General features: G+C 55.8%; 60 protein-coding genes and 1 other RNA gene (2 of these 61 cut by a window edge). 27 read left to right on the top strand and 34 right to left on the bottom strand.

Annotated elements, in window-relative coordinates:
• The 10 genes from K5Y32_RS18330 to K5Y32_RS18285 all read left to right on the top strand — a co-directional run.
• Positions 1-1,118, top strand: the 3' portion of a protein-coding gene (locus tag K5Y32_RS18330; protein ID WP_222185358.1) for an MFS transporter. Its footprint begins 184 nt before the window's first position; only the last 1,118 of its 1,302 coding nucleotides appear in the window; its start codon lies beyond the left edge, outside the window; the stop codon is at positions 1,116-1,118.
• Positions 1,119-1,206: 88 nt separating this feature from the next.
• The gene (exuR, locus tag K5Y32_RS18325; protein ID WP_192412237.1) at positions 1,207-1,980 is read left to right on the top strand and encodes a transcriptional regulator ExuR; all 774 of its coding nucleotides are present in this window, start codon (positions 1,207-1,209) and stop codon (positions 1,978-1,980) included.
• Between the two features lie 334 nt (positions 1,981-2,314).
• Positions 2,315-2,992: a DedA family protein gene (locus K5Y32_RS18320; protein WP_110867399.1), complete on the top strand. Its 678-nt coding sequence runs from the start codon at positions 2,315-2,317 to the stop codon at positions 2,990-2,992.
• Positions 2,989-3,357 carry an EnvZ/OmpR regulon moderator MzrA gene (mzrA, locus tag K5Y32_RS18315; RefSeq protein ID WP_101762907.1) on the top strand — a complete coding sequence of 123 codons (369 nt, stop codon included), beginning with the start codon at positions 2,989-2,991 and terminating at the stop codon, positions 3,355-3,357. Before K5Y32_RS18320 ends, mzrA begins: the two co-directional genes overlap by 4 nt.
• Before the next feature lie 174 nt (positions 3,358-3,531).
• On the top strand, positions 3,532-3,903 hold the full coding sequence (locus K5Y32_RS18310; RefSeq protein ID WP_146001298.1) for a DUF1090 domain-containing protein: 372 nt from the start codon (positions 3,532-3,534) through the stop codon (positions 3,901-3,903).
• Positions 3,904-3,938: 35 nt separating this feature from the next.
• Positions 3,939-4,244, top strand: a complete 306-nt coding sequence (locus tag K5Y32_RS18305) for a YqjD family protein (RefSeq protein ID WP_007890363.1) — start codon at positions 3,939-3,941, stop codon at positions 4,242-4,244.
• Between the two features lie 2 nt (positions 4,245-4,246).
• Complete coding sequence (locus tag K5Y32_RS18300) at positions 4,247-4,645, top strand: phage holin family protein (protein ID WP_192236531.1); 399 nt, start codon at positions 4,247-4,249, stop codon at positions 4,643-4,645.
• The gene (locus tag K5Y32_RS18295; protein ID WP_008103516.1) at positions 4,642-4,926 is read left to right on the top strand and encodes a YqjK-like family protein; all 285 of its coding nucleotides are present in this window, start codon (positions 4,642-4,644) and stop codon (positions 4,924-4,926) included. Before K5Y32_RS18300 ends, K5Y32_RS18295 begins: the two co-directional genes overlap by 4 nt.
• 208 nt (positions 4,927-5,134) lie before the next feature.
• Positions 5,135-5,545 carry a DoxX family protein gene (locus tag K5Y32_RS18290; protein ID WP_222185599.1) on the top strand — a complete coding sequence of 137 codons (411 nt, stop codon included), beginning with the start codon at positions 5,135-5,137 and terminating at the stop codon, positions 5,543-5,545.
• An 80-nt stretch (positions 5,546-5,625) separates the two neighbouring features.
• On the top strand, positions 5,626-6,600 hold the full coding sequence (locus K5Y32_RS18285) for a glutathione S-transferase family protein (RefSeq protein WP_210081737.1): 975 nt from the start codon (positions 5,626-5,628) through the stop codon (positions 6,598-6,600).
• Between the two features lie 34 nt (positions 6,601-6,634).
• Here K5Y32_RS18285 and mdtI read toward each other — a convergent pair whose 3' ends face one another.
• The 4 genes from mdtI to rsmI form a co-directional block, all read right to left on the bottom strand.
• Complete coding sequence (gene mdtI, locus K5Y32_RS18280; RefSeq protein ID WP_222185357.1) at positions 6,635-6,964, bottom strand: multidrug/spermidine efflux SMR transporter subunit MdtI; 330 nt, start codon at positions 6,962-6,964, stop codon at positions 6,635-6,637.
• A complete protein-coding gene (mdtJ, locus tag K5Y32_RS18275; protein WP_101762902.1) occupies positions 6,951-7,301 on the bottom strand; it encodes a multidrug/spermidine efflux SMR transporter subunit MdtJ in 351 nt (116 codons plus the stop codon). The genes mdtI and mdtJ overlap by 14 nt, the downstream gene beginning before the upstream one ends.
• A 514-nt stretch (positions 7,302-7,815) precedes the next feature.
• An RNA gene (rnpB, locus tag K5Y32_RS18270) (RNase P RNA component class A) lies at positions 7,816-8,194 on the bottom strand.
• Positions 8,195-8,227: 33 nt separating this feature from the next.
• Entirely contained in the window at positions 8,228-9,091 is an 864-nt protein-coding gene (rsmI, locus tag K5Y32_RS18265; RefSeq protein WP_222185356.1) for a 16S rRNA (cytidine(1402)-2'-O)-methyltransferase, read from the bottom strand.
• Positions 9,092-9,153: 62 nt separating this feature from the next.
• Between rsmI and K5Y32_RS18260 the strand changes: the two genes are divergently transcribed.
• The 4 genes from K5Y32_RS18260 to dolP are packed head-to-tail and all read left to right on the top strand — an operon-like array spanning position 9,154 to position 12,714.
• A complete protein-coding gene (locus K5Y32_RS18260; RefSeq protein ID WP_222185355.1) occupies positions 9,154-11,172 on the top strand; it encodes a penicillin-binding protein activator in 2,019 nt (672 codons plus the stop codon).
• Entirely contained in the window at positions 11,130-11,525 is a 396-nt protein-coding gene (locus tag K5Y32_RS18255) for a YraN family protein (RefSeq protein ID WP_008103534.1), read from the top strand. The genes K5Y32_RS18260 and K5Y32_RS18255 overlap by 43 nt, the downstream gene beginning before the upstream one ends.
• A 14-nt stretch (positions 11,526-11,539) precedes the next feature.
• On the top strand, positions 11,540-12,127 hold the full coding sequence (gene diaA, locus K5Y32_RS18250) for a DnaA initiator-associating protein DiaA (protein WP_007890352.1): 588 nt from the start codon (positions 11,540-11,542) through the stop codon (positions 12,125-12,127).
• A gap of 14 nt (positions 12,128-12,141) precedes the next feature.
• Positions 12,142-12,714: a division/outer membrane stress-associated lipid-binding lipoprotein gene (dolP, locus tag K5Y32_RS18245; RefSeq protein WP_101762899.1), complete on the top strand. Its 573-nt coding sequence runs from the start codon at positions 12,142-12,144 to the stop codon at positions 12,712-12,714.
• Positions 12,715-12,768: 54 nt separating this feature from the next.
• On the opposite strand, the gene K5Y32_RS18240 is transcribed toward dolP, so the two are convergent.
• Positions 12,769-13,470, bottom strand: coding sequence for a pirin family protein (locus tag K5Y32_RS18240; protein ID WP_222185354.1), 702 nt, complete (start codon positions 13,468-13,470; stop codon positions 12,769-12,771).
• 129 nt (positions 13,471-13,599) lie between these two features.
• Between K5Y32_RS18240 and K5Y32_RS18235 the strand changes: the two genes are divergently transcribed.
• Positions 13,600-14,499 carry a LysR family transcriptional regulator gene (locus tag K5Y32_RS18235; protein WP_101762897.1) on the top strand — a complete coding sequence of 300 codons (900 nt, stop codon included), beginning with the start codon at positions 13,600-13,602 and terminating at the stop codon, positions 14,497-14,499.
• Between the two features lie 178 nt (positions 14,500-14,677).
• On the opposite strand, the gene K5Y32_RS18230 is transcribed toward K5Y32_RS18235, so the two are convergent.
• From K5Y32_RS18230 to pmbA, 11 genes are all read right to left on the bottom strand, one after another.
• Entirely contained in the window at positions 14,678-16,588 is a 1,911-nt protein-coding gene (locus K5Y32_RS18230) for a PRD domain-containing protein (protein ID WP_222185353.1), read from the bottom strand.
• Between the two features lie 24 nt (positions 16,589-16,612).
• The gene (locus tag K5Y32_RS18225) at positions 16,613-17,350 is read right to left on the bottom strand and encodes a KDGP aldolase family protein (RefSeq protein ID WP_222185352.1); all 738 of its coding nucleotides are present in this window, start codon (positions 17,348-17,350) and stop codon (positions 16,613-16,615) included.
• Positions 17,347-18,468, bottom strand: coding sequence for a DgaE family pyridoxal phosphate-dependent ammonia lyase (locus K5Y32_RS18220; RefSeq protein ID WP_222185351.1), 1,122 nt, complete (start codon positions 18,466-18,468; stop codon positions 17,347-17,349). Before K5Y32_RS18220 ends, K5Y32_RS18225 begins: the two co-directional genes overlap by 4 nt.
• Positions 18,452-19,585: an amidohydrolase/deacetylase family metallohydrolase gene (locus K5Y32_RS18215; RefSeq protein ID WP_222185350.1), complete on the bottom strand. Its 1,134-nt coding sequence runs from the start codon at positions 19,583-19,585 to the stop codon at positions 18,452-18,454. Before K5Y32_RS18215 ends, K5Y32_RS18220 begins: the two co-directional genes overlap by 17 nt.
• Positions 19,586-19,681: 96 nt before the next feature.
• Positions 19,682-20,329 (bottom strand): DUF4310 family protein, encoded by a 648-nt coding sequence (locus K5Y32_RS18210; protein ID WP_222185349.1) that lies wholly within the window; start codon positions 20,327-20,329, stop codon positions 19,682-19,684.
• 12 nt (positions 20,330-20,341) lie between these two features.
• Entirely contained in the window at positions 20,342-21,118 is a 777-nt protein-coding gene (locus tag K5Y32_RS18205; protein WP_007892190.1) for a DUF4311 domain-containing protein, read from the bottom strand.
• Positions 21,119-21,145: 27 nt separating this feature from the next.
• Entirely contained in the window at positions 21,146-21,442 is a 297-nt protein-coding gene (locus tag K5Y32_RS18200) for a DUF4312 family protein (RefSeq protein ID WP_137386587.1), read from the bottom strand.
• A 2-nt stretch (positions 21,443-21,444) separates the two neighbouring features.
• Positions 21,445-21,801 carry an SFCGS family glycine-rich protein gene (locus tag K5Y32_RS18195; RefSeq protein WP_008103553.1) on the bottom strand — a complete coding sequence of 119 codons (357 nt, stop codon included), beginning with the start codon at positions 21,799-21,801 and terminating at the stop codon, positions 21,445-21,447.
• A 17-nt stretch (positions 21,802-21,818) separates the two neighbouring features.
• Positions 21,819-22,157, bottom strand: coding sequence for a glycine dehydrogenase (locus tag K5Y32_RS18190; RefSeq protein ID WP_222185348.1), 339 nt, complete (start codon positions 22,155-22,157; stop codon positions 21,819-21,821).
• 253 nt (positions 22,158-22,410) lie between these two features.
• Positions 22,411-22,800, bottom strand: a complete 390-nt coding sequence (cybC, locus tag K5Y32_RS18185) for a cytochrome b562 (RefSeq protein WP_110867416.1) — start codon at positions 22,798-22,800, stop codon at positions 22,411-22,413.
• Between the two features lie 72 nt (positions 22,801-22,872).
• Positions 22,873-24,213 (bottom strand): metalloprotease PmbA, encoded by a 1,341-nt coding sequence (gene pmbA / locus K5Y32_RS18180; protein WP_110867418.1) that lies wholly within the window; start codon positions 24,211-24,213, stop codon positions 22,873-22,875.
• Positions 24,214-24,329: 116 nt separating this feature from the next.
• Here pmbA and yjgA point away from each other — a divergent pair, with 116 nt between their 5' ends.
• Entirely contained in the window at positions 24,330-24,872 is a 543-nt protein-coding gene (gene yjgA / locus K5Y32_RS18175; protein WP_179452057.1) for a ribosome biogenesis factor YjgA, read from the top strand.
• Between the two features lie 86 nt (positions 24,873-24,958).
• Here yjgA and mpl read toward each other — a convergent pair whose 3' ends face one another.
• A complete protein-coding gene (mpl, locus tag K5Y32_RS18170; RefSeq protein WP_222185347.1) occupies positions 24,959-26,314 on the bottom strand; it encodes a UDP-N-acetylmuramate:L-alanyl-gamma-D-glutamyl-meso-diaminopimelate ligase in 1,356 nt (451 codons plus the stop codon).
• A gap of 166 nt (positions 26,315-26,480) precedes the next feature.
• Between mpl and fbp the strand changes: the two genes are divergently transcribed.
• Positions 26,481-27,488, top strand: a complete 1,008-nt coding sequence (gene fbp / locus K5Y32_RS18165) for a class 1 fructose-bisphosphatase (RefSeq protein ID WP_222185346.1) — start codon at positions 26,481-26,483, stop codon at positions 27,486-27,488.
• Between the two features lie 51 nt (positions 27,489-27,539).
• Here the strand turns inward: fbp and K5Y32_RS18160 are convergent, their stop codons facing one another.
• Entirely contained in the window at positions 27,540-29,111 is a 1,572-nt protein-coding gene (locus K5Y32_RS18160; protein WP_222185345.1) for a methyl-accepting chemotaxis protein, read from the bottom strand.
• A 169-nt stretch (positions 29,112-29,280) separates the two neighbouring features.
• On the opposite strand from K5Y32_RS18160, the gene K5Y32_RS18155 reads away from it, so the two are divergent.
• The 3 genes from K5Y32_RS18155 (at position 29,281) to ppa (ending at position 30,845) form a co-directional block, all read left to right on the top strand.
• Positions 29,281-29,694: a lysozyme inhibitor LprI family protein gene (locus K5Y32_RS18155; RefSeq protein ID WP_101762885.1), complete on the top strand. Its 414-nt coding sequence runs from the start codon at positions 29,281-29,283 to the stop codon at positions 29,692-29,694.
• Between the two features lie 70 nt (positions 29,695-29,764).
• Positions 29,765-30,214, top strand: coding sequence for a DUF441 domain-containing protein (locus K5Y32_RS18150; protein ID WP_064738397.1), 450 nt, complete (start codon positions 29,765-29,767; stop codon positions 30,212-30,214).
• A gap of 100 nt (positions 30,215-30,314) precedes the next feature.
• On the top strand, positions 30,315-30,845 hold the full coding sequence (gene ppa / locus K5Y32_RS18145; protein WP_007892166.1) for an inorganic diphosphatase: 531 nt from the start codon (positions 30,315-30,317) through the stop codon (positions 30,843-30,845).
• Positions 30,846-30,898: 53 nt separating this feature from the next.
• Here the strand turns inward: ppa and K5Y32_RS18140 are convergent, their stop codons facing one another.
• From K5Y32_RS18140 to K5Y32_RS18130, 3 genes are read right to left on the bottom strand one after another with little or no spacing between them, the layout of a single operon-like run.
• Complete coding sequence (locus K5Y32_RS18140; protein ID WP_101762883.1) at positions 30,899-31,252, bottom strand: gamma-glutamylcyclotransferase; 354 nt, start codon at positions 31,250-31,252, stop codon at positions 30,899-30,901.
• Positions 31,253-31,254: 2 nt separating this feature from the next.
• On the bottom strand, positions 31,255-35,025 hold the full coding sequence (locus tag K5Y32_RS18135; RefSeq protein ID WP_222185344.1) for a translocation/assembly module TamB domain-containing protein: 3,771 nt from the start codon (positions 35,023-35,025) through the stop codon (positions 31,255-31,257).
• A complete protein-coding gene (locus tag K5Y32_RS18130) occupies positions 35,022-36,761 on the bottom strand; it encodes an autotransporter assembly complex family protein (protein ID WP_192236143.1) in 1,740 nt (579 codons plus the stop codon). The genes K5Y32_RS18135 and K5Y32_RS18130 overlap by 4 nt, the downstream gene beginning before the upstream one ends.
• 452 nt (positions 36,762-37,213) lie before the next feature.
• On the opposite strand from K5Y32_RS18130, the gene K5Y32_RS18125 reads away from it, so the two are divergent.
• A complete protein-coding gene (locus tag K5Y32_RS18125; RefSeq protein ID WP_222185343.1) occupies positions 37,214-38,551 on the top strand; it encodes a hemolysin family protein in 1,338 nt (445 codons plus the stop codon).
• A gap of 77 nt (positions 38,552-38,628) precedes the next feature.
• Here K5Y32_RS18125 and K5Y32_RS18120 read toward each other — a convergent pair whose 3' ends face one another.
• Positions 38,629-38,835 (bottom strand): DUF1107 domain-containing protein, encoded by a 207-nt coding sequence (locus K5Y32_RS18120; protein WP_007892150.1) that lies wholly within the window; start codon positions 38,833-38,835, stop codon positions 38,629-38,631.
• A gap of 314 nt (positions 38,836-39,149) precedes the next feature.
• Between K5Y32_RS18120 and K5Y32_RS18115 the strand changes: the two genes are divergently transcribed.
• The gene (locus K5Y32_RS18115) at positions 39,150-39,713 is read left to right on the top strand and encodes a YtfJ family protein (protein WP_101762879.1); all 564 of its coding nucleotides are present in this window, start codon (positions 39,150-39,152) and stop codon (positions 39,711-39,713) included.
• Positions 39,714-39,810: 97 nt separating this feature from the next.
• Here the strand turns inward: K5Y32_RS18115 and cysQ are convergent, their stop codons facing one another.
• Positions 39,811-40,557, bottom strand: coding sequence for a 3'(2'),5'-bisphosphate nucleotidase CysQ (cysQ, locus tag K5Y32_RS18110; protein ID WP_101762878.1), 747 nt, complete (start codon positions 40,555-40,557; stop codon positions 39,811-39,813).
• A 293-nt stretch (positions 40,558-40,850) separates the two neighbouring features.
• On the opposite strand from cysQ, the gene K5Y32_RS18105 reads away from it, so the two are divergent.
• On the top strand, positions 40,851-42,797 hold the full coding sequence (locus K5Y32_RS18105; protein WP_222185342.1) for a bifunctional 2',3'-cyclic-nucleotide 2'-phosphodiesterase/3'-nucleotidase: 1,947 nt from the start codon (positions 40,851-40,853) through the stop codon (positions 42,795-42,797).
• A gap of 34 nt (positions 42,798-42,831) precedes the next feature.
• Here K5Y32_RS18105 and fklB read toward each other — a convergent pair whose 3' ends face one another.
• Positions 42,832-43,452 carry an FKBP-type peptidyl-prolyl cis-trans isomerase gene (gene fklB / locus K5Y32_RS18100; protein ID WP_008103590.1) on the bottom strand — a complete coding sequence of 207 codons (621 nt, stop codon included), beginning with the start codon at positions 43,450-43,452 and terminating at the stop codon, positions 42,832-42,834.
• 217 nt (positions 43,453-43,669) lie between these two features.
• Here fklB and K5Y32_RS18095 point away from each other — a divergent pair, with 217 nt between their 5' ends.
• Complete coding sequence (locus tag K5Y32_RS18095; protein WP_222185341.1) at positions 43,670-44,323, top strand: LysM-like peptidoglycan-binding domain-containing protein; 654 nt, start codon at positions 43,670-43,672, stop codon at positions 44,321-44,323.
• Positions 44,324-44,379: 56 nt separating this feature from the next.
• Here the strand turns inward: K5Y32_RS18095 and rplI are convergent, their stop codons facing one another.
• Genes rplI through rpsF form a run of 4 tightly spaced genes read right to left on the bottom strand, consistent with a single transcriptional unit; the run spans position 44,380 to position 45,820 of the window.
• Positions 44,380-44,829 (bottom strand): 50S ribosomal protein L9, encoded by a 450-nt coding sequence (rplI, locus tag K5Y32_RS18090; RefSeq protein ID WP_008103594.1) that lies wholly within the window; start codon positions 44,827-44,829, stop codon positions 44,380-44,382.
• 39 nt (positions 44,830-44,868) lie between these two features.
• Complete coding sequence (gene rpsR, locus K5Y32_RS18085; protein ID WP_002210155.1) at positions 44,869-45,096, bottom strand: 30S ribosomal protein S18; 228 nt, start codon at positions 45,094-45,096, stop codon at positions 44,869-44,871.
• 4 nt (positions 45,097-45,100) lie between these two features.
• On the bottom strand, positions 45,101-45,418 hold the full coding sequence (priB, locus tag K5Y32_RS18080) for a primosomal replication protein N (RefSeq protein WP_007892027.1): 318 nt from the start codon (positions 45,416-45,418) through the stop codon (positions 45,101-45,103).
• Positions 45,419-45,424: 6 nt separating this feature from the next.
• On the bottom strand, positions 45,425-45,820 hold the full coding sequence (rpsF, locus tag K5Y32_RS18075; protein ID WP_101762874.1) for a 30S ribosomal protein S6: 396 nt from the start codon (positions 45,818-45,820) through the stop codon (positions 45,425-45,427).
• A 386-nt stretch (positions 45,821-46,206) separates the two neighbouring features.
• Here rpsF and K5Y32_RS18070 point away from each other — a divergent pair, with 386 nt between their 5' ends.
• A complete protein-coding gene (locus K5Y32_RS18070; RefSeq protein WP_192412255.1) occupies positions 46,207-46,416 on the top strand; it encodes a hypothetical protein in 210 nt (69 codons plus the stop codon).
• A 46-nt stretch (positions 46,417-46,462) separates the two neighbouring features.
• Here the strand turns inward: K5Y32_RS18070 and yjfP are convergent, their stop codons facing one another.
• On the bottom strand, positions 46,463-47,212 hold the full coding sequence (gene yjfP / locus K5Y32_RS18065) for an esterase (protein WP_110867431.1): 750 nt from the start codon (positions 47,210-47,212) through the stop codon (positions 46,463-46,465).
• 158 nt (positions 47,213-47,370) lie between these two features.
• Here yjfP and K5Y32_RS18060 point away from each other — a divergent pair, with 158 nt between their 5' ends.
• Together K5Y32_RS18060 and bsmA are read left to right on the top strand one after the other, a co-directional pair.
• Positions 47,371-49,302 (top strand): methyl-accepting chemotaxis protein, encoded by a 1,932-nt coding sequence (locus tag K5Y32_RS18060; RefSeq protein WP_222185340.1) that lies wholly within the window; start codon positions 47,371-47,373, stop codon positions 49,300-49,302.
• Between the two features lie 54 nt (positions 49,303-49,356).
• A complete protein-coding gene (gene bsmA / locus K5Y32_RS18055) occupies positions 49,357-49,683 on the top strand; it encodes a biofilm peroxide resistance protein BsmA (protein WP_222185339.1) in 327 nt (108 codons plus the stop codon).
• On the opposite strand, the gene K5Y32_RS18050 is transcribed toward bsmA, so the two are convergent.
• The 5 genes from K5Y32_RS18050 to K5Y32_RS18030 form a co-directional block, all read right to left on the bottom strand.
• Positions 49,657-51,285: an isovaleryl-CoA dehydrogenase gene (locus K5Y32_RS18050; protein ID WP_222185338.1), complete on the bottom strand. Its 1,629-nt coding sequence runs from the start codon at positions 51,283-51,285 to the stop codon at positions 49,657-49,659. The genes bsmA and K5Y32_RS18050 overlap by 27 nt on opposite strands.
• An 83-nt stretch (positions 51,286-51,368) precedes the next feature.
• Complete coding sequence (rlmB, locus tag K5Y32_RS18045) at positions 51,369-52,103, bottom strand: 23S rRNA (guanosine(2251)-2'-O)-methyltransferase RlmB (protein ID WP_222185337.1); 735 nt, start codon at positions 52,101-52,103, stop codon at positions 51,369-51,371.
• A 108-nt stretch (positions 52,104-52,211) separates the two neighbouring features.
• Positions 52,212-54,662, bottom strand: coding sequence for a ribonuclease R (gene rnr, locus K5Y32_RS18040; RefSeq protein ID WP_110867435.1), 2,451 nt, complete (start codon positions 54,660-54,662; stop codon positions 52,212-52,214).
• Positions 54,663-54,678: 16 nt separating this feature from the next.
• The gene (gene nsrR, locus K5Y32_RS18035; RefSeq protein WP_008103609.1) at positions 54,679-55,122 is read right to left on the bottom strand and encodes a nitric oxide-sensing transcriptional repressor NsrR; all 444 of its coding nucleotides are present in this window, start codon (positions 55,120-55,122) and stop codon (positions 54,679-54,681) included.
• 191 nt (positions 55,123-55,313) lie between these two features.
• Positions 55,314-55,961: the final stretch of an adenylosuccinate synthase gene (locus tag K5Y32_RS18030; RefSeq protein ID WP_222185336.1), read on the bottom strand. It continues 651 nt past the right edge of the window; the window shows 648 of its 1,299 coding nt (coding positions 652-1,299); its start codon lies off the right edge, out of view; it ends in the stop codon at positions 55,314-55,316.

The following is a 55,961-nucleotide window of genomic DNA, read 5'->3' as shown; positions in this document are numbered from 1 at the left end:
AGCCGGTAGCCGGTTATGTACTGGACATGCTCGGCACCAAAATCGGTTATGCAGTGTTTGCCGTGCTTTGGGCGATCTTCTGCGCGGCAACCGCGATGGCGGGCAGCTGGGGCGGCTTTGCGCTGGCACGCGGCGCGGTGGGTGCCGCCGAAGCAGCAATGATTCCCGCAGGCCTGAAAGCCAGTAGCGAATGGTTCCCCGCCAAAGAGCGTTCGGTGGCGGTGGGCTATTTCAACGTGGGATCGTCGATTGGCGCGATGCTGGCTCCGCCGCTGGTGGTGTGGGCGATCATGGCGCACAGCTGGCAGATGGCGTTCATTATTACCGGCGTGCTAAGCATGGTGTGGGCCATCTGCTGGCTGGTGTTTTATAAGCATCCAAAACAGCAAACCAAGCTGAGCGATGAGGAGCGTCACTACATCATTGCCGGCCAGGAGTTGCAGCATCAAACCGGAAATAACAAGAAGATGTCGGCGCGCCAAATCCTGCGCAATCGCCAGTTCTGGGGCATTGCGCTACCGCGTTTCCTCGCCGAACCAGCGTGGGGAACGTTTAACGCGTGGATCCCGCTGTTTATGTTTAAGGTGTACGGCTTCAACCTGAAAGAGATCGCTATGTTTGCCTGGATGCCGATGTTGTTCGCCGATCTCGGCTGTATCGTCGGTGGCTACTTGCCGCCGCTGTTCCAGCGCTGGTTTGGCGTCAATCTCATCGTCTCGCGCAAACTGGTGGTGACCATGGGCGCGGTGTTGATGATTGCGCTAGGCACCATCGGGTTGTTCACCAGCCCGTATGTCGCGATTGGGTTGCTGTGCGTCGGCGGTTTTGCCCATCAGGCGCTTTCAGGTGCGCTGATCACCCTCTCTTCGGATGTGTTTGGCCGTAACGAAGTGGCTACCGCCAACGGCTTAACCGGCATGGCGGCCTGGACTGCGAGCACCATGTTTGCGTTGGTGGTCGGTGCGCTGGCCGATACGCTGGGCTTCAGCCCGCTGTTCGCGGCGCTGGCGGTGTTTGATCTGTTAGGCGCGGTGGTTATCTGGACGGTGCTGAAAAACCAACCGGTTTCTGAACTCGACGATCAGCCTGCGGTGCAGTCCGCTGCGGTACGCACCTAACCTCCTCGGGCTGGCATCGGCCAGCCCATTTCCTCTGTGCGGCTGAAGTGGTATAACAACTCAACTTTCTCCCACAGCGGACCGCGCAATGGACCTGACCGAATCACGACGCCTCTATCAACAGCTCGCCAGCGAACTCAAACGCCGCATTGAAGCAGCCGAATACCGGGTTGGCGACAAACTGCCTGCCGAGCGTCTGATTGCGGAAGAGATGCAGGTGAGCCGAACCGTGGTGCGTGAAGCGATCATCATGCTGGAAGTGGAGGGTTACGTGGAGGTGCGGAAAGGTTCCGGCATTCACGTCATCAGCAGCCAGCAGCAAAATCGCGTGGTGACGTCCAGCCAGCTGGAGTTCGCCAATTTCGGCCCCTTCGAGTTATTACAGGCGCGCCAGCTGATTGAAAGCAACGTGGCTGAGTTTGCCGCCACGCAGGTGACACGTCAGGATATCGTGGCATTGATGGCGATTCAGGAGAAAGCGCGTCAGGAAGATCATTCACGCGATTCGGCGTGGGATATGGAGTTTCACGTGCGCATCGCGCAATCGACGCAGAACAGCGCGTTAGCAGCGATTGTCGAGAAGATGTGGCTGCACCGTCTGCACAATCCTTACTGGCTGAAGCTGCATGAACATATTGATGCCAAAAATATCACCAGCTGGTGTGACGATCACGACCAAATCCTTAAAGCCCTGATTCGCAAAGATCCCGCCGCCAGTAAGCTGGCAATGTGGCAACATCTGGAAAATACTAAGCAGATGCTGTTTAACGCCACCACCGACGATTTCGAATTTAACGTCGATCGTTACATGTTTGCGGAAAATCCGGTCATCCTGCCTGAAGGTAGCGAAAACCCACGCTGATCCTGCTTATTTTTCAGGCATTTTGTTGCCGAAAAAGTCAGTTAGTCTGCAATAGTGTCAGCTCATGTAAAGCTCCTTTTGACCACCTGCGTCTAAAGGTAAAACTCCTGTGCGGCAGGCACTTTCCCCTGTCTGGATAACGTTATTTTTGTTACAGTTATCGCCCTTTTATTACCCTTTGCGACAGGGCTTTAAAAAGTCGCTGATTTAACAATCAATTCTGGAAGGATCCGGAAACTCCTGCTCAGGCTGCTTATCTAAAATGTATAACCAACGCCAGTCTGCGCCTAAGCCCCTCACGGGCACGTTTAACAATGATGTTCAGGAATGATTGATGGATATTTTGCAAGCATTGCTGCATGCCTTGTGGCAGCAGGATTACGAAATGCTCTCCGACCCGACGTTGGTTTGGGCCATTTATGGCGTTTTGTTCATGATTCTGTTTCTGGAAAATGGACTGCTGCCCGCCGCCTTTTTGCCAGGCGATAGTTTACTGATTCTGGTGGGTGTTCTGATTGCTAAAGGCACCATGGGTTTCCCGCTGACGCTGCTGATTCTGACCACCGGCGCCAGCCTCGGCTGCTGGGTGAGCTACATTCAGGGCCGCTGGCTCGGTAATACGCCTACCGTGCAAAAATGGCTTTCGCACTTGCCCGCGCAATATCATCAACGCGCCCATCGGCTGTTCCATCGCCATGGCTTGTCTGCACTGCTGGTGGGTCGCTTTATTGCCTTCGTCCGCACCTTGCTCCCTACCATCGCCGGGCTTTCTGGCCTGAGTAATGCGCGCTTCCAGTTCTTCAACTGGGTAAGTGGCTTCCTATGGGTGCTGATCCTTACCGTGCTGGGCTTCGCGCTGGGTAAAACACCGATTTTCCGTCGTTACGAAGATGAGCTGATGTTGTGCCTGATGCTGCTGCCGCTGGTGCTGCTGGTGATTGGCCTGGTCGGTTCTTTAGTGGTGATTTGGCGTAAACGTCAGTCAGCGCGTAGCGGGAATTCACAGTCATGATCACATTCCGTGGATTCCCAAGGCGTTTCCTGCCTTGGGCGCTGGGTGGCGCGTTGGCGCTGCTGGCAATCTGTTTCGTTCCGACCTTGATGCAGCATGAAACCGTGGTGCAGATCCGCGTCGCCAACAGCGGCACCAATCTGCCCGATGGTTTTTATCTCTATCAGCAACTTTCTGCGCAGGGCGTGCGTATCAAAAGTATTACGCCCTCCGGCGATGCGCTGGTGATTCATTTTGAGAATGAAGAACAGAGCCTGGCGGCGCAAAAAGTGTTGAAGCGCCTGTTGCCACAAGGCTTTGTCGTCGCCGCTGGCCCGCAGGCTTCGCAGCAATATCCTGACGCCAGTCGCCCAATTTTTAGCTAAATTTCACCGCCTGACGTTAAGCCAGGCGGTGAGCTAATCCTCGCTATCCCCGCGTCTTCTTTGAATTTTTTCGTCTGCTGTCTATCCTTAGAGATAGCGTAAGCCTAAGACATGCTGGGAAGCTTCTCCTGTCTGCTCTCGGGCAGGTCATCAACAATGGAAGGTCACAACCTGATGAAACATCAATTACTGCTAGGTGCTATTCTTTTTTCACTCTCGGGTTCGCTGCTGGCGGCTGAATCGCTCTGCCAACAGAAAGAGCAGGATATTCAACGCGAGATCGATATGGCAAAACAGCACGACAACCAGCGCCGCGTTACCGGGCTGGAGCGCGCGTTGACCGAAGTCCGCGCAGGCTGCACCGATGAGAAGCTGAAATCTGCACATAGCGAACGCATCGCTGAGCAGAAGCACAAAATCGCCGAACGTGAGCGTGAGCTGAAAGAAGAGCGTCAGGATGGCGACAAGGACAAAATTGAGAAGCGCGAACGTAAGCTGCTCGATGCGCAGCACGAACTGAAAAAGCTTGAAGCTGAACCTTATTAATCGGACTTAACTCAATGCTGTAAAAGGAGATTTCCATGGCTAAAGAAACAACATCTGAACATCTGCGCGCTGAATTAAAAAATCTGGCTGATACCCTGGAAGAAGTGCTGAGCAGCTCAGCAGATAAATCCAAAGGTGAGCTGGATAAACTGCGTCATAAAGCGCGCGGCGCTATTGAAAGCTCCCGTGAACGTCTTGGCGATTCCGGCGAACGTATTGCACAAACCACGCGTGAAGCAGCGGAAAAAGCGGACGAATACGTGCGCGACAATCCGTGGCACGGCGTGGGTATCGGTGCAGCGGTAGGTATTCTCATCGGCATTTTAATCTCACGGCGTTAATGATGAGTGATAGTCAGCAAAGCCACGGCCCCGGCAAAGGGGTCTTTAACATCGGTCAACGGGTAGTTACCACGCTGGTTAGCATGGTCGAGACGCGCGTCAGACTGGCAATTGTGGAACTGGAAGAGGAAAAGGCCAACCTGATTCAGATGCTGATGATGGTGGGCCTTACTATGCTGTTTACCGCTTTCGGTCTCATGAGCCTGATGGTGTTGATCATCTGGGCGGTGGACGCACAATATCGCTTGATGGCGATTGCCATCACTACGGCGGTGCTATTTGCTCTGGCGCTGATCTTCGGTTTGTGGACGTTATACAAATCGCGTCAGTCAACGTTGTTGCGCCATACGCGTAAAGAGCTGGATACCGATCGCAAACTGCTGGAGGAGCATCGCTCATGAGCCGCCGCGAACGTGAAGCACGCATTCACGAACTGCTCAATCAGGTGCAGCAGCAGCGGCTTGACCTCAGCGCCGACAGCCGCGACTGGCTGACCAGCACCGCGCAGTACGATCGCGGCTGGTTAACCATCATTGGCATGCGTCGTTATCTGGCGATTGGCAGCAGTGCATTGGCCATTTGGTCGATTCGCAGCCCCAATCGTCTGCTGCGCTGGGCCAAGCGCGGTTTCGGCGTCTGGAGCACCTGGCGCATGATCAAATCGACTTTAAATACCCGCTAGCTTCTCTCTCTAAAACCGGATCGAATTGATTCGGTTTTACTCCCCCTCAAATTTACTGAACAACATTGACAGTTTATCTCGCTTACAACTCTTTCAACCTGCGATTATCATCTCCCTCCATCAGCCCAGTGAACTGAAACAACCGGTTCAAGGGGATTCAAAACCCGCAGGCCAACAACCTGCAACAAAAACCTTGTTGGAGTAGATGATGAAAAAATTCGAAGACTCAGGCCTGCTGGTAGCACGCGTACTAATGACCATTCTGTTTATCACCGCAGGCTGGGGCAAAATCACCGGTTATGCCGGTACCGCACAATACATGCAGGCGATGGGCGTCCCAGGCTTCCTGCTGCCGCTGGTTATTCTGCTGGAGTTCGGTGGCGGCCTGGCGATTCTGTTCGGTTTCCTGACGCGCTTTACCGCCCTGTTCACCGCTGGCTTTACTCTGCTGACCGCGTTCCTGTTCCACAGCAACTTCGCGGAAGGTGTTAACCAGCTGATGTTCATGAAAAACCTCTCCATCGCCGGTGGCTTCCTGGTGTTGGGTCTGGTAGGTCCAGGCGCTTACAGCATTGACCGACTGATTCGTCAGCGCGTTCAGCCAGCGACCGTACGCTAAGCAGCACAAGCGTTAGAGAACACATATACTGAATTGCAGGGGCGGGGATTTTCCTCGCCCCTTTTTATTATGGAGGGCTTATGGGACAGCTGATTGACGGTGTCTGGCATGATACCTGGTACGATACGAAGTCAACCGGTGGCCGCTTCAAGCGCACAGAAGCCGTCTGGCGTAACTGGGTTACCGCCGATGGCAGCGCCGGTCCAACCGGCAAAGCGGGCTTCGCCGCTGAGCGTGGTCGCTATCATCTTTACGTCTCGCTTGCCTGCCCGTGGGCGCATCGCACGCTGTTAATGCTTAAACTCAAGGGATTGGAGGAGATGATTTCGGTTTCGGTGGTGCATCCGCTGATGCTGGAGAACGGCTGGACCTTTGACGCCAGTTTCCCTGATGCCACCGGCGATGCGTTGTATCAAAAAGAGTTTCTCTATCAGATCTATCTGCACGCCGATGCGCACTATTCCGGCCGTGTGACCGTGCCAGTGCTGTGGGATAAAACCCAGCAAACCATCGTTAGTAATGAATCCGCCGACATCATGCGCATGCTCAACAGCGCTTTTGATGCGCAAGGTGCCCGCGCGGGTGACTATTATCCGGCGGAGCTGCGCGACAAAATTGATGAAGTGAACAGCTGGGTTTACGACACGGTCAACAATGGCGTGTATAAAAGCGGTTTTGCCACTTCGCAGGCGGCGTACGATGAATCGGTAACGGCGCTGTTCCATTCGTTAGCGCGTCTCGAACAGATTCTTGGCCAACACCGCTATCTCACTGGCAACCAACTTACCGAAGCCGATTTGCGCTTGTGGACCACACTGGTGCGCTTCGATCCGGTCTACGTCACCCACTTTAAGTGCGATCGTCACCGCATCAGTGATTACCGTAATCTGAGCGGCTTCCTGCGCGACATCTATCAGATGCCAGGCATCGCTGACACGGTTAATTTGCCGCACATTCGCCATCACTACTACTGCAGCCACAAAACCATCAACCCAAGCGGCGTGATCTCGCTGGGTCCAGCCTTTGACTGGGATGAGCCACACGGCCGGGGTTGATGTTCTTACCCTCTCCCAACGTGGAGAGGGAACTTTAGGCAAACTTAATCAGCACCATACCGATCAACAACAATCCCACGCCCAGCCAGCCAACCCGACTCAGACGCTGGCCAAACAGAATCCAGCCTGCCGCCACGGTGGCAACCAATCCCAGCCCGCCCCATAACGCGTAGGCGACCGTCAAATCGATGCCTTTCACCGCCTGCGCCAGCGCACTGAACGCCGCCAGCACCGCCACCAGCGATAACACGCCAAACAGTGGACGGCGGAAACCGTTGGAGTATTTCAGGAAGATATTGGCGACGATCTCCAGGCCAATGGCCAGCGCCAGCCACGCGATATGCAGCCAGTTAAACGTTGCCATGGCGCAGCTCCTTGCGACTCAGCGTGCCGGATTTGATCAGGACGATGCCGAGGATCAGCGTCAGCAGGCCGGCTACTTTGATGGCGGATAAGGCTTCATCGAACAACAGCACGCTAAACAGCGTAATAAACAGAATGCCAATGCCTTCCCACATGGCATACGCCACGCCAAGGGCAATACGTTTAATGGCGAAGGATAAACAAATATAAGAAAGTGCGATCATCACCAGCATAAAAATATAACCGGCGTTGCCACCGTTTACGCTGGCCCATTTCATTGAGACGGTGCCAATAATTTCCGCGGCGATCGCCAGCGCTAATAAAATCCAATACAGCATGATTTCTCTCCTGAACGAGAAATAAACGCCACCCACGCGAAAATAGGCGTGTTAGCAAAGTTAAATTAAAAGGTCAGAATAGGAGAGAACGGAACTAAAGCGCGAAGCGCCAGTGCTGATCGCAGATTGAGCAGTTTGATTCAGAGAGAGAGGAGGAGAGTGAAGCCTTATTTGACGCAAACATTTTGTCCATAAAATTACAACTTATCCACGTTGTTGCTTCTCGTCAGTGTGGATTAAATTTGTCCTCAGTAGTTAAACACGCGCTTATTCTGGCATAGCGGCAGTAATGTTTTCAGGGATTTTCATTTCTTTACGTGGAGGCGTTTAATTAAAAGTGTGTGTATTCCCTCACCCTAGCCCTCTCCCACAGGAGAGGGAACTGTTTATTGCGGTTTGAAAGATCGCTCGATCGGTCCCTTCTCCCGCCTGCGGGAGAAGGTTAGGCTGAGGACCAGCACGCACAAGCCCCAGAAAACACAAAACCCGCCGAAGCGGGTTTTGTGTTTAAAAAAGTCGAAACTGACCGATAAGCCGGGTTCTGTCGTGGACAGTCATTCATCTAGGCCAGCAATCGCTCACTGGCTCAAGCAGCCTACCCGGGTTCAGTACGGGCCGTACCTTGTGAACCCCTATTTGGCCTTGCTCCGGGTGGAGTTTACCGTGCCACGAACTGTTGCCAGCCGCGCGGTGCGCTCTTACCGCACCCTTTCACCCTTACCTGATCCCATTACTGGGCCATCGGCGGTTTGCTCTCTGTTGCACTGGTCGTAGGCTTGCGCCCCCCAGGCGTTACCTGGCACCCTGCCCTATGGAGCCCGGACTTTCCTCCCCTTTGCCCGTCTCCCCCCGAAAGAGGACGACGACAAAGCGGCGACTGTCTGGTCAGCTTCGGCGCGGGATAATAGGCGATCTGCCAGCGTTTGTCACGCCTCTTGCTGCTCCAGCGCGTACTTATAAAGCGCGTTCTTCTTCACCCCATGAATTTCCGCCGTCAGCGCAGCGGCTTTCTTCAATGGCAGCTCTTTTTGCAGCAGCGCCAGCGTGCGCAACGCCTCCGCTGGCAGCGCTTCTCCATCAGCTTTATGGCCTTCAACAATCAGCACCATCTCGCCTTTACGACGATTTTCATCTTCCTGCACCCACGCCAGCAACTCGCCGACCGGTGCGCCCTGAATAGATTCCCACGTTTTGGTGATCTCACGCGCCAGCACCACGTAGCGCTCGCCGCCCCACACGCTGACCATATCCTGCAGGCTATCGATCAGGCGATGGGTCGATTCATAGAAAATCAGCGTACGCGGCTCTTCACCCAGCGCACGCAGCACATCGCAACGTCCTTTGCTTTTGGCCGGTAGAAACCCTTCGTAACAGAAACGATCGGACGGTAACCCCGCCGCGCTTAATGCTGTAATCGCCGCGCAGGCACCTGGCAACGGCACCACGCGCACACCAGCCTCACGGCAGCGACGTACTAAATGGTAGCCGGGATCGTTGATTAACGGCGTGCCGGCATCGGAGACCAGCGCGATGCTCTGGCCCTCTTGCAGCTTAGCTAACAGCACCTCAGCTTTCTGCTGTTCGTTGTGGTCGTGAAGTGCGAAGAGTCGCGCATTGATGGCGAAATGTTGTAGCAACAGCCCGGTATGACGTGTATCTTCCGCTGCGACTAGATCGACGCTTGAGAGCACCGTCAACGCTCGTTGAGTGATATCACCCAGGTTACCGATCGGGGTAGGAACGATATAGAGCGTGCTGGCAGAAATCTCTGCCCGATCGAGTTGTTTCATTGTTTCATCCGAATTGCCGATTTAATATTGAGCATCTTGAAAAAAACATCACTGGATACAGTATGCTTCCTTCAAAAGTCGTACGTCATAAAGCAGGACGCTTAGTACCTGTTCTTCTCGCTGGGCTGATTTTAGCCGCCTGTAGTGGTCAGGGACCGCAACAAACCTCTAACGTCAATATTCAGGGTCCTGCGACTGGCCGGTCTGACTATTATCTGCAGCAGGTGCAGCAAAGCAGCGATGATAGCAAGACCGACTGGCAATTACTTGCCATCCGTGCCCTGTTGAAGGAAGGAAAGTATCCGCAGGCGGCGAATCAGCTCAATCAATTGCCGCAGCAGTTAAGCGAAGTGCAACAGCAAGAACTGCTGCTGCTGCGCGCGCAGATGCAGATTGGGCAGCAGGATTACACCGGTGCGCAACAGCTGCTGGGCCAGGTGAAAAGCGGCGGCTTGTCGCAGGACCAGCAGGTGCGTTACTACGCGCTGCAAATCGCGGCGGCACAGAATCGCCCTTCACTCTCGCTGCTGCGTGCCTATATAGCGCAGGAGCCGCTGCTGAAAGGTGCCGATCACCAAAGCAATATCGATGCAACCTGGCAAGCGCTGACGCAGATGACCCAGGATCAGATCAACAGCCTGGTGATCAATGCTGATGAAAATACCCTGCAGGGCTGGCTCGATCTGCTGAATACCTGGCGCGCAAACAGCCAGGATCCACAAATGTTGAAAGCGGCGATTCAGGACTGGCAGACGCGTTATCCGCAGAACCCAGGCGCGAAGACACTGCCAACCCAGCTCAGCCAGGTGCAGAACTTCACCAAAGCGTCGACCAATACCATCGCGCTGCTGCTGCCGCTTAACGGCCAGGCGCAGGTGTTTGCCAATGCGATTCAGAAAGGCTTCACCGATGCGCGCAATGGCGTGCTCAATGCACCGGCACCGCAAGCCGCTCCTGAGGCTAATACAGCCGATGCCAGCGCACAGCCGCCAGCGGATGCCAATAGCGTGGTCAGCCCCGCCGTAGCAGGTAACACACCGCCGCAAACCGAGCAGTCACAGCCAGCCGCACAACCCGCCGCCGCACAGGGCAACAGCAATGCGCAGGTGAAAGTGTATGACACCAGCAGCCAGCCGATTGCGCAGGTGATGCAGCAGGCGCAGCAAGATGGCGCCACGCTGGTGGTCGGCCCGCTTCTAAAAAATGACGTTGAAACCGTCGCCAATAGCAACACGCCGCTTAACGTGTTGGCCCTGAACGAGCCAGAACAGATCCAGAACCATCCGAATATTTGTTACTTTGCGCTTTCTCCTGAAGACGAAGCACGCGATGCCGCGCACCATATCTACGAGCAAGGCAAACGCCAGCCATTATTGCTGGTGCCGCGCAGCAGTTATGGCGACCGTATCAGCAAAGCGTTCGCGCAAGAGTGGCAAACGCTGGGTGGCTCAACCGTACTGCAGCAGCGTTTTGGCGGCGTCGGCGAACTCAAGCAAGGCATCAACAGCGGTGCGGGTATCGCGTTAAGCGGCACGCCGCTCAACGTTGAGCCCGCGCAATCGCAGAGCGTGGCGATTGCTGGCCTGACGATTCCTGCACCGCAAACCAGCGCACCGGCGCCAACGGCCGATGCCAGCAGCGGTAGCGTTGATGCGGTGTACATCGTCGCCAGCCAGGATGAGCTGCAGCTGATCAAGCCGATGATTGCGATGCGCACCAGCAGCCGCAACAATACCGCGCTGTACGCCAGCTCACGCAGTGCGCAGGCGGGTGCAGGCCCGGACTTCCGTCTGGAGATGGATGGCCTGCAGTTCAGCGATATTCCGCTGCTGTCCGGTAGCAATCCGGGCTTAATGCAGCAGGCGGCGAAGTCGTTCAACAACGATTATTCGCTGGTTCGCCTCTACGCTATGGGCATTGATGCCTGGACGCTGGCGAATAACTTTAACCAGATGCGTCAGGTGCCTGGCTTTGCCATTGATGGCAACACCGGCAAGCTGAACGCCGACACGGATTGCGTGATCAACAGGAAGTTGGCATGGAACCAGTATCGTCAGGGACAGATCGTTCCGGTGCAGTAAACCGCCAGCGCATTGGCGCTGAGCAGGAACAACTGGCGCGTCGCTATCTGGAGCGCGCCGGGCTGCAGTGGTTTGCCAGCAATGTACGCTGTCGCAGCGGGGAAATTGACCTGATTATGCGCGACGCCGATTGCTGGGTATTTGTTGAAGTGCGCTATCGACGCGATGCGCGCTACGGCGGTGCCGCCGCAAGCGTAACGCGCCAGAAACAACAAAAGCTGCTGCGTGCCGCCGCGCTCTGGTTGCTGGCGCGTGGCGGCAGTTTTGATACGGTGAATTGCCGTTTTGACATCATTGCCATTACCGGGCGTGAGCTGGAGTGGCTGCCCGATGCCTTTAATGCCGATGGATAGAACCAGGTGGTCTTGTGCAGGACAGAATTAAAGCGTGTTTTACCGAAAGTATTCAGACCCAAATCGCCGCAGCCGAAGCGCTGCCCGATGCGATTTCCCGCGCCGCGATGACGCTGGTGCAGTCGCTGCTGAACGGTAACAAAATCCTTAGCTGCGGTAACGGTGCGTCGTCGGCGAATGCCCAGCATTTTGCCGCCAGCATGATTAACCGTTTCGAGACAGAGCGCCCTAGCCTGCCTGCGCTGGCGCTGAGCGCTGATAATGTGATGCTGACGGCGATTGGTAACGATCGTCTGCACGATGAAATCTACGCCAAGCAGGTTCGAGCGCTTGGTCAGGCTGGTGATGTGCTGCTGGCCATTTCCACCCGTGGCAACACCCGCGATATCGTCAAAGCGGTTGAAGCTGCGGTTACCCGCGATATGACCATCGTTGCGTTAACCGGCCACGACGGCGGTGAGCTGGCGGGCCTGCTCGGTCCGCATGATGTGGAAATTCGCATTCCATCACATCGCAGTGCGCGCATTCAGGAAATGCATATGCTGACGCTGAACTGCCTGTGCGATTTGATTGATAACACTTTATTCCCACACCAGGAATGACTGAAGGAGCTCAAATGAAAGCATTGAACGCTGTCGCCATTCTCTTAACCGCCATGCTGCTGCAAGGTTGTGTTGCCGTGGTTGCCGGCGGCGCTGCCGTCGCCACCAAAACCGCCACTGACCCGCGCACCGTGGGCACGCAGGTCGATGACGGTACGCTGGAGCTGCGCGTCTCGAACGCACTGGCAAAAGATGAACAGATCAAAAACCAGGCCCGCGTGGTTGTCACCGCTTATCAGGGCAAAGTGCTGCTGACCGGCCAGTCGCCAACCCCGGATCTGGCAAGCCGTGCCAAACAGATCGCCATGGGCGTTGATGGGGCCACCGAGGTGTATAACGAAATCCGTAATGGACAGAAAGTCAGCCTCGGCACCTCGTCATCGGATACCTGGATCACCACCAAAATCCGCTCGCAGCTGCTGGGCAGCGATCAGGTGAAATCCTCCAACGTGAAAGTGACCACCGAAAACGGTGAAGTGTTCCTGTTGGGACTGGTTACTGCAGAAGAAGCGAAGGCGGCGGCCGATGTTGCCAGCCGGGTGAGCGGCGTGAAGCACGTGACTACGGCCTTCACCATTCTCAAATAAGCGTTACAGCAAAGCATCAGGGCGACTTCGGTCGCCCTTTTTTGTGCGTGAGGGTTAGGCGGGAAGGTCAATCACCAGCGCGCGCAGCGGCGTTCTGGCCTGCAGGCTAATCTGGTCCTCATCGCTGAGAAACGCGCCGTCGCCGCAGCCTAGCGGCTGCTGGTTGGCGCTGCTGGCCTGCACATCCAGCGAACCATGGATCGATTGCAGATAAGCGCGCGGTCCGTGCAATTTCACCGTGTGCTGCTCACCCGGCGCTAGCGTCACCTGATGCACCCAAACCTGCTGGCGCAGCTGCAGGCTGCCCTGCGCGCCATCGGGCGAGGCGATCAGTACGCTGGTTTGTTGCGGCAGGTCGAGCTTCTGCAACAGCGGGTTTTCACGTTCCGGACAGGCCGCCAGCCACAGTTGCATGCGGGTTAACGGGCGATCTTTGCTGATGTTGATTTCGCTGTAATTCACGCCCTGACGCGCAGAGAGCAGCATCGCCTCGCCTTCACACGCCACCAGATGATTGCCTTCGCTGTCGCGATACTCGGCTTCACCTTGCAGCACCAGATTCAGCACATCGACCTGCGGATAACTGCGCGGCTGGAATGCGGCGCCCGGTGCCAGAATTTCCTGGTTGAGTACGCGCAGCGACGCGTAGCCCATTAATTTTGGATCGAAATAGTGGCCAAATGAGAAGCTGTAGCGCGCCTGCAACCAACCGAAATCGGCCTGGCCACATGCGGACGCGCAGCGGGTTGTCATCATGATAATCCTCCGACGCGCTGCGGTGAGAACCGACCGCAGGCTTGATAGGATTATGGTAAAAGTCTGGACGCCGGATTGTAAGCCAGTTAATCTGCCTGGCATGTTCAAATTTACTGACAGAGAATCGGCATGGCAAAAGACCGCGCGTTAACCCTTGAAGCTTTACGTGTGATGGATGCTATTGACCGTCGTGGCAGCTTTGCCGCTGCGGCCGATGAACTGGGTCGCGTCCCTTCCGCGCTGAGTTACACCATGCAAAAGCTGGAAGAGGAGCTGGATGTGGTGCTGTTTGATCGTTCCGGCCACCGCACCAAGTTCACCAACGTGGGCCGCATGCTGCTGGAACGGGGCCGCGTGCTGCTGGAGGCCGCCGATAAACTCACTACCGATGCCGAAGCGCTGGCGCGCGGTTGGGAAACGCATCTCACCATTGTTGCCGAGGCGCTGGTTCCTTCTGAACGTTTGTTTCCACTGGTTGAGAAGCTGTCAGAAAAAGCCAATACGCAAATTTCTCTCATCACGGAAGTGTTAGCCGGCGCATGGGAAAGGCTGGAACAGGGACGCGCCGATATCGTGATTGCCCCGGATATGCACTTCCGCGCTTCAACCGAAATCAACACCCGCAAGCTGTACAGCACGATGAGCGTCTACGTTGCCAGCCCGGATCATCCGATTCATCAGGAAGCTGAGCCGCTGTCAGAAGTGACGCGCGTGAAGTATCGCGGCATCGCGGTGGCGGACACCGCGCGCGAGCGCCCGGTACTGACGGTGCAGCTGCTGGATAAGCAGCAGCGTCTGACTGTAAGCAGCATGGATGATAAACGCCGCGCGCTGCTGGCCGGTTTGGGTGTGGCGACCATGCCCTATCCGATGGTGGAGCAGGATATCGCCGAAGGCCGTTTACGCGTGGTGAGCGCCGAATATACACGCGAAGTGGACATTATTATGGCGTGGCGCCGCGACAGCATGGGCGAAGCCAAAGCCTGGTGTCTGCGTGAGATTCCGAGGTTGCTGGCGAAGCGCGGGTAGATTGTGCTGGGTTTCCCCCTCCTCGGTCCTCCCCCATAAATGGGGGAGGAAGATGCTGCCACATGTTAGTGATGAAGCTGCATGGGGAGGAAGATGTTGCCACATGTTAGTGATGAAGCTGCATCTCCTTCCCCCGCTTGCGGGGGAAGGCCGGGATGGGGGACAGCACGCACAACACTTACATCCGACTTAAACAATCGATCGCCACCGCTTTAAAACTGACAAAATCCGCGCAATCACGTAGCCGCGTCATCGCTCTTTCGCGCAGGAAGGTGACGAACAGATCGTAAATCGCCATCGCCTCTTCGTATTCGCTCTTGCTGATCGCCAGCAGGAAAATCACCGATGCTGTCTCCTCGCCCCAGCTTACGCCATGGGGCGCCAGCACCGTGTAGACCACGGTTTTCTGCGCCAGCAGTCCGAGTGAATGCGGCAGCGCGATGCCTTCGCCGAGCAGGGTGCTGACAATCGCTTCGCGCTCCTCAACCGACGGATAAAAATCCGCATCGACAAAACCTTCGCTCTCCAGCTGATCGCACAGCAGGCGGAACAACTCTGACTGCGCCATCGGCTTATCCAGCACCATAAAGTGCTGCGCGTCGAAGTACTTCTCCAGCATGTACGGGCGCGTGCGATCCACCAGCACCAACTTGCCGAGCTGCTCCAGCTGGAACTCGGTTGGGAATGGCGACATCACCGCAATCGGCTTGTTCTTCTCGCTGAGCCGCGCGGTGGAGATCACGAAGTCTTCATCAATATGCTCACGCAGTTCATAGTCGCGCTGCGACAGCCGCGCCGTCACCACCAATTGCGGGTATTTGCGCAGCAGCAGCGCCTCAATCATGCGCAGCGTGGAGTTGCCGCTGTCACACACCAGCAGCACCTGCGGATGGCGCTGATAGCCGACGTCGTAATGCCTCTCCAGCCCGACGCCAATGTGCAGCACCAGAAAACCGATCTCGTTCTCACTGATAGTGTAAGGGGTGTATTTACCCCAGCTGGTCACCGCCGCCAGCGTCACATCGTAGGCCATTGGATAGTGCTGTTTGATGTTGCTCAGCAGCGGATTGGGGATATGGATTTGGTAGCGCACCCGCGTGATCATGGTTTTGATATGGGTGAGCAGATCGGCGCGCAGCTGCTCGTCGTGCTGCAGCCGATAGTTATAATGCGTGTTGATGTAGTTCAGCAGGTAATCGACCAGCGCATCGGCGTCGTCGGCGTTAATGGTGCTCGGTGCCAGCGCCTGAATCTGGCGCGCGGCGATGTTGACCCGCAGCCAGTTCTCTTCCGCCTGTGAAATCGGTTTGCCGACCAGCGGACGCATCAGATTAATCAGGTCGTGCGCCGCTTCGCGCACTTCCTCGCCCACATCTTCCGCACCCGGATCGTTGAGCGGGAAACCTTCGCTGATGCGTCGCACCGCCACCGCGCAGTAGATTTGCAGATAGCGATCGCCCTCATCGCTGAGGCGAATGGCATGCTGGGCAAAGCACTGTTGCAGCAAAGGTTCGAGCTGCGCCAGGATGCCGCTGTGCAGCGCTTCTACCGTCAGCAGCGGGCTGTCCGGCGTCTCCTGATCTATCTGCCACAGCAGGTCGGTTAAGCAGGTGCGGATCGCCGCCTCGCTGCCGAACAGCTTCATGCCGTAATGCGGTTTGGTTTCGATATTGAGGTGATAGCGGCCCAGCCATTCGCGCACCTCCGCCATATCACTTTGCAGCGTGGCGCGACTGACAAACCACTCTTCCGACAGATCTTCCAGCTTGATCGAATACGCCGCAGTAAGAAAGCGCGTCAGCAGATAGCGCACGCGCTCTTGCGAGGTACGCGGCACGCGCAGCGGCGTGGCGCTCTCTTGCTGTAAGCGGCCAAAGCGCGCCGCATCGTCAATTTTGAGTTGATATCCCGCGCCGCGCGCCAGCACAAACTGCGCGCCATGTTGTTCCAGCAGCGCATTCAGCGCGGTGATATCGGTGCGCACCGTGCGCGTTGAAACGGAAAAGCGACGTGCCAGCTCATCCTGCGGCAGCGTTTCATTTTGCAGCGCAGCGAAAAGCTGAGTCAGACGCTGGTTGGGAAATCTCACGGAGCCTCACCTGTTACTCATTTGTTACAGCAGTTTCTTGCACGTTGCCAGAAGCTGACGTACATCGTCAATGCGCGTGTCGCCGCTTGCGCTATCGATAATCGAACTGTAAACGTGCGGGATCACTTTGCTAACGCCTGCATCGAGCGCAATACGCACAATCTCTTCGAAGTTATTGAGATCGATGCCGCCGGTGGGTTCCAGCCAGAAGTCGTGACGCGCGCAGGCTTCCGCCACCGCGCGATACTCATTCACCGCTTTCAGGCCGCCCATCGGGAAGTATTTCACCGAGCTGCCGCCCATGTCCTGCAACATGGCAATGGCGCTGTCGATCGGTACAATCGCGTCGGCGCTCTTCGAGCTGCGCGGTCCGGTGGAGATTTTCACCAGGCCCGGCGTGCCGGTCGGTGAAATCAAACCGTTTACCACGGTTTGATTCTGGCCGAGCAGCGCACGGCTGGTCGCCACGCCGGTGAAGACCTGATTGACGTGCTGCGGTTGCAGCACCGCCGAGATCTCACTCACCATCGCCGACTGGTTGGGATCGCCCGCGCCCAAACCCACGGATAACGCATTGTCGATCAGCGCCGCATACTCGCGCATATCGGCAATGGCTTCTTCGTTGCTGGCGTAGTTTTTTGACAGCACGCCCACCAGCACATGACCTTCAGCCGCCTGCCAGATCGCTTTGGCGTTCTGCTTCGAACCGGCCAGCACGTTAAGGCACAGGCGATCCTGATAGAAATTCGGGTTCAGACTCATGCGCGTTTTCCTCCGCTGATCAACGCCTGAATAGCGCTAAAGATGATGTGCAGCTGATCGGCGCTAACGCTGCGCACATCGGCTTCGATAATGCCTTCGTTGGCTTTGTAGCCACGGAAATAGATGGCGATGTCGCCAGTTTTCAACGCCTGCACCAGTTCGCCAGTCGGCCAGCCGGTGACCGCTTCATCAAACTTGATCTCGGCACGCGCAATATCGCGTCCGGCGGCATCCCACACCACGCGGGCGGTGACGCCGTTCAGCGTGTTGAGGTTGTCGATAAACGGCGTCATGTTGGCCACCATCTCGGCGCCGGTGGTTTTTGGCTGCACCAGATAGTTTTCAATCGCCTGCGTCAGGCCGAGAATGCCCTCTTTGCCGACTTTCATCGCGCGGCCAATGCCGTTGCTCTGACGCTTCACCCACTCAACGTATTGCGTGCGACCAATCACTAAGCCGCTGGTCGGCCCTTCAATCGCCTTGGCGCCGCTGTAAATCACCAGATCCGCGCCCATTTGGTAGTAGCACTGCAAATCTTCTTCCGCTGCCGCATCAACGATCAGTGGAATGCCGTGCTTGCGCGCCACTACCGCTGCCTGCTCCACGCTAAGATGGCTTTTCTGCACGCAGTGGTGCGATTTGATGTACATCAGCGCCGCCGTGGTCGGCGTGATTGCCGCCGCCAACTGCTCTGGCGAACATTCGTTGCTGTAACCGGCTTCGATCAAACGCCCGCCGCCCAGCGCCACCATCGTGCCAACCGGCGCGCCGAAGTTCACGTTGTGCCCTTTTGGCACCACGATATCGTGCGGCACGCTGAGCGGCGCGGCGTGCAGGTTCTCCAGCAGCCAGTCGTTATCTTTAACAATCACCGCCGCCACGCTCTGCGCAATGCCCGCCGAGGCGCACGCCACCACCACCGCGCTCTCCACATCCAGCAGTTTGGCGATGTAAGCGCCGGTCTTGTTGACCAGATCTTTCATCTCGAAATAGTGATTCAGACCGTAGCTGACGGTATCCACCACATCCGCAGACGGCGTGGAGACGCCGAGAATGGTCATGCGGCCCGAGGCGTTGATGACCTGTTTCAGGTCATATTTTTCATAAATCGAAGACATGATTCGCTTTCCCTTCATCAGTCAGATGCCAGTGACCCGCGATAACCACGGCCAGCGGCAGCAAATGTTGCTCACCCATCACCCGCTCGCCTTCAGCATCGACGAACGGGCGGGCTTCCTCTTTGACGGTAAAAATGGTCAGGTCGGCGTCATAACCGGCGGTTAAGCGCCCTTTGCCCGCCAGACGCAGGCCAGCAGCGGCATTAACGGTGACGCACTCGATGATTTGCGGCAGTGTCATGCCAATGCTGAAGAATTTCGACATCACGTGCGCCAGGCTGTGAACCGGGCCGTTGATGCGGTTGCGACAGTAAATGTCGGAGCTGATGGTGTCGGGCAGAATGCCCTGCGTAATCGCCTGACGCGCCACCTCAAAACTGAAGCTGGCACCGCCGTGGCCGATATCCAATTTCACGCCGCGCGCGATGGCATTTTTCACCGCCGCTTTCAGCTCGCCCTGCGGCGACAAGATACGGTTCGGCTTGCCGTTAAAGCAGTGGGTAATGATGTCGCCGGAGGTCAGCAGATCGGCGATCTCTTCCAGCACCGGCGGGTTGTTGCCGATGTGCACCATCAGCGGCAAGTTGCCGGCTGCCTGCTGAATCGCCTTGGCCCGCACCAGCGGTTGAATGCCGTTCTCGCCCACCACGCTGCTGCTCATGCGCGCTTTCAGGCCGACAATAAAGTCAGGACGGCGTTTCACCGCCTGCACCACCGCATCGCTATCGATCTGCGCCATATCGGCCAGCTCGTTTTGCGTCACGATGCCGGTGCGCGAGATGTTGATCAGCGCGCGTACTTCGGTGATAGCCGAACGCGTGAGCTGATAAAAGTCGTCGATGTCATCAGCGCCGGTGCTGCCGGCATCCACCACCGTGGTGACGCCTTGCGCCATGCCAATGGTGTCGGCGTCGTCGTGATAAATCGGGGATTTGGGATAACAGTGCACGTGGCTGTCAATCCAGCCAGCGCTGACGTAGTAACGTCCCGCGAGATCGCGCTCCTGCTGTGCCGGGCCGCTCACCTCGCCGACGGCGGCAATTTTGCCGTGCTGGATGGCAATATCCACCAGCAGTTCGTCGCACAGACGTGCGCGGCGCAGAATCAGATCAAACATGCTTACTCCTTACTCATTAAGGTGCGCATAAATGCGCACCCTACGAAAATCGCTCCAATCCGCCGTAGAGTCGCCATTCATGGCAACCGTCCAGCATCAGAGTGAGATTGGGAATATCGCACCCAACACCATCGCGCCCAAAATCGCGCCGCCGGTAATAGGCTTATTCCACAGGTAGAACAGCAGCGCGCCCACCAGCGAACCGAGACCAATTGGAATCGACGCCGCCATGGCCGACAGGATAATCAGCGGCCCGAGGAAACGGCCCGATGCGTTACCCGCGCCCATCATCACGTCTGCGCCGTAGGTTGAGTCGCTCTGGTTGATGGTGAACTTACGCGCCAGGATGATCAGATAACCTATCGCCAATCCCACCACCAAACCCGTCGCCAGCGAGGCAGCAAAGTTGGCGACCGGGAACACGATGCCCGCACCAAGCAGCAGCGCAGGTACGCCAAGGCCGACGCCGGTCTGGATCGCGCCGCCGATATCGAGAATCCCCACCAGCGAACCTTCGATAATGCGTGCAAACAGGAAGCTGGCACCAAACGCCGCCACCGCGCCATACACGCCGGTTTCCATACCGGAACGCAGCATCGAGACAAACGCCACTTCGTTAAAAGCACCAATGCCGTACAGGTAATACATGTGCGTACCGGCAAATACGCCGGAGGAGAGCAGGCCAACAAAAATCGGGAAAGACCAGTCGGCGTACCAGAACCCTTTGTTTTCGGTTTCGTTCATGCTGATGGCTCCTTATTTGCCGCTGACGCTGTTGTGGATCATATCCAGCCAACCCGGAATACCCAGCTGGAAGGATTGCAGCAGTTTCATGTCGAAACCGCGGAAGAAGCCGCTCAAAGCAAACAGCAGCACGATGGCAAACATCATCACCTTGGTGACTTTGTTCCAGCCGCTCTCTTCCACGCCTTTACCGATCAGGATGCCCAGCACCAAACCCGGTACGGCGTTACCCATGATCAGCTGCGCCAGGCCGCCGAAGATGGTGGCCCAGAAGCCGGATTTCTTACCGGCATCAATCGCTGCCAGCCAGAAGATCACTGGCATCACGGTGTTCACCAGCAGGTTAGCCGCCGGCACCAGCACTTTTACTGCGGTAACCTGCAGCGCCGCCGGAACCGCAGATGCCGTGCTGTTAAGGAAGGCCACCACAATCATGCCGATGATGCCGCAGGCAATCGCCATGCGTTTCGGGTTGTGCAGCGTTTCCGCCACGTTGCGGTTTTTCACCATCAGTGCCGCCGCGCCCCAGTTCGGCAAAATGCGGTGATCGACGTCCTGCGTGAAGGAACCCGCTGCCACGGATGATGCCCAGGCGTTAAAGAAGAAGCCGAGACCAAAGGAGAAGTGCGATGCCGGATCGCCTTCACAGGAATTGAGTTCTCCCAAGGTACGGAACGCGCCCATACCTTGTGTGGTCGGTGCGTGGAACATGCGCGCTGCGCCCGCTCCCACCCCGACGCCAACCAATCCGCCAATGATTAACGACTTAAACAAAATGATTAAAAACATGTCGTCGTACCCTTGTTGTCGTTTTTATTAAGTCGCTATGAAATCCACCTTGTCGGTGTCGATCACAGTGACGCTAACGGTAATGTCCAGCTCAACGCTGTAATTCCGTCGCTCACGCGCGAGGAAGAAGAACAAGAATTTTTCCTTGCGCACGCTCTCCTGCGCGCGCAGCACCCGCACATCTATGGGTTCAATGCGCAACAGAATCTTTTGGCTGGTGCGCAGCACTTGCTGCTGCACCTTGCTCAGCGCATCGGCAAAGGCTTTTGCTTTACTGTCGCCTTTGCCCTGCACCGTTACCTGCGTCTCGTATTGCTGTTTCATACTTAGCTGCCGTGTTTTTTAGTCCAGGCCTGCACCAGACGCTCACCCAGCTCTTCTTTATCCATAAAGCCGAAGCCCAGCACGGTGGCACCTTCATTGATGGCGGTAACGCCTTCGTCAATCGAACGCATCCCGTGTTTGGCTTTGTAGCCATATTTGTTCTGCGCGGTAATCGCACCGGCACCGCCGCTGCCGCAGAAGGAGATACCGAAGTCGGCGTTTTCCGCTTTCATCACGTCGCCCAGCTTCATGTCGGCTGCCACGCCTGGCACCACCACCGCACGACCACCGGCTTTCTCGATGCCCGCTGCTACTTTCTGACCTTTACCCAGACGATCGCCAATCACTACAGTTACCATGTTCAATTCCTCGCAATTTATGCTTCGTTCGATTTCGCCACTTCGATATGGACTGACAACAACCAGGCTTCTTCTTTTGGCAGATTGCCAAACAGATCCACCACCTGCTGCGCCAGCGCCATGGTTTCCGGCGAGATATCTTCAAACAGCTCAGCTTCTACTTCCGGCAGCGCTTCACCCGTTAAAGAGCGCGATGCCATCGCCCGGACATGCGAAGCCAGCATCTGCTGCTGCACGGCGTTGGCTTCGATGTGATGCGCGGCGTAGAGCGCTGCAATTTGGCTTAACACCTTATCCGCCAGCGCCTGGATCGCTTCCGGCGTGCTCTGTTTTAGCGGGACAGCTTCACTCCTCACCTTGTTACTCCTGTTTACAGCGGACAATTACAGATATTTCTCGTTGATAAGAAAGTACGCTTTCGCCTTGAGGCTGTTGAGTCGCAACTTTTCCACCTCAAAGTGGAAATCCCGCGGGCGAGTGTGCGCCAGATCTCAGGACGCACGAAGTGTGCGAAACAGGTCACAAAATGCGAGAAGTGATGGATTTAGGCGGATTAAAACGGAGAGAAAGCAAAGAGGAATAAGGCCAGCCACAAGGCTGGCCGGGTTATCAGCGGAATTTCTTATGGTTGGCGTTGCGAATATCTTCCAGTTTCTTCGCTTCGGCCTTGGCTTCGTCCAGCTTGTTGGCTTGCGCCAGCTGATCGACCACATCGATCTGGGCAATCAGCGAATCCAGACCGGCGTGATAATCCTTGATCTGCGCGCTATCGGCCGCCTGACCTTCCAGTTTTTCCGGCGTGGATTGCTTAGCATCCGTTGCCGCCTGGCGCATCTTACCCAACGCGGTATGCATCTCCTGCGCGTCAGAGGTTTTCTTCACTACGCTCAGACCATCCTTGAGCGTATCCATATCTTTTTCTAAATCGGCTGCAAACACGCTAGCCGAGGAGAACAACAGCGATAACGACAACACTGCAATCACATGCTTATTACGCATTGGTATGTCCTTTTATTATTGTCGGGCCAAAAAAAAGCAGCCTTGCGGGCTGCTTTCAGAAAGCGATGACTCTTATTGTCCGGCGATTTTCATCTCCGGCAGCAGCACCGATCCGCATTGTATATTGCTGCGGGTTTCAATGTCGTTACCGACGGTTACCATATTGAGCCACATCTCTTTGAGATTACCGGCGATTGTGATCTCGCTCACAGGATATTGAATCTCACCGTTTTCCACCCAGAAACCGGATGCGCCGCGCGAATAGTCGCCGGTCATGCCGTTGATGCTGGAGCCCATCATCTCGGTTACCACTAAACCGGTGCCCATCTGCTTCAGCAGGTCGTCAAAGCTGTGGCCCTGACCGGCAATACGCCAGTTGTGGATGCCGCCTGCGTGGCCGGTGCTCTGCAAGCCGAGCTTGCGCGCCGAGTAGCTGGTCAACAGCCAGTTCTGCAGCACGCCATCTTTAATGATGTCACGCGATTGGGTGCGCACGCCTTCGCTGTCGAACGGCGTGGATGCCAGGCCTTTCAGCAGGTGCGGATGCTCTTCAATGGTCAGCCACTCAGGCAGAATCTGCTTACCGAGCGAATCAAGCAGGAAGGTCGATTTGCGGTACACGCTGCTGCCGCTGATCATGCCCACCAGATGACCAAACAAACCGGTCGCCACTTCTGGCGCGAAGATCACCGGCGCTTTCATGGTCGAAAGCTTGCGCGGTGCCAGACGCGACAGCGTGCGGCGGGCGCACTCGGCGCCAACCCATTCCGGGCTTTTCAGATCGTCAAAAGCGCGGCCAATGGTATATGCGTAATCGCGCTCCATATTGCCGTCCTGCTCGGCAATCACACAGCTGGAGAGCGAATGGCGGCTGGAGCAGTAGCTCTGCAACATGCCGTGGCTGTTACCAAACACTTTGATACCAACGTGGCTGTTGAAGCTGCCGCCTTCGGTGTTGGTGATGCGCTTGTCGGCCTGCAACGACGCTTGTTCCGCCTGAGCGGCCAGTTCGATAGCGCGATCGGCATCGATCTCCCACGGATGGTAGAGATCGAGATCCGGCGCGTCAAACGCCAGCAACTCGGGATCGGCCGGTGCGCCAAATGGATCCACCGAGGTGTAGCGCGCAATGTCGATCGCCGCCTGCACGGTGCGTTTAATCGCGTCCGGGCTGAGATCGGTGGAGGAAGCGCTGCCTTTACGGTTTTGATGGTAGACGGTGATGCCGAGCGCACCATCGCTGTTGAATTCGACGTTTTCCACTTCGCCATAGCGGGTACTGACGCCGATGCCGGTGGTTTTCGTGACCGCCACTTCAGCGCCATCGGTGCTGGCTTTTGCCAATTCCAACGCCTGCGCGACAGCCTGTTCCAACACTTTACGTTGTTCTGCAACCTGAGTAGATACGTTCATCGACCTGCCGTCTAATCTTAAGTATGAATGGATTGAGTCTATCAGACTCAGAGAACAATTTCGCAGTCGCCCGATAAACTGGTAGGATTAGCCTCTTTTTTTTAGGGAGCCAAGAGATGACCAAGCAGCCCGAAGACTGGCTCGACGATGTGCCGGATAATAATGACGAAGAAGATGAAGAGATTATCTGGGTCAGCAAAAGCGAAATTAAGCGCGATGCCGAAGAGCTAAAACGCCTTGGCGCCGAGCTCGTTGAGTTGGGAAAAAACTCCCTCGACAAAATCCCTCTCGACGAACAACTGCGCGACGCGATTGAACTGGCGCAGCGCATCAAGAAAGAAGGTCGTCGCCGTCAGCTGCAGCTGATCGGTAAGATGTTGCGTTCACGCGATGAAGATCCGATTCGCCAGGCGCTGGATAAGCTGAAGAACCGTCACAACCAGCAGGTTGCGCTGTTCCATAAGCTGGAGATTTTGCGCGATCGTTTGATCGAGCAAGGTGATGACGCGGTCGCTGAAGTGTTTAACCTCTATCCGCATGCCGATCGTCAGCAACTGCGCAGCATGATCCGTAACGCGCAGAAAGAGAAAGCCACTAACAAGCCACCAAAGTCCGCCCGCCTGATTTTCCAGTATCTGCGCGAGTTGGCAGAAGCTTAAGCTTTCTGCGGACATGAAAAAGGTCGGCATGAATGCCGACCCTACGATGTGCCGTTGTAGGGTGGCCATTGATGGCCACCGCACAATCAACGCCCTAACCGCTCCAGCAGTTTCTGGTGAATCCCACCAAACCCGCCGTTGCTCATCACCAGAATCGAATCGCCTGGCTGGGCTTTCTTCGCCACCATTTCCACCAGCGTATCGATATCCGCGCTCCACTGCGCCGGCTGAATGCACGCCTCGGCCACATCGGAAACCTGCCACGGAATATGGTGCGGCTGGAACAGGAACACTTCGTCTGCGCGGCCCAGCGATGGCGCTAACTCGTTCTTGCTCACGCCCATCTTCATGGTATTAGAGCGCGGCTCCAGCACCGCCAGAATGCGTGCCGTGCCGCCCACTTTGCTGCGCAGCGCCGCCAGCGTGGCGAGAATCGCGGTAGGATGGTGAGCAAAATCGTCGTACACCTTGATGGCATTCACTTCACCACGCAGTTCGAGACGACGACGCGCATTGATGAAGCTGCTCAACGCTTCACCGGCATCCACCGGTTTCACCCCAACATGACGCGCCGCCGCAATCGCCATCAGGCCATTGTGCATGTTGTGCTCGCCCACCAGCGCCCAGTTCACTTCGCCGACTTTCTCGCCGTCGAGCCAGATCTCCCAATGTGAAGAGTCCGGCGTCAACTTTTTCGCCTGCCATTGACCGTTATCGCCCACGGTTTCCTGCTCGCTCCAGCAGCCCATCGCCATCACTTGCTTGATGTTGTTGTCGTGCTCCGGCAGCAGGATCTTGCCCTGGCCCGGCACGATACGGATCAAATGATGGAACTGCTTCTGGATGGCGCGCAGATCGTCAAAGATATCCGCGTGATCGAATTCGAGGTTGTTGAGGATCAGCGTGCGCGGGCAGTAATGCACAAACTTGGAACGCTTGTCGAAGAACGCGCTGTCGTACTCATCCGCTTCGATGACGAAGAATGGACTTTTTCCTAATTTTGCCGAAACCTCGAAGTTTCCTGGCACACCACCAATGATAAAGCCCGGTTCCAGGCCGCAGGCCTCGAGAATCCACGCTGCCATGCCGGCTGTGGTGGTTTTGCCGTGGGTTCCCGCCACCGCCAGCACCCAACGATCGCGCAGGACGAAATCGTGCAGCCATTGCGGGCCGGAGAGGTAAGGAATGTTGCGTTCCAGTACCGCTTCGACACAAGGATTGCCGCGCGTCATCGCGTTACCAATGATCACCAGATCCGGTTGCGGATCGAGCTGGCTGGCATCGTAACCTTCAGTCAATTCAATGCCTTGCTGTTCCAGCAACGTGCTCATCGGCGGATAGACATTGGCGTCTGAGCCGGTCACTTCGTGTCCCAGCGAGCGCGCCAGCATCGCCAGTCCGCCCATGAAAGTGCCACAAATCCCGAGGATGTGAATACGCATAAAGAGATCCATTACTCAAAAGTTCGGCGCACAGTGTAACGCCGAGTTGAGAGGGAAGAAACGGATTAGGACTATGGTTTTTAAAGTTCAATCGGCTAAACTGCGCTCATACGTTGGTAGCTTGTTACAGCTGCTGCCACTCCATCGTAGATGCAGGGAATGTGTTATGAAAACGTTAGGCGAATTCATCGTCGAGAAGCAACACGACTTTCCACACGCCACAGGTGAACTGACGGCGCTGATTTCTTCCATTAAGCTTGGCGCTAAAATTATCCACCGCGACATTAACAAAGCGGGTCTGGTGGATATTCTGGGTGCCAGCGGCGTGGAAAACGTGCAGGGTGAGCAGCAGATGAAGCTTGATCTGTTTGCCAACGAAAAGCTGAAAGCCGCCCTGAAAGCGCGCGGCGTGGTGGCCGGTATCGCGTCGGAAGAAGAAGACGAGTTCGTCATCTTTGAAGGCTCAGAGAATGGCAAATACGTTGTATTAATGGATCCGCTGGACGGTTCTTCAAACATCGACGTTAACGTTTCCGTCGGCACCATTTTCTCTATCTACCATCGCATCAGCGAGCCGGGCACGCCAATCACCGAAGCCGACTTCATGCAGCCGGGCAACAAGCAGGTTGCTGCGGGTTATGTGGTTTACGGTTCTTCGACCATGATGGTTTACACCACTGGCGTGGGCGTGCATGCGTTTACTTACGATCCGTCGCTCGGCGTATTCTGCCTGAGCCACGAGCGCATGACCTTCCCGGAGAAGGGTTACACCTACTCGATCAACGAAGGTAACTACATTCGCTTCCCGCAGGGTGTGAAGAAATACCTGAAGTTCTGTCAGGAAGAAGATATCGCCACCAAGCGCCCGTATACCTCGCGCTACATTGGTTCACTGGTGGCCGACTTCCACCGTAACCTGCTGAAAGGCGGCATCTATCTCTATCCAAGCACCGCCAGCCACCCGAAAGGCAAGCTGCGTCTGCTGTACGAATGCAACCCAATGGCCTTCCTGGCGGAGCAAGCGGGCGGTAAAGCCAGCGATGGTGCCAATCGCATCCTCGACATCCAGCCAGAAATGCTGCATCAGCGCTGCCCGTTCTTCTGCGGCAACGACGCAATGGTAGGCGACGTTGAACGCTTTATCCGTGAATATCCGGACGACCATTCAGCCTAAGTCTTTTCCCGCTGTGCAAAGCCCGCCTCCGTGCGGGCTTTTTGTTGCTGCCTACGAAGGCAGAGACGCGACTACACGGAATTGCGCCATCGAATCCTGCAACTGCTGTGACTGCGCTTCCAGCGATTGGGTGGCAGCGCTGGCTTCTTCGACTAACGCGGCGTTCTGCTGCGCGGCTTCATCCATCTGCGTCACCGCCTGATTCACCTGCTCGATACCGCGACTCTGCTCTTCCGAAGCAATGGAGATCTCTTTCATCAGCGTAGTCACGCGCATCACTTCGCTTGAAATCTCATCCATGGTTTCGCCAGCGCGCGTGGCCATATCGCTGCCCTCTTGCACCCGCGTCTGCGATTCTGCGATGAGCTCGCGGATCTCTTTGGCGGCGGTGGCGCTGCGACCAGCCAGCGTGCGCACTTCATTAGCGACCACGGCAAAACCGCGCCCTTGTTCACCGGCACGCGCGGCTTCAACCGCAGCGTTCAGTGCCAGGATGTTGGTCTGGAAGGCAATGCCATCAATCACGCTGAGGATGTCGCCAATGCGATTGGCGCTTTGGGTGATCTCCTGCATCTTCTCCATCACGTAGCCGACCACTTCGGCACCGCGATCGGCACTGTCGGAGACATTGCTGGCGAGCTGATTGGCCTCTTTGGCGTTGCTGGCATTGAGACGCACGGTGGCGGTGAGCTGTTCCATGCTGGCCGCGGTTTGCTCCAGCGAAGCGGCGGACTCTTCGGTACGCTGCGAGAGATGCACGGTGCCCGCCGCTAACTCGCGGCTTCCCACGTCAATCTGCAAGCTGGCTTCGCGCACCTGACTGACCGAACTGCTGAGCGCCAGCTGCATATTCGCCAGCGCCTGATTGAGACGGCCTAATTCACTCTTTCCGGCTGCGGGCAGCGGCTGGGATAAATCGCCGGCCGCAATTTGCTCCAGATGCACAATCGCGCCATCGAGTGGACGCAGCAGCAGACGACGCAGCAGTTGCCAGGCAATGACGATCAGCAGTAGCGTCAACGCCATCGCCACACCAATCATGATTTTCATCTGCAGTTCATTGCGTGCAGCTTGCGCCAGGCGCGAAGCTGAGACTTCATCAGCATAAACGCCAAAATCATGCACTGCTTTCGCGTAGTTGCTTGCCAGCGTTGAAAGATTGCCTTCCAAAACCTGATAATATTCATCGGTATACTGCTTTTGTAACGCATCCATCATCGGCACGATGGCGCCCTTGTGATAGGCCGCGAACGAAGTAGCCACTGCATCGGCGAGGATTTTACCCTGAACCGTTACCGTTCCGGCATCAATAAAGGCTTTCAGATGACGCTGGGAGCTGGTGACATCCTCCTCAGCTTGTTTGGTGACGCTGGCGCCATCATCCAGTAATCCGATTTCGATTTTGCGCACGGCCAATGCGGCGCTGCCGCGCGCGCGCATGAGATCGGCGTTGCTTTGGTACAAACTGTTCAGTTCGATTCCCTGAATGCGGTTTATGGCATCCAGTGATTGATTGCCTGCGTTGATGGCAGAAATGCCCATCGCGCTGACTGCCAGCAGCAGCAGCGTCATAAAAGCCAAAAGCGTGAGTAATGCAGTACGAATTGATAGCTGTTTGAACATGATTATCCCCGTTTGCAAGAAAAGGCAGAAATCCGCTGGCCCTAAAACGGAAAGATTATCGGCAGTTGATCGCGGAAACTTTATCCATTGTTGATGGTCAATTGGCTGACGATCACCCAGACTTCACTTTTACTGAACTCTGCCTCAGCAAAATTTAAGGATTGAAACGATGAAAAAATGGCTCCCGATGGCGTGTTTGTTGGTCAGCGGTTTTGCGGCGGCGCAACAAAACCCTATCGATCAGCAGCTCGATCAGTGTCTGAATAAGGAATCCAGCACCGCCGGTATGTCTCAATGCTACGGCACCGCCAATAAAGCCTGGGATAAAGAGATGAACGCGCAGTACACCCAAGCGATGAAAAAATTAACCGGCGCGCCTAAAGACAAATTGCGCAGTGCTCAGCGCGCGTGGCTGACCTATCGCGACAGTTGGCTGGATGCCAGCCGCAGCTATTTTGTTAGCAGCCAGGGCACGATGGCCGCGTTGTCAGTTGGTGCGCAGGGCGTCAGTCTGGTGCGTAATCAGGCGCTGATGTTGCAATCAATTAACAAAGGCAGTTGCGCCAACCCCGACGATTGTTGATTAATGTAAGCGTTTAATACGCTTAGCGCTGGCATCGGCCAGCGCGCCCATTAATCTGCAGGGAGAAACCATGGCTGCTTATGCCTCCACCATCATTCTTGTTTGCCTCGCCGTCCTCAGCTATTTCGTTCATAACAGCGCCGTTACCATCTCGATTCTGATCCTGCTGGCGATCAAGCTCACCCCGCTGTCGCAATTCTTTCCCTATGTGGAAAAACAGGGCATTCAGATTGGCATCATCATCCTCACCGTTGCGGTGATGGCGCCGCTGGCCAGCGGTACGCTGCCGGCTTCTTCGCTGTTGAAATCGTTCGCCAACTGGCAATCGATTATCGCGATTGTGGTGGGGATTTTCGTTGCCTGGCTGGGCGGACGCGGCGTGAACTTTATGAGCGTGCAGCCGTCGGTGATTGGTGGGCTGTTGATTGGTACGGTGATTGGCGTGGCCTTCTTCCGTGGTGTGCCGGTTGGACCACTGATTGCGGCGGGGATCGTCTCGCTGTTTGTCACGGCGAAGTAGCGGGTTGGAGCATTCCGAAACGCCAAAAAGGGGGCATACTTTCAGAGTCAGTTGGCTATAATAGCCGTCACTCAACATATGACTAATGAAGGAAAGCCAGATGAGTTTGAACCAGGTGCCTGCAGGTAAAGAGTTGCCAGAAGATATCTACGTTGTCATTGAGATCCCGGCTAACGCCGATCCGATCAAATATGAAGTCGACAAAGAGTCTGGCGCCCTGTTTGTAGACCGTTTCATGTCTACCGCCATGTTCTATCCGTGCAACTACGGCTACATCAACCACACCCTGTCTCTGGATGGTGACCCGGTTGACGTGCTGGTGCCAACCCCTTATCCGCTGGTGCCGGGCTCAGTGATCCGCTGCCGTCCCGTCGGCGTGCTGAAAATGACCGACGAGTCTGGCGAAGATGCCAAACTGGTTGCGGTGCCGCACACCAAGCTGAGCAAAGAGTACGATCACATCAAAGATGTGAACGACCTGCCAGAACTGCTGAAAGCGCAGATCACCCACTTCTTCGAGCACTACAAAGATCTGGAAAAAGGCAAATGGGTGAAGGTTGATGGCTGGGACAACGCAGAAGCGGCCAAAGCTGAAATCATCGCCTCTTACGAGCGTGCGCAGAAGAAATAAGATTCTTTTCTGCCACGCATAAAAAAACACCGTCCAATGGACGGTGTTTTTATTTATGCCTCTGTTTCGCCATCTCGCCTTAACCAGTCACCGCTCGCGATATGCGTGCGACCCGCGACTGAACGCTGATAGACATACAGCCAGGCACTGCCGTAAGGCGTCTGAATAAGCTGGCGTTTGTATTCGCCATTTTTGGTGCGCAAGGCGTCAAGTTCGCCGAGCGTGCTGGCGTCAATGCGATACACCTCGCAATAAACGCTGCCTTCTCCTTCCACCACGCCCGGATAGTGACCCAGATTGTAGAGATCAAACCCCACAATCTGATGGTCGCCGAGCCACTGCGCATTCGTCATCCAATGACTGTTTCCCTGTTTGCGCCGTAAACTGCCATAGACAATTATTCGCATTGCTAAAACTCAAACTGATAGAGCAGATCCAGTGCCTGATCGAGACCCGACACGGCTTCTAAATAGAGTTTGGGCATCAGGCGATAACGCAAGGTTAAGGTCGCCAGTGAATCAAATATGCCAACACCGTATTTTACTTGTAGACCCGGTAACACGTAACCACTCACCTGCACCTGCTGGCTATCGCCTACGCCAGCGGTATCAACCGCGAGATTACTGACACCAAAGGTCTCGCCGATTTTACCCACAACCTGACCACTTTGCGCAACCCCCAATCCAACAAGCGCTGAAGTTAATGCGTTGCTGTCGCCATCGCTGTTGAGTCCCTGACCACGTAACAGGTAGGAAAGCGCTTCCTGCTGCGACATCGCCGGATCGGAGAACACTTCCACTTTCGGCTCATCCGCCAACCCGGTTACCCGTAATCCGGCGGTGACATCATCTTCAGTGGCCTCAGGATTACGGATCGCCTCGAGATTAACGTAAGGCTGGTCCGGCGGTCCGGCGAATTGCAGCTCACCTTTACGCACCACCAGATCCTGACCATAAGCGTGGAAGCGGCCGGATGGGATGTTGATCTGGCCGTTTAAGCCTAAGCCATTTTTATCCTGCACCAGTTTGAGATCGCCATTCAGCTTGGCTTTGAGACCAAAGGCCGAGAGCCGCACATCATTGCCGACGTGGATCACCAAATTGCTGTTGATCGGGATCGCTGCAGTTTTCGGCTGAATCGGCTTGAGATTTTGATCCAGCATCACTTCATCAGAGGAGACGCCGGTGGCGCTTTCCGGCACTTCCTGCACGGTAATGCGCGCCCACGGAATATCCACTTTGCCGTCGAGGCTGAACGCGGCTGGCGTGGCTTCAAACACCAGATCCGGCGAAACATCCATGCGCACCATCGGCGGCACGGTGACGCGGATGCGGCTGCCTTGTGCAGCCACGCGCGCACGCCAGTTATCCAGCTGGCTCCAGTCGGCGTTACCGCTCAGGTTAAGATTGCCCTGCGCCGTCTGAATCATGCCGTTGAGCGTTGAGCTCATGCCGTTGAACACCATGTTGAGATTGGCGGCGGTGAGATCGACCGGCATAAAGCTGCCATCGACATCCACATCGCTCAGCCCCAACTGACCAAACACCTGCGGCTGCTGCAATGTGCCGCCAAGGCGCAGGCTGCTGTTCAGGTTGCCTTTGATCTTCTCGCCCTGCATCAGCGCCGGATTCAACATCGCCAGCGAAATATTGCTGATGCCGATGTTACCCGACAGCTGACGACGGTTCTCAGGATCGGCGATCTGCACGTTGCCGCTCAGCTGGCCGTTATTGACGATATGGATCAGCCAGTCAAGCTGGGCGCGACCGTTACGCAGCGCCGCATTCAGGTTTAACGTGTCGAAGGCGATAGGCAAGCTGTTACCCTGCACGTCCTGCTCCACTTTCACGCCGCTGCCTTTCAGCGCTAAGGTGCCGGTTGGCAGCGCGCCGTCGGCAGTCCAGTTAACGCGCGCATCACCACTGAACACGCCGTTCAGTTTGGTGGCATCGGTGAGGAACGGTTTGATCATCGCCAAATCGAAGCGATTGAGCACCACATGCGCATGTCCGCTGGCACCGGCTTCAATCGGTTCCGGTACGCACAGCTGCGCGTTCGGGTTCTGCCAGCAGTGCGGCCCAATGGTGGCGGTCTGCTTGCTGTTGAGGTAATCAATCGCCATCGCCCGCGTCAGTCGCCATTCGCCTATCGGCGTGTCGAAACGCGTGTTGTTGAGATTGCCCTGCCAGCGCTCGGTTTTGCGATCAAAGCTGCCGTTCAGCGCCAGCTGACCGGAAACCGGTTCGCCCTGTACCTCGAGCTTAAGCTGATGCTGCTTTTCGTTGCCGTCGGCGTTCAGCGTTAACAGGTTCACTTTCAGCGCGTCCTGCCGCAGCTGTTCCACGCGCAGTTGCAGCTTACCGGCGATCTGATCGCTGGATTTCACATCGCCCTGCAACGCCACGCGACGGATCTGCAGCTGCTGCCAGCGCAAACCGGTAGCCGTGAGATCGGCCAGCAGCTGCGGCGCCTGTAAGGTGCCGCGCGCTTTAATGGTGCCTTTGGCGACGCCGCCCAGGCCCGGCAGCGCGTTATCCAGATTTGGCGCATCAATGTTAGCGTCGAGATTGAGCGTGTCGCCCAGCTCGCCCTTCACGTCCAGATGGTTGCGGCCCAGCGCAATGTTAAGGCCAGGCACTTTCCACTGGTTGTAGCTGTTGCCGCTCAACGTACCTTTGGCGCTCACCGCGTTCTGCTTAACGTTACCTTTCAGCTCCAGCTGCGGCACGCTGAGCTGCCAGGTTCCGCCGTACAAGCTGCCGCGCGTGGCAATTTTGCCATCCAGCTTCGCCGGCCAATCCGGATACTGTTTGGCGGTGTTGATGCCGGAAAGCGTTAATTCACTGCGCCAACTGATGGCTTTGCTCCAGTCCACCAGCGCCGTTAGATCAATATTGCCCTGCAGCGCCGCCACGCGCAGCTTATCAAGATTGAACTGCTGCTCGTTGCCTTTGCCGTCCAGCGCAATGGTGGCAGGCGGCACGCCTTCGCCTTTCACCGCAGTGCGCAGCGACATCACGTAATCGGTGGCTTTGCCTTTGAACTGATAATCGAGATTATCCGCCTGATACTGCACCGCGCCGGTGAGCGGCCAGCGCAGCTGCGGGCTGGTGAGTTTTAGCGCCAGCGGCAAACCAGCGACCGCAGGCTGCGTGGTCGCATCCAGCTGCGCACGCACCGGACCGGAAAGATTCAGCCCGAGCTTCAGCTCGTCACGCATCGCGCCTGCAAGGTTCATTTTGATCTTCTCGCCCTTGACCGGGTCGAGATTGAGCGTGCCGTTCAGCGCAAAATTCACCGGCCAGTTATCGGCCAAGGTCGCTTCACCGCTGGCGTTCACCTGCCCTTGCGGCGAATCGATATCGAAGGTTTCCAGCTGCAGATGACGATCGGCGGTTTTGGCTTTTAACAGCAGACGCGTGATTGATATGTCGGTGTCGCCGGTGATGCGCAGCTGTTCGCCGAGCAGTTCCTGCACGGTGATATCCAGCGGCAGCTGGAAGTCCGGCATATCTGGTAACAGCGGCTTAGCGAACATCGCCTGCAGCGTTTCGCCCAGCGGCTGTTCATCCGGCTGCGGCTGCTGCACTTTTGGCTGCACCACTTGCTCATCAACCACTTTGGCCGCTTTCGGCAGCGCGATCAGCAGGCTTTGGATATGGGTTGGCGTCAGCGTCAGTGCGCGATCCTGCCACTGCAGGCCGCTGGTGAAGTCGAGCAGGGAAATTGCGGTGTCATCCACTTTTACGTTGATGTTATGCAGGCCGACTTTGCTGAGCGTGATGGGATACGGCGTGCTGAGATTGGTGCTGCCGCTCTCCTCTTCCGGCGGCGGTGCGCTGGCCGGTGCCATTTTTTTGCTATCGACCACCACGCTGACATCCTGCAGCGCGATGTCATTGACACACACCGACGAATGCAGCAGGCAGTTGAGATTCAGCGCCAGGTGGAAACGTCCGGCATCCACACTGACGCCCGGCATTTCATACTTCACGCCGCTTAGCGTTAGATCGCGCCAGCCACCTTCCACCTGTTTGATCGACAAACCTGGCACCCAGCGATCGGCGCCTTTCAGCAGCAGATGCAAACCCGGCGTGGTGCCCACCAGAAACGCGATGCTGCCCAACAGCAGCACCAGAAAAATACCGATGCCAATCAGGACCTTTTTCCACAGCTTCATAGTTCAGGCCCCAATCCTACATAAAATTGCAATCCATGCTCCTTGTCGTCGCCAATCGGCCGCGCGATATCAAACTTGATCGGCCCGACCGGAGAAGACCAGCGCACGCCGAAGCCGGCGCCGGTTTTCAGGTTGCTCTGCTTGATGTCGTTGACCGCTTCGCCGGAATCGACGAACACCGCGCCCCACCATTTGCCGGTCACGTTGTATTGATATTCAAGCGAGCCGGTGGCCATTTTCGAGGCGCCGGTCAGCTTGCCGTTATCATCACGTGGCGATACGTCTTTGTATTTGTAGCCGCGAATGCTGCGATCGCCACCGGCGAAGAAGCGCAGATCCGGCGGCACTTTGTCGAAGTCGTTGGTTTCGATCCAGCCCACATTGCCGCGCGCCACAAAGCGATGCTTATCGGCGAGCGTGCGAATCCAGACGTTTTGCGCCTGCATGATGACGAAATCAACGTCCGAACCCCATGTGGTATCCGACACGTCGACCGAGTAGCGCTGCGAATCACCCCACGTCGGCATCAGACCGCCGCGCGAACGGGTGCGGTTCAGGCTAACGCCCGGATAGAGCAGCATAGTGGTGTTGGTCACGCTGGCCTGGGTAAAGTGATCGAGGCTCCAGCGCAGGTTGATTGCCTTCTGCCAGCCGCTGCTGCTGTCCCAGTTTCGCGACATCGCCAGCGTGGTGGTATCGGCTTTGGTGTCGTTGAGATCGGTACGCTTCACGCCGCCGGAGAAGGTGTAATACTGCTCCAGCGGACTTTTCAGCAGCGGGACTTTGTAGCTGAGATCGAGCTGTTGCTCCGGCGCAGAAACGTAGGCGCTGGCGGCCAGGCTGTGGCCGCTGCTGTTAATCCACGGTTTTTTCCACGTGCCTTTAATGCGCGGCCCGACATCGGTGGAGTAACCGACGCCGGTTTCAATAGTGTTTTCCACGCGTGGCGATACCACCGCATTTAGCGGCAGCACTTTGCTTTGACGGCCTTTATCAAACTCAGGCGCGACCACCACCGAGTTGAACCAGCCGGTCGCCGACAAGCGGCGGTTAAGTTCGGCCAGATCGCGCGAGCTGTAGTAATCGCCCTTTTTGAACGGCACCAGATTTTGCAGATAGGCTTCGTCGATTTGCGAGCCCTGGAAACCGACATCACCAAAACGGTAGCGCGGGCCGCTATCGTAATTGATGTCCCAGAAGGCTTCGCGCCGTTCAACCGAAACGCCAAGCTGGCTTTGCTTAAAGTCACCGTCGAAGTAACCATTACGCAATGCCAGGCTGGAGAAGCCGTTTTTAAATTTGTCATAGGCGCCGTGATTCAGCTGGGTGCCGACTTTCGGCGTGCCCTGTTTGACCCAGGCTTGATAATCCTTGTCGGTGCGGGCTTCACCTTCGATCACAATGGTGCTGCCGCCGATCTTGACCGGTTCGCCGGGCTTAACGTGTGCGATCAATACCGGACGACCACCTTGCGGCGGTGCCGGGCGCGATTCAAAATCGATCTCCGGTTCGTAATAACCCAGCGCCCGCAGGCCTTCTTTGATCGCTTCCGCAACGCGCGCGCGGAAACGGCCGTCGTTCGACACCTCGTCACTGCCGATGGTGGACAAGCGTGCCCTGACGTTCTTTTGCAAATCCCCGCTAAGACCGTCCAGCTGCAAGCGCACTTTTGCTGCCTCAACGGCAGGTGCAGCAAGCAACAGGCTGGCCAAACAATAAATATGAAATCGTGGCACACGTACTCCTGTTAATAATGCCGGCCCCTATTCCGCAGGGGCGTTTATTCTCTGGAAAGGTATCACCAGCGCGCGTTTACCCATCAGCATAGCCGCTCTTTTCCCCCCACTGGCGCAAATTCAGCGACTAAGCCAAATTGTGACCTATTGTGGGTAAATGTGCTAAACGATACAACAACCAAGGCGATTCTTAAGCTCGCGAATGACGCTCACTCAGATTAATCCGACCCCCTGATGCGCGCCTATAGCGGCATGATAAGCGCTGCTGCTATAATCAGCGACCAGCAGGCCTCGCCTGCACCCTTTTCTGCCCCGACGTTAACCTTATCTTGTCGAAATGGCGCAGACATTTTTGGCACGGATAGCCTGTTTGACTGGCAAGTACCGGACGTACGCCCATTCCCGCGCTGCCCAGGCCAAAAATGACAAGTGATTAACCCAACGGACCTTTTATGCTCGATAGCTTGCTTGTCATTCTTTTACTGATAGTCATCAGTTCATTTTTCTCCCTTTCGGAGATCTCGCTGGCCGCCGCCCGTAAGATCAAACTGAAGCTGCTGGCTGACGAAGGCAATATCAATGCCCAGCGCGTGCTGAAGATGCAGGAACAACCTGGCATGTTCTTCACCGTGGTGCAGATTGGCCTGAATGCCGTGGCGATCCTCGGCGGTATCGTCGGCGATGCGGCGTTTTCGCCCGCCTTTAATAGCTTATTCAGCCGCATCATGGCACCCGAATTGGCTGAACAGCTCAGTTTTATCTGCTCCTTCACCATCGTGACCAGCCTGTTCATTCTGTTTGCTGACCTGACGCCAAAACGCGTCGGCATGATTGCACCGGAAGCGGTAGCGCTGCGCATCATCAACCCGATGCGCTTCTGCTTAGTAGTGCTGCGTCCGCTGGTGTGGCTGTTCAACGGCCTGGCGAACGTCTTCTTCCGTCTGTTCAAACTGCCGATGGTGCGCAAAGACGACATCACCTCCGACGATATTTATGCGGTGGTAGAAGCCGGTGCGCTGGCGGGTGTGCTGCGTAAGCAGGAACATGAGCTGATTGAGAACGTGTTTGAGCTGGAATCGCGTACCGTGCCGTCATCAATGACCTCGCGCGAGAACGTGGTGTGGTTCGATTTACACGAGGATGAAACCACGCTGAAAACCAAAATCGCCCAGCATCCGCACTCGAAATTCATCGTCTGCGATGGCGACATCGACCACATCGTGGGCTATGTCGATTCCAAAGAGCTGCTGCTGCGCGTGCTCGGTAATCAAAGCCTGACGCTGAACAGCGGCGTGCAGATTCGTTCTGCGCTGATTGTGCCGGATACGCTGACGCTCTCCGAAGCGCTGGAGAGTTTCAAAACCGCCGGTGAAGACTTCGCGGTGATCATGAACGAATACGCGCTGGTGGTAGGCATCATTACGCTGAATGACGTAATGACCACGCTGATGGGCGATTTGGTGGGTCAAGGTCAGGAAGAGCAGATTGTCGCGCGTGATGAGAACTCATGGCTGGTGGAAGGCGGCACGCCAATTGATGATGTGATGCGCGTGCTGGATATCGATGATTTCCCGCAGTCTGGCAATTACGAAACCATCGGCGGCTTCATGATGTACATGCTGCGCAAGATTCCGAAGCGTACCGACTTTGTGAAGTTTTCCGGCTACAAGTTTGAAGTGGTGGATATTGATAGCTACCGTATCGACCAACTGCTGGTTACGCGCATTGATGAGCGCCCGCCGGTGCTGAATGTAACGAAGAATGCGCTGGATGAAACAGAATCATCGTAGGGTCGCCCTTCATGGCGACCAAGCCAGGAATCGCACCAAAAACTGAGGGCGCCATCGGCGCCCTTTCTTATGCTTACTTAGTTGTACTCGGCTTGCAGCCGCAGCACCTGGCGATTGATTTCTGACATCACGCTGAGATGCTGTTTATCTTTGACACGCGGCAACATCACTTTGCCCTTATCAAACTCGAACGCGCCAACATCCTTGATGTACAACCTTCCTCTAAATAGCGTTTTTACATATTTCGCGATTTGCAGCGGATTATAGCGCTGGAAGATCTTCATGCTGTTTAACTCCTGAAAATGTTTAATACGCTCCGTCGTGACCAAATTTGGTACGAACCCATGAAGCGCAAATGAGGCATAACTATAGAGCATCCTTTCTTACCAATGTTCCGAAAAGGTGAATTATTTACTGAATTGACACATCATTACAGAATACTCTGTTATCAGCCTCACGAAACCCAGTATAAACCTTCACTCATTATGGAATTGTGGCATAGGTTGCAAACCTGTTAACTCATTGCGACAGACGCATCATCCATGCCTAATATTGCAGGAACATGAACAACTGGTCGGATCACCAAGGAGAATAATAAATGCGTTTGAGACACACTGTGATAGCACTGGCACTCTTGCTGCCGGGCCTGGCTGCGGCACATGCCTTCAAACTGGGTGAACGCGTGCCAGCCGTTGGCGTTAACGACAAAGGAGAGCTGGTTTATCAACAAGATGAAGATAAGTTTAGCTACAAATCCTGGAATAGCGCGCAGCTAAGCGGAAAAGTTCGCGTTATCCTGCATATTGCCGGGCGCTCTTCTGCTAAAGAGCAGAATGCGGCGTTAATTGAAGCCATCAAAGCTGCGCATCTGCCGCACGATCGTTATCAAACCACCACTATCGTCAATACCGACGATGCGATTCCGGGCACCGGCATGTTCGTGCGCAGCAGCCTTGAGAGCAATAAGCAGCAGTTTCCATGGTCGCAGTTTATCGTCGATAGCAACGGCAGCGCGCGTCAGGCCTGGCAGCTGGAGAAAGGCGGATCCGCGATTGTGGTGCTGGATAACACCGCACATGTGCGCTACGTCAAAGATGGTCCGCTGACGCAGGACGAAGTGCAGCAGGCGATGAAGTTAATTCATGAGTTGTTGCAGAAGTGAACGGAAGTTGCCGTGGACGGCCAATACGGATGCATCCATGCATTGCACGTTCTTTAGCGGCGCGATTTATTGCGTACTAAATTGCGCCGCTGAAAGCTTAAAACAATGAAACGCGGAAACCGGGATTGAGGAACGATTCGCGTGGGGTGTAATCGAGGGTTTTGCCCTGCCAATCGTGGACATGCGCACCGGCGGCAATCGCCACCGCATGGCCTGCGCCGGTATCCCAGATGTTAGTGGGCCCGAAGCGCGGATAGAGTTGCGCGCTGCCTTCAGCTACCAGACAGAACTTCAGCGATGAACCAATCGCGGTGGTTTGATGCTCGCCGAGCTGGTGCAAATACTCCTGCAACTCGGTATCGCTCTCAAAATGCGAACGGCTAACCACCACTAACGGTGGACGCGCTTCACGCGCATGAATTTGCGTCTGCTGGCCGTTCTCTTCTTTCCAGGCTTTACCCTCAGCCGCCGAGTACATCACGCCTAGCACGGGCGCATACACCACGCCCAATACCGGTTTGCCATTTTCGATCAGCGCAATGTTGACCGTAAACTCGCCGTTGCGCTTGATGAACTCTTTGGTGCCATCGAGCGGATCGACCAGCCAGTATTTCTGCCAGTGCTGACGCACGTCCCAGCTCGGGGGATCCTCTTCAGATAGCACTGGCACCCCCGGCGAAAGCGCCGTCAGACCTTGCACAATCACGCGATGCGCCGCGAGATCGGCCGCGGTAACGGGAGAATCATCCGACTTACGGGTCACGTCAACCGGCTCTGCGCCGTTATATACCTGCATAATGGCATCGCCCGCATCACGCGCCAGCTGACAAATTTTATCTAACATTCTTTACCTCTTTTCCGCTGATTCTGCCTGTCAGACACCAACTGCCAATCTGTCCTTATTTTAGCAGTTGTCATTCAACAGCCTGCGACTGTGCTGTCTGCTACGGCAATCTATTTGAATATCAATACCATAGTTCATCATCGGCGGCTATGGCGGGATGCTGAATGCGCTTTTGGCGCGGCCCGGCGGGAGATATTGGATGAAAGTCCGAGCTTCATCACAAATTGAAATGATAATTCGTCATGGTTTTACATTATTTTGAGAGGCCCATTGGACCGAACAAGGAGCAAGCGATGTTTAAAGCGAGCATGTCGTTATTGGCACTCTGTATAACTGCCGCCACGGTACAGGCTGCTACGGTGGATCTGCGCATTCTGGAAACCACCGATCTGCACAGCAACATGATGGATTTCGATTATTACAAAGATACGCCGACGGAGAAATTTGGCCTGGTACGCACCGCCACCTTAATTCAGCAGGCCCGCGCGCAAGCGAAGAACAGCGTGCTGGTCGATAACGGCGATATCATTCAGGGCAGTCCGCTGGGCGATTACATGGCGGCGAAAGGGCTAAAACCGGGCGAAGTTCATCCGGTATATAAGGCGATGAATACGTTGGATTACGCGGTCGGAAACCTCGGTAATCATGAGTTCAATTACGGTTTACCTTATCTGCAAAAAGCGCTGGCCGGCGCGCGTTTCCCTTACGTCAACGCCAACATTATCGATGAAAAGAGCGGAAAACCGCTGTTTACGCCCTACTTAATCAAGGAAACCACCGTTACAGACCGTGACGGTAAGCCGCATACGCTGAAAATTGGTTACATCGGCTTCGTTCCCCCGCAGATTATGGTTTGGGATCGCAACAATCTGCAGGGAAAAGTGCGGGTTGATGACATCACTGAAACAGCGAAGCGCTATGTGCCGGAAATGCGCGCAAAAGGTGCTGAAATAATCATCGCTATTCCGCACTCCGGTTTGAGCAGTGAACCCTATCACGCCATGGCAGAAAATTCGGTCTATTACCTCAGCCAGGTTCCCGGCATCAACGCCATCATGTTCGGTCACGCGCACGCGGTCTTCCCGAGCAAAGAGTTTGCGGTAATTAAAGGCGCGGATATCGCCCAAGGCACACTTAACGGTATTCCGGCGGTGATGCCCGGTATGTGGGGCGATCATCTGGGTGTGGTCGACCTGGTGCTGAATAACGAGGGCGGCAAATGGCAGGTTGCGCAGGGCAAAGCCGAGGCACGTCCAATTTATGACAGCGCGGCGAAAAAATCGCTGGCTGCCGAAGATGCCGATCTGGTGAAAGTGTTGAAGCAGGATCACCGCGCCACGCGCGATTTTGTTGCCAAACCGATCGGTAAATCCGCCGACGTGATGTACAGCTACTTGTCGCTGGTGCAGGACGATCCCACGGTGCAGATCGTTAACAACGCGCAGCGCGCTTACGTCGAGCACTTTATTCAGGGCGATCCTGATCTTGGCCGCTTGCCAGTGCTCTCCGCCGCCGCGCCGTTTAAAGCTGGCGGCCGCAAAAACGATCCCGCCAGCTATGTCGAAGTGGAGAAAGGTAATCTCACCTTCCGTAACGCCGCCGATCTCTATCTCTATCCCAATACGCTGGTGGTGATGAAAGTCAGCGGTGCACAGGTGAAAGAGTGGCTGGAGTGTTCAGCCGCGCAGTTTAATCAAATCGATCCGCACAGCAGCAAACCGCAAGCGCTGATTAACTGGGATTTCCGTACCTATAACTTCGATGTGATCGATGGCGTGCAGTATCAAATCGATGTCACGCAGCCGGCGCGCTATGACGCAGAGTGCTCGCTGATCAACAAGGCGGCTTCGCGCATTAAGGATCTCAGTTGGCAAGGCAAACCTATTGATCCTCAGGCCAGTTTCCTGGTCGCCACCAATAACTATCGCGCTTATGGCGGCAAGTTTGCCGGCACCGGCGATAAGTATGTCGCCTTCGCGTCGCCGGATGAGAACCGCTCGGTGGTTGCCGCTTATATCAGCAGCGAAACCAAAGCGCATGGCGAAGTGAAACCGCAGGCCGATCACAACTGGCGGTTAGCGCCGATTAACAGCAGTACGCCGCTGGATATCCGTTTTGAGACCGCGCCTGGCGCGAAAGCAACGAAGTTTATCGAGCGGCACGCCGATTACCCGATGAAAGCGGTGGGCAGCGATGAGATAGGTTTTGCGTTGTGGCAGATGGATTTGCAGAAGAAATGATGAATAAGGGCGGCGATGGCCGCCCTTTTGCGACTTACAGAATTTCCAGCAGCTCAACTTCGAAGATCAGGGTGCTGAATGGCGGGATGGAGGCGCCAGCACCGCGTTCGCCGTAAGCGAGGTTGTGTGGAATCGCCAGTTCCCACTTGGAACCGACTGGCATCAGCGTCAGCGCTTCGATCCAACCGGCGATTACGCCGCTAACCGGGAATTCTGCGGGTTCGCCACGCGCGACTGAGCTGTCGAATACCGTGCCATCGATCAGTTTGCCGGTGTAATGCACGCGCACACGATCCTGACGTGAAGGAATTGGACCTTCGCCCTGCGTGATGACGCTGAACTGCAGACCGGTTTCAGTGCTGCTAACGCCTTCGCGCTGTGCGTTCTGCTCAAGGAAAGTCTGACCCTCTGCCGCCATCGCTTCTACACGCTCACGACGCACGCCTTCAGCGCGCTCGTGCACTTCACGCAGTGCGCGATGTACCACGTCAACCGGGACGGCCGGTGAGTTCCCTTCCAGCGCGTCGCGCAGGCCGGCGAGCAGTGCTTCTGGCTGCAGACCCTGCAGTCCAGACTCTTGCAGCTGCTGGCCTACCTGTAAACCGATACCGTAACTTGCTTGTGATTCGACGCTGTCGAATGAAGGGGTCGTCATCTTGATTCCTTAATCCCGGAGAAAAATAGAACCGGCAGCATACCAGCGCGGGCGGCTGGCGTAAAATCTCACGCGCCGCAGATGACATTTCCCGGCGAAACGGAAACAATACAGCGGTCAAATTTTTCAATGCTGCCAGGCACTTCCTGTCAGCATTGCTCATACTATAGCTGTGGCGAGGTTTTCACCCGCCACCGTCGGACACAAGAGAGAATACATGGGCCAGATCGCCCCACGACGTCGCAGGACGCTCGCACCGCGTACTTTATTACCTTGGTTGCAACGTTGGCTGCCGCGCATTCCGCGCAAAGCCGCCAGCGAGGAGGATTCACGAATGGCTTCCGATCACCCTTCCCGCGTTCCCGCCGCACTGCAGCGCGTCTGGCATTTGCTGGATGATGTGCGCTGGATGGATCCGCTACCCGCTTTGCATCGTCGCGGCATCGTCATTGCCCTGCTGGTGCTGCTGCTGGCGTTTCTCTGGCCGAGCAGCACGCCGCAATATCCGGTTGAGCGTCCAGCAGACAATAACGCTAAAGAAGTGCCAATGCAGGCGGAGATTTACGATAACAATCAACAGCAGAACACGCCGCCGAAAACCGATTCGCAGGGAGAATGGCGCACCTACAATGTGGCATCAGGCCAGACACTGGCACAGCTGTTCCGCGACAATAATTTGCCGGTGAATGATGTGTTTGCCATGGCGCGAGTCGAAGGTGATGGGCAGCCGCTGAGTGCGTTACAGAATGGTCAGCAGGTGAAGATTCGTCAGAACGCGCAAGGCGTAGTAACCGGTTTAACGGTGGATGGCAGTAACGGTCCGGTGCTGTTTACGCGCCAGCCAGATGGCAGCTTTATCCGCGCTCAGTAAAACACAGAAACAAAAACGCCGGCACAAGGCCGGCGTTTTCGCATTACTGAGTGAACTTACTCAGCAACTACATTCACAACCAGTTTAGCGAAGACTTCGCTATGGATCTGGAAGTCAACTTCGTGCTCACCGGTGGTGCGCAGTACGCCTTCTGGAAGACGAACTTCGCTTTTAGCCACTTCAACGCCAGCTGCAGTTACTGCATCAGCGATGTCACGGGTACCGATGGAACCGAACAGCTTACCAGCGTCGCCTGATTTAGACGCGATGGTTACGTTGCCCAGTGCGTTGATTTTCTCTGCACGTGCGTTAGCAGCAGCCAGAACGTCAGCCAGTTTGGCTTCCAATTCAGCGCGACGTGTTTCGAAGAACTCAACGTTTTTCTTGGTAGCAGGAACAGCTTTACCCTGTGGAACCAGGAAGTTACGAGCGTAGCCCGCTTTAACGTTAACCTGATCACCCAGGCTGCCCAGGTTTGCTACTTTATCAAGCAGAATAACTTGCATTACCTTATCCTCTTAAAGTCGTTAATGGACAACTACCGATTACTGATGACGATCAGTGTACGGAAGCAGGGACAGGTAGCGAGCGCGCTTGATGCAACGAGCGAGCTGGCGCTGGTATTTTGCACGAGTACCGGTAATACGGCTCGGGACAATTTTACCGCTTTCGGTAATGTAGTTTTTCAGTGTAGCGATATCTTTGTAATCAATCTCTACAACGCCTTCCGCGGTGAAACGGCAGAACTTGCGACGACGGAAATAACGTGCCATTTGGCTAGTCTCCAGAATCTATCAAATCAATCTGCTCGGCATGTAACACCATTCTGCTCTGACCATTGCGTGCCTGATGGCAGCTAATAAAGCCTTCGAGAGTGAGTTGCGTGCCGACCGTTATATGTTGAGTAATCACCTGATGGGTGCTGCCGCTGATAATCACCGGCATTTGACACCAGGCTTGCCGGTGGAAACCGGCTTCCTCTTGCACAGAACGATGCTCAAGCACGAACTGGCAATGAGGAATCCCTGACGGACTGACTTTTCGAACCGGCGTCTTGCACACAGTGCCAGACAGGCGCAGCCGATTTGCCGTCATGTCGGATTACTCTTCAGAATCCCCAGCATCTGAGTCATCAGCCGATTCGTTAGCAAAGTCTTCGCGGCGATCACGACGCTCGTCTTTAGCTTTAACCATCGGAGATGCTTCAGTTACCGCGTGCTTAACGCGCATAACCATGCTGCGGATAACGGCGTCGTTGAAGCGGAAGTTAGTTTCCAGCTCGTCAATCACTTCCTGCGGCGCTTCTACGTTCATCAGAACATAGTGAGCTTTGTGCAGTTTGTTGATTGGGTAAGCCAGCTGACGGCGGCCCCAGTCTTCCAGACGGTGAATCGTGCCCTGTGCACCGGTGATAGCACCAGTGTAACGCTCGATCATACCTGGAACCTGTTCGCTCTGGTCAGGGTGGACCATAAATACGATTTCGTAATGACGCATCGATAGCTCCTTACGGATTATTCAGCCTCCTGTCAGGGTCAGCTGCGGCCCACGGAAGCAAGGAACGTTATAGGTTGCGAATCATTTAAAAAATGAAACACACCTCTGAATGCAGCTGAAAAATTGACGCGTAATCATACTGGCGTCCTTGCGGAAACTCAAGCGCACAATTCATCAAATGGCGACTATCGTGCCAGCGGATGCGGCTTTTCGTGCTAAGTGAAATGCATCAGTGAGTTAGAGAAGGTTTTATCAAATTCTCTGAAGAAGGCGTTCAAAGGGACGATCTGGTGGCAAATTGGTTAAGAACTACACTGTTTACAGGCGCAACGAATTCCGCTTTTCGCCGCGTCTGAGAGTGCAATCCCTGGAGTGAGGAGTCGATAATGAAAAAGATCATTTTCGCCACTTTACTGGGTCTCTTCCTGTCTACACCCGCTCTTGCCAGCTCCGCTGACTTCGCGCAGCAGATGAGAAGTCACAGCAGCAACGCGGCATCAGGCTATGTCTACGTCAATCGGCTGGATGCGCCTGCAAGCAGTAACCCAGTCAGTGCCAATACCAGCGCCGCCGAACGGTTGTCATCACAACTCTGATTCGGCAACCTAAACGGGCTGGCGCCAATCACGCCAACCCGCATTTTTATAAATGATGTTTAAAGAAACTGACCAGCGCCGTCAGGGCCGCAGGCGTGATTTTATGGCCGATGTTTTTTTCAGATAGCGTGGTCACATGGTGATCGAGTTCTGCCTCGCCTAAGGCTTTCTGCAAACGCGCCGTTTCAGCAAAGGGCACCACTTCATCCGCTTCGCCGTGCCACAACAGCAAAGGTCGATTCGCCAGTTTCTCCAGCTGTTCGCTGGGATCGTAAGGCGCCAGCGGTGCTAAACGCGCGGCAAAAGCCTCTTTCTGCTCTGGCGTGCGCGCCACCAGCGGCGGAAACAGCGTATGACTCAGCTGCATGAAATAGCCGGAACCCATCAAACACGCCACGCTGTGAATCTGTGGATAGCGTGCCATCGCGCCCAGCGCGGTCATGCCGCCCATTGAGGCGCCTGCCACGGCAAAACGCTCATCCGCAATCCAGTCGTTATCGCGCAGCGCCTTTTCCAGCAACGGCACTTCATCGATGTTCTGTTTAAGGATCTCCCAGAAGTGGGTCATCCGCGCGTCGGTATCGCCGTTGTAACGTGCGCCGTGCATGTCCGCATCGGGCATGATCACGCGGAAACCAGCCTGCGCCAGCGCCACGGCAAAGTAGCTGTAAACCTCTTTCGATGAGGTAAAACCGTGATAGAACAACACCGTCGGCAAGCGCGCCTGGCGCTGCCCGGCCGGTGATGCATGAATACATTCAATGCCTGCCAGATTCTCCGTTGCCAACTCAATCATACCGCCTCCATTGAGAATGATTATCACTGGACTCAGTGTAAGCGCTGCCTGATAAAATGCGAGCCACTTCACATTAAGTTTGAATAATTTCTGCCCTAAACATTTAGCCCACTTTGCCGTTGATCTTGTACCCCTTCAATAATCTCAAAAGGTACTTTATGAAGCGTCTTTCTCTCAGCGCCATGGGTCTCGGAATCAAGCTGTCTGTATTGACGTCTTTGAGCGTGGCAATTGTGCTATTTACGCTGACCTTGACCCTGAGCCATAACGCGGCACGTCAGCTGGAGCAGCTGGCAACCGACGATATGCAGAATCAGGTGCAAGGCATTAATGAAATGGCCACCATGTTCAACGCCACGCTGTCGGAAGAGGTGGCGAATTACACCAAATTGTTCCAAAGCTTCCTGCCAAAACGTTTTAGTCGTGACGACAGCGAACGTGTGCAGGTAGGTGAATTCAGCACGCCAACGCTGCGAGCGGGATTGAAAACCCTCAACCTCGATCAGATCGCGGTAGATGATTTTCTCGATCGTACTGGTGCGGTATCCACCATCTTCGTGCGTGACGGCGAAGATTACATCCGCATCGCCACCTCGCTGAAAAAAGAGGATGGCAGCCGCGCGGTGGGCACCAAACTGGATCGCAGCAGCGCCGCCTGGCGCAGCGTCAATCAGGGCACGGTCTATCGCGGCCTGGCGACGCTGTTCGGCCATCGTTACATTACGCAATATCAGCCGGTGCAGGATAGCAGCGGCGCGGTGATCGCTATTCTGTTCGTCGGGGTACAGATCGACGCGCAGTACGCGCTGATGCGTGACAAAGTGCTGGCGCGCCATCTTGGTGACAGCGGCACCTTCTCGGTGTTGAATGGGACGCCGGGCAGCAGCCAGGGCCAATATCTGTTTGATCGTCACGCTGAAGGCAAACTGCCGCGTTGGGATAACACCACGCAGCAGCAACTGCTTAGCCAGCCGAAGGGATTAGTGGCGGTTGAACTGGATGGCGAAACCAGACTGCTGGCGTGGCAGCAGTTGCCAGGCTGGAACTGGATTATCGCCGGTGAAGTGAGCCGTGCCAGCCTGCTGGCGCCAATCACGCACAGCCGTAACCTGTTTATGGCGATTGGCCTGGCGCTGGTGATCGCGTTTGCCATTGGCTTTATGTGGTACAGCCGCCGCGCCATCACGCGTCCGCTGCAGCAGGTGATCCATCTGGCAGAACAGTACGCCGCTGGTAATCTGCAGGCACATCTCGACTCTTCACGTCGTGATGAGATTGGTCAGCTGGTCAGCGCGATCAACGGCATTGGCGATGGACTGGAGAAAGTCGTCAGTCAGGTACGTTCGGCGGCGCGGGAAATCAGCAGCGGCACCGATACCATCGCCGCCAGCAGCTCCAGCATCAGCGAGCAGATTGGCCGTCAGGCCAGCAGCGTGGAAGAAACCTCGGCCAGCATGGAGCAGTTTGGCGCCACCGTGGCACAAACCGCTGCCAACGTGCGGCAGGCGATGGCGCTGGTTGGTGAAGCGGCTAATACCGTGAATCACGGCGGCAGCACCGTGGCACGTTCGGTGGAAACCATGTCGGAGATTCGCGTGGCGTCGCAGAGCATCGCCGATATTACCCATGTGATTGAGTCGATCGCCTTCCAGACCAACATTTTGGCGCTCAATGCCGCGGTTGAAGCTGCTCGCGCCGGTGAACACGGCAAAGGCTTTGCGGTGGTCGCGGCGGAAGTGCGCGCGCTGGCACAGCGCAGTGCTACGGCCGCCAAAGAGATTGATGGGTTGATTGCCAGCTCCATCGATAAAGTGGCGGCCGGCCATACGTTATCTGAGCAGACGCGCGATGCGATGAGCCATATCGTCAATCACATCGAGCAGGTTAAAACGCTGATGGGTGAGATCAATATTGCCGCGCAGGAACAGGCGGCGGGCATTGGTCAGGTGAATCTGGCGATGAATCACATCAGCCAGGCCACGCATCAAAGCAGTGATATGATTAACCAGTCAGAAACCACCGCCAATCATCTGAGTAAGAAAGGGCATCATCTGACGCAGCTGGTGAGCATTTTTCATTTGAAAGACTAAAAGCCACAGGAAGATGGCTTACACTTGAGCCATCTTACTGCTTCAGGAGTTGCTATGCGTACTCTCTATTTGGCCTTAACGCTGCTGCTCAGCGGCTGCGCCGCTTTCACCACTACGCCACAAGCTCCGCCGCCGCCCACGCAGCACGCGCAGGAGATTTCACGCGCGCAGAGTATTGGCCTGCCGAAGCTCGGCACTATCACTACCACCACACGCGGCTCGCCGGATGATGCACAGCGCGCTATCGCCGCGAAAGCCAACCAGGCGGGCGCGGTTTACTATCAAATTCTGATGCTGGATGAGACCACCATCCCCAGCTTCTGGTACGCCACTGCCATTCTGTATGGCGCGCCGTCAACCGGCGCTGCAGCGCAACAGTAAGCGCGTGCAGAGATCGTCGCTTAATGCCCGTGTGCCGCGCAGATCAAGCTGCTGCTGACACCAGCCATCGGCCAGCGGCGGCTCTGCCACTTTCAGCAGAATCGCGGCACTTGCCAGCTGCAGTAACTCGCGCGTGATTTCTCGCGCCTGCCCTTCACGCGGGTTCGCGAGCTGCAAGCGTAATTGCCGCCAGCGGCGATCAAAGTGACGATTACTGCCCTTCACCGCCTCAAACTCATCGTGCAGCATGGTCATCACCTCGGCGTGACGACCGAGCACCCGCATGACATCCAGGCACATCACATTGCCGGCGCCTTCCCAGATACTATTCACTGGCATCTCACGATAAAGACGCGGCAGCTCGCTCTCTTCGCAATAGCCAATGCCGCCCAACACTTCCATCGCTTCTGCCACAAAAGGCATGCCCGCCTGGCAGATCACAAATTTGGCGGCGGGTGTGAACAGGCGTGCGTATAAGCGCTCATGTTCGCTGGCCGGCGTTGACCAGGCGCGCGCCAGCCGCAGCAGCAGTGCGGTTTGCCCTTCCAGCTGCAGCGCCTGTTGCGCCAGCACCGCGCGCATTAGCGGCTGATCGATAAGGTTCTTGCCCATCACCTGACGCTGCTGCGCATGGTGTACGGCAATCGACAGCGCACGACGCATCTGTCCGTGGCTGCCCAGCGCGCAGTCGAAGCGCGTCATACCGCCCATCTTGAGGATCAGCCGCACACCTTCGCCCTCTTCGCCCATCAGCCAGCCGATAGCATCCTGAAATTCCACTTCAGCGCTGGCGTTGGAGCGATTGCCGAGCTTGTCTTTAAGGCGTTCGATGCGAATGGCGTTGCGCGTGCCGTCCGGCAGCAAGCGGGGCAGGAAGAAGCAACTCAATCCCTGTGACGTTTGCGCCAGAATCAGATGCGCATCGCTTTGCGGGACCGAGAAAAACCATTTATGGCCGGTGATGCGATACGCTTCGCCCGGCCCGCGCACGCCGAGCGGTTCGGCGCGTGTGGTGTTGCTCAACACATCGGTGCCGCCCTGTTTTTCCGTCATGCCCATGCCAATCAACAGACCGCGTTTCTTGTTGCCAGGCAGATGATGCGCATCGTAACGATCGCTGAGCAGCGCTTCGCGCCAGTCCGCGTAGGGTTCAGGCAGATGATTCTGCAGCAGCGGAATGGCGGCGTGCGTCATCGTCACCGGACAGAGCGAGCCGGCTTCCACTTGGGCATGCAGGATAAATCGTGCGGCGCGCGCCACCATCGCCTGTGGCTGAACGTCGGGCTGCCAGCTGAGATTGTGAAGCCGACTGGCGCATAATCCCTGCATCAGCAGATGCCAGGCGGGATGAAAACGCACTTCGTCGAGGCGTTCACCGCGCGCGTTGTAGCGCAGCAGTTCAGGCGCTTCGACGTTAGCTAAGCGGCCTAACTCAAGGGATTCGGCGCTGCCAAGTTGCAGGCCGACGGAAGCCAGCCATTCGCGATCCCAGCTGGCACCTTCGCGTGCAACGGCCTCGCACAGGGCGATATCACGCGAGAATAGGTTGCTGTTGCTGAGCGGTTGGGGCTGATTGAATACGGTGTGAGTGGTCCAAATCATATAACGTCCTCCTCATACTCATTTTTCAAGTATGAAGAGGATGTGCAGTTATGCCTGGCCTGGAAAACTTTTTGCGGTGGGGATCACGCCTGACGCTGACGTACGGCTTCGAACAAGCACACGCCAGTGGCAACTGACACGTTGAGTGACGAGACGCTGCCTGCCATTGGGATGCTGATCAGCTCATCGCAATGCTCACGCGTTAAACGACGCATACCTTCACCTTCCGCGCCCATCACCAGCGCCATTGGGCCGGTCATTTTGCTTTGGTAAACGGTGTGATCGGCTTCGCCTGCGGTACCAACCACCCAGACGTGGTATTCCTGCAGCAAGCGCAAGGTGCGCGCCAGGTTGGTGACGCGAATCAACGGCACGTTTTCCGCCGCGCCGCTGGCCACTTTCTTCGCGGTGGCATTCAACGGTGCTGCACGGTCTTTTGGCACGATGACCGCATGCACGCCCGCGGCATCCGCGCTACGCAGGCAAGCACCGAGGTTGTGCGGATCGGTAACGCCATCCAGCACCAGCAGGAACGGTTTCTCAAGGCTCTGCAGCAGATCCGGTAAATCACCCTCCTGATACTGCTTGCCTGGCTTCACGCGCGCCACGATGCCCTGATGCACGCCGCCTTCAACCTGGCTATCGAGCCATTGACGGTTCGCCACCTGCACCGGGATTCCCTGAGCTTCCAGTGCGAGGATCAGCGGCTGCAGGCGACGATCTTCGCGGCCTTTAAGGATAAAGACTTCCTGAAAACGCTGAGGATCGCGCTCCAGCAGCGCCTGCACGCTATGAATACCAAAAATTATTTCACTCATTACTTTGCTCAAGGTTGGATTTAGATCGTTGAATTCGGAGATTCAGGTGCGCAGGAATGCGCACCCTACAACGGTTTCGTCAAGTCGCCCCGCAAGGCGACCAAACTATCAGGCTTCGTCAGGCTGCTTCTTCGACGCGCGCTTAGACTTGGTGGCGGCGGCGATTTTACGGGTTTTCTCGGAGACTTTTTTGCCTTTTTTCTCGGTTTTAGCCGGTTTTTCAGCAACCGCAGTCTTTTTCTTTTCGCCGCGGAACGCTGAATCAGGTTCGAAAGTGCCCTTCTTGCCGGCATCACGACGACGCTTGGCTGGCGGTTTGCCACCGCGTTTCTCGCGCTCACGTTCGGTTTTGCCTTCGCCGCGCGGTACACGCTTGCTGGAGATCAGCGCGAAGTCGATTTTACGCTCGTCCATATGCACGGCTTCAACGCGCACTTCCACCGCATCGCCCAGACGATAAGTACGGCCGCCGGATTCACCAATCAGACGCTGACCCACCGCATCGAAGCGATAATAGTCGTTATCCAGCGAGGAAACGTGCACCAAACCATCGATAAACAGTTCGTTAAGACGCACGAAGAAACCAAAGCCAGTCACACTGGAGATCACGCCGTTGAACACGTTGCCAACCTGATCCTGCATGAAGTCACACTTCAGCCAATCGGCAACATCGCGCGTGGCTTCATCAGCACGGCGCTCGGTCAGTGAACAGTGCTGGCCCAGCTGCAGCATCTGCTGCATGTCGTAGTGATAGCCGCCGGTCGGCGTGGTGATGCCATCCACTTCGCCGCGCTCTTTTGCCAGCAGATATTTGATGGCGCGATGCAGCAGCAAATCCGGGTAGCGGCGAATCGGCGAGGTGAAGTGCGCGTACGACGCCAGCGCCAAGCCGAAGTGACCCCGGTTTTCAGGATCGTAAACCGCCTGTTTCATCGAACGCAGCAGCATGGTTTGCAGCATTTCTGCGTCTGGCCGATCGGCCACTTGCTTCAGCAAGGCGGCATAATCGGTCGGGTGTGGCTTAGTGCCACCCGGCAGGCTTAAGCCCAGCTCGTTCAATACGGTACGGAAGCTTTTGATGCTGTCTTCGCTTGGACGATCGTGATCGCGGAACAGCGCAGGCTCTTCATTTTTCTCAACAAAACGCGCTGAGGCGATATTGGCGAGAATCATACACTCTTCAATCAGCTTATGCGCATCATTGCGTGACGTGCGCTCAACGCGCTCAATGCGACGCTCGGCGTTGAAGATGAACTTGGGTTCATCGGTCTCAAACGAAATGCCGCCACGCTGCTCGCGCGCGGTTTCCAGCACCTGATACATGTTGTGCAACTCGTGCAGATGAGGAACCTGAGCCGCGTATTGTTCACGCAGATCGGCATCACCTTGCAGAATGTTCCACACTTTGTTGTAGGTCAGTCGCGCATGGGAATTCATCACCGCTTCATAGTGTTTGAAACCGGTAAGTTTGCCGCTGGAGGAGATGGTCATCTCACACACCATGCACAAACGATCAACCTGCGGATTCAGCGAGCACAAGCCGTTGGAGAGAATCTCCGGCAGCATCGGGATAACCTGCGACGGGAAATAGACCGAGGTGCCGCGCTGATGCGCTTCATCGTCCAGCGGCGTGCCCGGACGTACGTAATAGCTGACGTCGGCAATGGCCACCCATAAACGCCAGCCGCCGCCGCGTTTCTTCTCGCAGAAAACCGCATCATCAAAGTCACGTGCATCTTCACCATCAATGGTGACCAGCGGCAACTTACGTAAATCAACACGTCCCAGCTTCGCTTCTTCCGGTACTTCTTCTTTCAGCTTAGCGATTTGCTTCTCAACTTCTTCCGGCCATGTGTGCGGGATTTCATGGGTGCGCACCGCCATATCGACCGCAAGGCTGGTGCCCATATCGTCACCCAGCAGCTCGGTCACTTTACCGATCGCTTTGGTGCGACGCGTCGCACGTTGGGTGATTTCAACCACCACCACTGAACCCATACGCGCGTTAAGCGTTTCTTCTTGCGGGATCAGGATGTCGAAACTCAGGCGGCTGTCATCCGGCACCACAAAACCGGTACCTGCATCGGTAAAGTAGCGGCCGACGATCTGGCTGTTACGTGGCTCAAGCACGCGCACCACGCGCGCTTCACGACGACCTTTACGATCGGCGCTGCCTGGCTGCGCCAGAATCACGTCGCCGTGCAGGCAGAATTTCATCTGCTCAGCAGAGAGATAGAAATCATCTTTCTGACCTTCTACGCGCAGGAAGCCATAGCCATCGCGATGGCCAATCACTTTACCGCGAAGCAGATCAAGACGTTCTGGCAGGGCGTAACATTGACGGCGAGTAAACACCAGCTGGCCATCGCGCTCCATGGCGCGCAGACGACGACGCAGCGCTTCCAGCTGCTCTTCACTGGTGATATTCAATTCCTGCGCGATGTCATCGCGGCTGGTCGGCTTTTCGCGTTTTTCCAGCAGTGCCAGAATAAATTCGCGGCTTGGAATTGGGTTTTCGTATTTTTCAGCTTCTCTATCCTGATAAGGATCTTTTGACATTACGGTTCCTCCGATGTCATTTAATTTGGATTGCCACCGGCGGTTCGGACAATAAAAGTTGGTACAGTGAATCGTTATCTTTGACCAAATCGGCCAGCGTATACTTGTCCAGTTCCTTGAGGAATAGCTGGACCGCATCGTGCAATGCTTTACGCAAACGACAGGCTGGCGTGATCACACACTCGTCGCAGTTCACGAGCTGCAATGGCTCCATTCTTCGCACCACATCGCCAATGACGATTTTTTCCGGGTCCATGCCTAAACGAATTCCGCCGTTTTTACCGCGTGTTGCGGCGACAAAGCCAGCCCGGCTAAGTTGATTGATGATTTTAACCATATGGTTACGCGACACCCCGTAGGTATCGGTGACTTCGGTAATGTTGGTCTGCTTACCTTCCGGTAACGTCGCCATGTAAATCAGGGCACGCAGACCATAATCGGTAAAACTTGTTAGCTGCACATATACCTCAGTGAATCATCGAACGTTATGGTTATGCGCCGGTCGGCGTGATGTTTAAATATGATGATAAACCAGAGCGTGGTGGCCGGTGCGTTTTTTTCCGGCAAGTATCGATATTTGCAAGAAAAAATAGAGTGAGTGGAGTCAAAGATTAGAAATACAAAGGCCGGACAGAGTCCGGCCTGAGGAGATTATGCGTCGAACGGGTCGCGCAGAATCATGGTCTCACTGCGGTCTGGGCCGGTAGAAATAATATCAATCGGCACACCGGTCACTTCTTCTACACGTTTGATGTAGTCGCGTGCAGCTTGCGGCAGACCTTCCAGCGTCTTGACGCCGAATGTGGTCTCGCTCCAGCCTGGCATGGTTTCGTAAATCGGCTCAATGCCTTCCCAGCCTTCAGCTGCCAGCGGCGTGGTGGTCATTTCGCGGCCATCTGGCATGCGATAAGCGACACAGATTTTCACTTCTTTCAGGCCATCCAGCACGTCCAGTTTGGTCATGCAGAAACCTGAAAGGGAGTTGATCTGTACGGCACGGCGAACGGCAACCGCATCCAGCCAGCCGGTACGACGACGACGACCGGTGGTCGCGCCGAACTCGTTACCTTGAGCACACAGGAACTCGCCGGTTTCATCGAACAGTTCGGTCGGGAATGGACCGGCACCCACGCGCGTTGAGTAGGCTTTCACGATACCCAGCACGTAATCAACATAGCGTGGACCAATACCTGAACCCGTCGCTACGCCACCTGCGGTGGTGTTTGATGAGGTCACGTATGGATAGGTACCGTGGTCGATATCCAGCAGCGTACCCTGCGCACCTTCAAACATGATCAG

The organism is Pantoea sp. DY-15 (assembly GCF_019795935.1).
In the GTDB taxonomy this organism is placed as follows: Bacteria; Pseudomonadota; Gammaproteobacteria; order Enterobacterales; family Enterobacteriaceae; genus Pantoea; species Pantoea leporis.
This window is presented reverse-complemented; position numbering and strand designations above follow the sequence as displayed.

Coding starts and splice junctions, on each gene's coding strand:
- rpsF (WP_101762874.1), bottom strand. CDS start 45,820: ATGCGTCATTACGAAATCGTATTTATGGTCCACCCTGACCAGAGCGAA.
- pmbA (WP_110867418.1), bottom strand. CDS start 24,213: ATGAACGTATCTACTCAGGTTGCAGAACAACGTAAAGTGTTGGAACAG.
- K5Y32_RS18070 (WP_192412255.1), top strand. CDS start 46,207: ATGAAAAAGATCATTTTCGCCACTTTACTGGGTCTCTTCCTGTCTACA.
- yjfP (WP_110867431.1), bottom strand. CDS start 47,212: ATGATTGAGTTGGCAACGGAGAATCTGGCAGGCATTGAATGTATTCAT.
- cysQ (WP_101762878.1), bottom strand. CDS start 40,557: ATGTTAGATAAAATTTGTCAGCTGGCGCGTGATGCGGGCGATGCCATT.
- K5Y32_RS18210 (WP_222185349.1), bottom strand. CDS start 20,329: ATGAACGAAACCGAAAACAAAGGGTTCTGGTACGCCGACTGGTCTTTC.
- K5Y32_RS18200 (WP_137386587.1), bottom strand. CDS start 21,442: ATGAAACAGCAATACGAGACGCAGGTAACGGTGCAGGGCAAAGGCGAC.
- priB (WP_007892027.1), bottom strand. CDS start 45,418: ATGACGGCAAATCGGCTGCGCCTGTCTGGCACTGTGTGCAAGACGCCG.
- yjgA (WP_179452057.1), top strand. CDS start 24,330: ATGACCAAGCAGCCCGAAGACTGGCTCGACGATGTGCCGGATAATAAT.
- rsmI (WP_222185356.1), bottom strand. CDS start 9,091: ATGAAACAACTCGATCGGGCAGAGATTTCTGCCAGCACGCTCTATATC.
- mdtI (WP_222185357.1), bottom strand. CDS start 6,964: ATGGCAACGTTTAACTGGCTGCATATCGCGTGGCTGGCGCTGGCCATT.
- K5Y32_RS18220 (WP_222185351.1), bottom strand. CDS start 18,468: ATGTCTTCGATTTATGAAAAATATGACCTGAAACAGGTCATCAACGCC.
- rnr (WP_110867435.1), bottom strand. CDS start 54,662: ATGTCAAAAGATCCTTATCAGGATAGAGAAGCTGAAAAATACGAAAAC.
- K5Y32_RS18300 (WP_192236531.1), top strand. CDS start 4,247: ATGAGTGATAGTCAGCAAAGCCACGGCCCCGGCAAAGGGGTCTTTAAC.
- K5Y32_RS18135 (WP_222185344.1), bottom strand. CDS start 35,025: ATGAAGCTGTGGAAAAAGGTCCTGATTGGCATCGGTATTTTTCTGGTG.
- K5Y32_RS18155 (WP_101762885.1), top strand. CDS start 29,281: ATGAAAAAATGGCTCCCGATGGCGTGTTTGTTGGTCAGCGGTTTTGCG.
- K5Y32_RS18255 (WP_008103534.1), top strand. CDS start 11,130: ATGGAACCAGTATCGTCAGGGACAGATCGTTCCGGTGCAGTAAACCGC.
- rlmB (WP_222185337.1), bottom strand. CDS start 52,103: ATGAGTGAAATAATTTTTGGTATTCATAGCGTGCAGGCGCTGCTGGAG.
- K5Y32_RS18215 (WP_222185350.1), bottom strand. CDS start 19,585: ATGTTTGATCTGATTCTGCGCCGCGCACGTCTGTGCGACGAACTGCTG.
- K5Y32_RS18115 (WP_101762879.1), top strand. CDS start 39,150: ATGCGTTTGAGACACACTGTGATAGCACTGGCACTCTTGCTGCCGGGC.
- K5Y32_RS18285 (WP_210081737.1), top strand. CDS start 5,626: ATGGGACAGCTGATTGACGGTGTCTGGCATGATACCTGGTACGATACG.
- K5Y32_RS18320 (WP_110867399.1), top strand. CDS start 2,315: ATGGATATTTTGCAAGCATTGCTGCATGCCTTGTGGCAGCAGGATTAC.
- K5Y32_RS18195 (WP_008103553.1), bottom strand. CDS start 21,801: ATGGTAACTGTAGTGATTGGCGATCGTCTGGGTAAAGGTCAGAAAGTA.
- rplI (WP_008103594.1), bottom strand. CDS start 44,829: ATGCAAGTTATTCTGCTTGATAAAGTAGCAAACCTGGGCAGCCTGGGT.
- K5Y32_RS18050 (WP_222185338.1), bottom strand. CDS start 51,285: ATGATTTGGACCACTCACACCGTATTCAATCAGCCCCAACCGCTCAGC.
- K5Y32_RS18295 (WP_008103516.1), top strand. CDS start 4,642: ATGAGCCGCCGCGAACGTGAAGCACGCATTCACGAACTGCTCAATCAG.
- K5Y32_RS18240 (WP_222185354.1), bottom strand. CDS start 13,470: ATGATGACAACCCGCTGCGCGTCCGCATGTGGCCAGGCCGATTTCGGT.
- K5Y32_RS18095 (WP_222185341.1), top strand. CDS start 43,670: ATGGGCCAGATCGCCCCACGACGTCGCAGGACGCTCGCACCGCGTACT.
- exuR (WP_192412237.1), top strand. CDS start 1,207: ATGGACCTGACCGAATCACGACGCCTCTATCAACAGCTCGCCAGCGAA.
- K5Y32_RS18060 (WP_222185340.1), top strand. CDS start 47,371: ATGAAGCGTCTTTCTCTCAGCGCCATGGGTCTCGGAATCAAGCTGTCT.
- dolP (WP_101762899.1), top strand. CDS start 12,142: ATGAAAGCATTGAACGCTGTCGCCATTCTCTTAACCGCCATGCTGCTG.
- K5Y32_RS18140 (WP_101762883.1), bottom strand. CDS start 31,252: ATGCGAATAATTGTCTATGGCAGTTTACGGCGCAAACAGGGAAACAGT.
- mpl (WP_222185347.1), bottom strand. CDS start 26,314: ATGCGTATTCACATCCTCGGGATTTGTGGCACTTTCATGGGCGGACTG.
- K5Y32_RS18260 (WP_222185355.1), top strand. CDS start 9,154: ATGCTTCCTTCAAAAGTCGTACGTCATAAAGCAGGACGCTTAGTACCT.
- K5Y32_RS18205 (WP_007892190.1), bottom strand. CDS start 21,118: ATGTTTTTAATCATTTTGTTTAAGTCGTTAATCATTGGCGGATTGGTT.
- rpsR (WP_002210155.1), bottom strand. CDS start 45,096: ATGGCACGTTATTTCCGTCGTCGCAAGTTCTGCCGTTTCACCGCGGAA.
- K5Y32_RS18305 (WP_007890363.1), top strand. CDS start 3,939: ATGGCTAAAGAAACAACATCTGAACATCTGCGCGCTGAATTAAAAAAT.
- mzrA (WP_101762907.1), top strand. CDS start 2,989: ATGATCACATTCCGTGGATTCCCAAGGCGTTTCCTGCCTTGGGCGCTG.
- mdtJ (WP_101762902.1), bottom strand. CDS start 7,301: ATGCTGTATTGGATTTTATTAGCGCTGGCGATCGCCGCGGAAATTATT.
- K5Y32_RS18290 (WP_222185599.1), top strand. CDS start 5,135: ATGAAAAAATTCGAAGACTCAGGCCTGCTGGTAGCACGCGTACTAATG.
- K5Y32_RS18225 (WP_222185352.1), bottom strand. CDS start 17,350: ATGAGTCTGAACCCGAATTTCTATCAGGATCGCCTGTGCCTTAACGTG.
- K5Y32_RS18160 (WP_222185345.1), bottom strand. CDS start 29,111: ATGTTCAAACAGCTATCAATTCGTACTGCATTACTCACGCTTTTGGCT.
- bsmA (WP_222185339.1), top strand. CDS start 49,357: ATGCGTACTCTCTATTTGGCCTTAACGCTGCTGCTCAGCGGCTGCGCC.
- K5Y32_RS18310 (WP_146001298.1), top strand. CDS start 3,532: ATGAAACATCAATTACTGCTAGGTGCTATTCTTTTTTCACTCTCGGGT.
- fbp (WP_222185346.1), top strand. CDS start 26,481: ATGAAAACGTTAGGCGAATTCATCGTCGAGAAGCAACACGACTTTCCA.
- K5Y32_RS18105 (WP_222185342.1), top strand. CDS start 40,851: ATGTTTAAAGCGAGCATGTCGTTATTGGCACTCTGTATAACTGCCGCC.
- ppa (WP_007892166.1), top strand. CDS start 30,315: ATGAGTTTGAACCAGGTGCCTGCAGGTAAAGAGTTGCCAGAAGATATC.
- K5Y32_RS18235 (WP_101762897.1), top strand. CDS start 13,600: ATGGCAAAAGACCGCGCGTTAACCCTTGAAGCTTTACGTGTGATGGAT.
- K5Y32_RS18150 (WP_064738397.1), top strand. CDS start 29,765: ATGGCTGCTTATGCCTCCACCATCATTCTTGTTTGCCTCGCCGTCCTC.
- K5Y32_RS18120 (WP_007892150.1), bottom strand. CDS start 38,835: ATGAAGATCTTCCAGCGCTATAATCCGCTGCAAATCGCGAAATATGTA.
- cybC (WP_110867416.1), bottom strand. CDS start 22,800: ATGCGTAATAAGCATGTGATTGCAGTGTTGTCGTTATCGCTGTTGTTC.
- K5Y32_RS18125 (WP_222185343.1), top strand. CDS start 37,214: ATGCTCGATAGCTTGCTTGTCATTCTTTTACTGATAGTCATCAGTTCA.
- fklB (WP_008103590.1), bottom strand. CDS start 43,452: ATGACGACCCCTTCATTCGACAGCGTCGAATCACAAGCAAGTTACGGT.